General features: G+C 60.8%; 54 protein-coding genes and 1 pseudogene (2 of these 55 running past the window's edge). 28 read left to right on the top strand and 27 right to left on the bottom strand.

What is annotated here, in order from left to right:
• Together GTP58_RS26355 and GTP58_RS26360 are read right to left on the bottom strand one after the other, a co-directional pair.
• A protein-coding gene (locus tag GTP58_RS26355; protein ID WP_161079981.1) for a hypothetical protein crosses the window boundary here: on the bottom strand, positions 1-338 show its 5' portion. 82 nt of this gene lie to the left of the window's left edge; 338 of the gene's 420 nt are visible here — the first part of the coding sequence; it begins with the start codon at positions 336-338; its stop codon lies beyond the left edge, outside the window.
• Entirely contained in the window at positions 335-2,632 is a 2,298-nt protein-coding gene (locus GTP58_RS26360; RefSeq protein WP_161079982.1) for an FdhF/YdeP family oxidoreductase, read from the bottom strand. Before GTP58_RS26360 ends, GTP58_RS26355 begins: the two co-directional genes overlap by 4 nt.
• Before the next feature lie 43 nt (positions 2,633-2,675).
• Between GTP58_RS26360 and GTP58_RS26365 the strand changes: the two genes are divergently transcribed.
• From GTP58_RS26365 to GTP58_RS26380, 4 genes are all read left to right on the top strand, one after another.
• Positions 2,676-2,963: an ArsR family transcriptional regulator gene (locus tag GTP58_RS26365; RefSeq protein ID WP_161079983.1), complete on the top strand. Its 288-nt coding sequence runs from the start codon at positions 2,676-2,678 to the stop codon at positions 2,961-2,963.
• Between the two features lie 84 nt (positions 2,964-3,047).
• Complete coding sequence (locus tag GTP58_RS26370; RefSeq protein ID WP_072786573.1) at positions 3,048-3,515, top strand: nuclear transport factor 2 family protein; 468 nt, start codon at positions 3,048-3,050, stop codon at positions 3,513-3,515.
• A gap of 3 nt (positions 3,516-3,518) precedes the next feature.
• Positions 3,519-4,073 carry a TetR/AcrR family transcriptional regulator gene (locus GTP58_RS26375; protein WP_161079984.1) on the top strand — a complete coding sequence of 185 codons (555 nt, stop codon included), beginning with the start codon at positions 3,519-3,521 and terminating at the stop codon, positions 4,071-4,073.
• 47 nt (positions 4,074-4,120) lie between these two features.
• Positions 4,121-5,818: a bifunctional diguanylate cyclase/phosphodiesterase gene (locus GTP58_RS26380; protein ID WP_161079985.1), complete on the top strand. Its 1,698-nt coding sequence runs from the start codon at positions 4,121-4,123 to the stop codon at positions 5,816-5,818.
• Here the strand turns inward: GTP58_RS26380 and GTP58_RS26385 are convergent.
• Positions 5,810-6,997, bottom strand: coding sequence for a DUF1501 domain-containing protein (locus GTP58_RS26385; RefSeq protein ID WP_161079986.1), 1,188 nt, complete (start codon positions 6,995-6,997; stop codon positions 5,810-5,812). The two genes, GTP58_RS26380 and GTP58_RS26385, sit on opposite strands and share 9 nt — an antisense overlap.
• A 10-nt stretch (positions 6,998-7,007) precedes the next feature.
• On the bottom strand, positions 7,008-8,546 hold the full coding sequence (locus GTP58_RS26390) for a DUF1800 domain-containing protein (RefSeq protein WP_161079987.1): 1,539 nt from the start codon (positions 8,544-8,546) through the stop codon (positions 7,008-7,010).
• Between the two features lie 168 nt (positions 8,547-8,714).
• Here GTP58_RS26390 and GTP58_RS26395 point away from each other — a divergent pair, with 168 nt between their 5' ends.
• Positions 8,715-9,317, top strand: coding sequence for a YdeI family protein (locus tag GTP58_RS26395; RefSeq protein WP_161079988.1), 603 nt, complete (start codon positions 8,715-8,717; stop codon positions 9,315-9,317).
• A gap of 128 nt (positions 9,318-9,445) precedes the next feature.
• On the opposite strand, the gene GTP58_RS26400 is transcribed toward GTP58_RS26395, so the two are convergent.
• The 6 genes from GTP58_RS26400 to GTP58_RS26425 form a co-directional block, all read right to left on the bottom strand.
• Entirely contained in the window at positions 9,446-9,733 is a 288-nt protein-coding gene (locus tag GTP58_RS26400) for a hypothetical protein (RefSeq protein WP_008447145.1), read from the bottom strand.
• Positions 9,734-9,910: 177 nt separating this feature from the next.
• Positions 9,911-10,594: an ABC transporter ATP-binding protein gene (locus tag GTP58_RS26405; RefSeq protein ID WP_072786584.1), complete on the bottom strand. Its 684-nt coding sequence runs from the start codon at positions 10,592-10,594 to the stop codon at positions 9,911-9,913.
• Positions 10,594-11,385, bottom strand: coding sequence for a phosphonate ABC transporter, permease protein PhnE (gene phnE, locus GTP58_RS26410; RefSeq protein ID WP_161079989.1), 792 nt, complete (start codon positions 11,383-11,385; stop codon positions 10,594-10,596). The genes GTP58_RS26405 and phnE overlap by 1 nt, the downstream gene beginning before the upstream one ends.
• On the bottom strand, positions 11,382-12,209 hold the full coding sequence (locus tag GTP58_RS26415; RefSeq protein WP_161079990.1) for an ABC transporter permease: 828 nt from the start codon (positions 12,207-12,209) through the stop codon (positions 11,382-11,384). The genes phnE and GTP58_RS26415 overlap by 4 nt, the downstream gene beginning before the upstream one ends.
• Positions 12,209-13,027, bottom strand: coding sequence for a phosphonate ABC transporter ATP-binding protein (locus GTP58_RS26420; RefSeq protein WP_161079991.1), 819 nt, complete (start codon positions 13,025-13,027; stop codon positions 12,209-12,211). The genes GTP58_RS26415 and GTP58_RS26420 overlap by 1 nt, the downstream gene beginning before the upstream one ends.
• Positions 13,028-13,033: 6 nt before the next feature.
• Positions 13,034-13,894, bottom strand: a complete 861-nt coding sequence (locus GTP58_RS26425) for a putative selenate ABC transporter substrate-binding protein (protein ID WP_161079992.1) — start codon at positions 13,892-13,894, stop codon at positions 13,034-13,036.
• Positions 13,895-14,020: 126 nt separating this feature from the next.
• On the opposite strand from GTP58_RS26425, the gene egtD reads away from it, so the two are divergent.
• Positions 14,021-15,025, top strand: a complete 1,005-nt coding sequence (egtD, locus tag GTP58_RS26430; RefSeq protein ID WP_161079993.1) for an L-histidine N(alpha)-methyltransferase — start codon at positions 14,021-14,023, stop codon at positions 15,023-15,025.
• A gap of 3 nt (positions 15,026-15,028) precedes the next feature.
• A complete protein-coding gene (gene egtB, locus GTP58_RS26435) occupies positions 15,029-16,249 on the top strand; it encodes an ergothioneine biosynthesis protein EgtB (protein ID WP_161079994.1) in 1,221 nt (406 codons plus the stop codon).
• Positions 16,250-16,257: 8 nt separating this feature from the next.
• Here egtB and GTP58_RS26440 read toward each other — a convergent pair whose 3' ends face one another.
• Positions 16,258-17,472, bottom strand: coding sequence for an NAD(P)/FAD-dependent oxidoreductase (locus GTP58_RS26440; protein WP_161079995.1), 1,215 nt, complete (start codon positions 17,470-17,472; stop codon positions 16,258-16,260).
• A 120-nt stretch (positions 17,473-17,592) separates the two neighbouring features.
• On the opposite strand from GTP58_RS26440, the gene GTP58_RS26445 reads away from it, so the two are divergent.
• Positions 17,593-18,114, top strand: a complete 522-nt coding sequence (locus tag GTP58_RS26445) for an Rrf2 family transcriptional regulator (RefSeq protein WP_161079996.1) — start codon at positions 17,593-17,595, stop codon at positions 18,112-18,114.
• Here the strand turns inward: GTP58_RS26445 and GTP58_RS31660 are convergent.
• The gene (locus GTP58_RS31660) at positions 18,104-19,654 is read right to left on the bottom strand and encodes a methyl-accepting chemotaxis protein (protein ID WP_161079997.1); all 1,551 of its coding nucleotides are present in this window, start codon (positions 19,652-19,654) and stop codon (positions 18,104-18,106) included. The genes GTP58_RS26445 and GTP58_RS31660 overlap by 11 nt on opposite strands.
• Before the next feature lie 45 nt (positions 19,655-19,699).
• The gene (gene leuA, locus GTP58_RS26455; RefSeq protein ID WP_161079998.1) at positions 19,700-21,394 is read right to left on the bottom strand and encodes a 2-isopropylmalate synthase; all 1,695 of its coding nucleotides are present in this window, start codon (positions 21,392-21,394) and stop codon (positions 19,700-19,702) included.
• A gap of 529 nt (positions 21,395-21,923) precedes the next feature.
• On the opposite strand from leuA, the gene GTP58_RS26460 reads away from it, so the two are divergent.
• On the top strand, positions 21,924-24,881 hold the full coding sequence (locus GTP58_RS26460) for a heparinase II/III family protein (RefSeq protein WP_161079999.1): 2,958 nt from the start codon (positions 21,924-21,926) through the stop codon (positions 24,879-24,881).
• Here the strand turns inward: GTP58_RS26460 and selD are convergent.
• On the bottom strand, positions 24,878-25,927 hold the full coding sequence (selD, locus tag GTP58_RS26465; protein ID WP_161080000.1) for a selenide, water dikinase SelD: 1,050 nt from the start codon (positions 25,925-25,927) through the stop codon (positions 24,878-24,880). The two genes, GTP58_RS26460 and selD, sit on opposite strands and share 4 nt — an antisense overlap.
• Before the next feature lie 53 nt (positions 25,928-25,980).
• Between selD and senA the strand changes: the two genes are divergently transcribed.
• The 11 genes from senA (at position 25,981) to GTP58_RS26520 (ending at position 38,191) form a co-directional block, all read left to right on the top strand.
• The gene (gene senA, locus GTP58_RS26470; RefSeq protein WP_229215757.1) at positions 25,981-27,174 is read left to right on the top strand and encodes a selenoneine synthase SenA; all 1,194 of its coding nucleotides are present in this window, start codon (positions 25,981-25,983) and stop codon (positions 27,172-27,174) included.
• A 75-nt stretch (positions 27,175-27,249) separates the two neighbouring features.
• Positions 27,250-28,530, top strand: coding sequence for an amidohydrolase family protein (locus tag GTP58_RS26475; RefSeq protein WP_161080001.1), 1,281 nt, complete (start codon positions 27,250-27,252; stop codon positions 28,528-28,530).
• Between the two features lie 94 nt (positions 28,531-28,624).
• Positions 28,625-29,908: a hypothetical protein gene (locus GTP58_RS26480; protein ID WP_161080002.1), complete on the top strand. Its 1,284-nt coding sequence runs from the start codon at positions 28,625-28,627 to the stop codon at positions 29,906-29,908.
• Positions 29,909-30,112: 204 nt separating this feature from the next.
• Entirely contained in the window at positions 30,113-31,762 is a 1,650-nt protein-coding gene (locus tag GTP58_RS26485) for a methyl-accepting chemotaxis protein (RefSeq protein WP_161080003.1), read from the top strand.
• Positions 31,763-31,840: 78 nt separating this feature from the next.
• Positions 31,841-33,661, top strand: coding sequence for a DUF885 family protein (locus GTP58_RS26490; protein WP_161080004.1), 1,821 nt, complete (start codon positions 31,841-31,843; stop codon positions 33,659-33,661).
• Positions 33,658-34,914, top strand: coding sequence for a glycosyltransferase (locus GTP58_RS26495; protein ID WP_161080005.1), 1,257 nt, complete (start codon positions 33,658-33,660; stop codon positions 34,912-34,914). The genes GTP58_RS26490 and GTP58_RS26495 overlap by 4 nt, the downstream gene beginning before the upstream one ends.
• A gap of 34 nt (positions 34,915-34,948) precedes the next feature.
• Positions 34,949-35,362, top strand: a complete 414-nt coding sequence (locus tag GTP58_RS26500; protein WP_161080006.1) for a surface-adhesin E family protein — start codon at positions 34,949-34,951, stop codon at positions 35,360-35,362.
• A gap of 44 nt (positions 35,363-35,406) precedes the next feature.
• A complete protein-coding gene (locus GTP58_RS26505; protein WP_161080007.1) occupies positions 35,407-36,474 on the top strand; it encodes a hypothetical protein in 1,068 nt (355 codons plus the stop codon).
• Positions 36,475-36,505: 31 nt separating this feature from the next.
• Positions 36,506-36,718, top strand: coding sequence for a DUF6434 domain-containing protein (locus GTP58_RS26510; RefSeq protein ID WP_161080008.1), 213 nt, complete (start codon positions 36,506-36,508; stop codon positions 36,716-36,718).
• A gap of 115 nt (positions 36,719-36,833) precedes the next feature.
• Positions 36,834-37,730, top strand: coding sequence for a hypothetical protein (locus tag GTP58_RS26515; RefSeq protein WP_161080009.1), 897 nt, complete (start codon positions 36,834-36,836; stop codon positions 37,728-37,730).
• A 128-nt stretch (positions 37,731-37,858) separates the two neighbouring features.
• Entirely contained in the window at positions 37,859-38,191 is a 333-nt protein-coding gene (locus tag GTP58_RS26520) for a YnfA family protein (RefSeq protein WP_161080010.1), read from the top strand.
• Here the strand turns inward: GTP58_RS26520 and GTP58_RS26525 are convergent, their stop codons facing one another.
• Entirely contained in the window at positions 38,192-38,965 is a 774-nt protein-coding gene (locus GTP58_RS26525; RefSeq protein WP_202413862.1) for an anti-sigma factor, read from the bottom strand.
• Between the two features lies 1 nt (position 38,966).
• Positions 38,967-39,497 (bottom strand): sigma-70 family RNA polymerase sigma factor, encoded by a 531-nt coding sequence (locus tag GTP58_RS26530; RefSeq protein ID WP_161080012.1) that lies wholly within the window; start codon positions 39,495-39,497, stop codon positions 38,967-38,969.
• 150 nt (positions 39,498-39,647) lie between these two features.
• Here GTP58_RS26530 and GTP58_RS26535 point away from each other — a divergent pair, with 150 nt between their 5' ends.
• Together GTP58_RS26535 and GTP58_RS26540 are read left to right on the top strand one after the other, a co-directional pair.
• Entirely contained in the window at positions 39,648-40,526 is an 879-nt protein-coding gene (locus GTP58_RS26535) for a metallophosphoesterase (protein WP_161080095.1), read from the top strand.
• Positions 40,527-40,529: 3 nt separating this feature from the next.
• On the top strand, positions 40,530-40,880 hold the full coding sequence (locus GTP58_RS26540; protein WP_161080013.1) for a cupredoxin domain-containing protein: 351 nt from the start codon (positions 40,530-40,532) through the stop codon (positions 40,878-40,880).
• A 30-nt stretch (positions 40,881-40,910) separates the two neighbouring features.
• Here the strand turns inward: GTP58_RS26540 and GTP58_RS26545 are convergent.
• The 5 genes and pseudogenes from GTP58_RS26545 to GTP58_RS26565 all read right to left on the bottom strand — a co-directional run.
• Positions 40,911-42,113, bottom strand: a pseudogene (locus GTP58_RS26545) (malic enzyme-like NAD(P)-binding protein); the annotation flags it as partial.
• Positions 42,114-42,193: 80 nt separating this feature from the next.
• Positions 42,194-43,489, bottom strand: coding sequence for a Glu/Leu/Phe/Val dehydrogenase (locus GTP58_RS26550; RefSeq protein ID WP_161080015.1), 1,296 nt, complete (start codon positions 43,487-43,489; stop codon positions 42,194-42,196).
• A 176-nt stretch (positions 43,490-43,665) separates the two neighbouring features.
• Positions 43,666-44,625, bottom strand: coding sequence for a LysR substrate-binding domain-containing protein (locus tag GTP58_RS26555; RefSeq protein WP_072786623.1), 960 nt, complete (start codon positions 44,623-44,625; stop codon positions 43,666-43,668).
• Positions 44,626-44,635: 10 nt separating this feature from the next.
• Positions 44,636-45,964, bottom strand: a complete 1,329-nt coding sequence (locus tag GTP58_RS26560) for an MFS transporter (RefSeq protein ID WP_161080016.1) — start codon at positions 45,962-45,964, stop codon at positions 44,636-44,638.
• Positions 45,965-45,976: 12 nt separating this feature from the next.
• Positions 45,977-46,429 carry a MarR family winged helix-turn-helix transcriptional regulator gene (locus tag GTP58_RS26565; protein WP_139260626.1) on the bottom strand — a complete coding sequence of 151 codons (453 nt, stop codon included), beginning with the start codon at positions 46,427-46,429 and terminating at the stop codon, positions 45,977-45,979.
• 103 nt (positions 46,430-46,532) lie between these two features.
• Between GTP58_RS26565 and GTP58_RS26570 the strand changes: the two genes are divergently transcribed.
• Positions 46,533-46,781, top strand: a complete 249-nt coding sequence (locus GTP58_RS26570) for a DUF3297 family protein (protein ID WP_072786625.1) — start codon at positions 46,533-46,535, stop codon at positions 46,779-46,781.
• Between the two features lie 78 nt (positions 46,782-46,859).
• On the opposite strand, the gene GTP58_RS31155 is transcribed toward GTP58_RS26570, so the two are convergent.
• Complete coding sequence (locus GTP58_RS31155) at positions 46,860-47,048, bottom strand: hypothetical protein (RefSeq protein ID WP_139260627.1); 189 nt, start codon at positions 47,046-47,048, stop codon at positions 46,860-46,862.
• A 121-nt stretch (positions 47,049-47,169) separates the two neighbouring features.
• Between GTP58_RS31155 and GTP58_RS26575 the strand changes: the two genes are divergently transcribed.
• Positions 47,170-47,904 (top strand): ABC transporter substrate-binding protein, encoded by a 735-nt coding sequence (locus GTP58_RS26575; RefSeq protein WP_161080017.1) that lies wholly within the window; start codon positions 47,170-47,172, stop codon positions 47,902-47,904.
• Here GTP58_RS26575 and GTP58_RS26580 read toward each other — a convergent pair.
• The 3 genes from GTP58_RS26580 to GTP58_RS26590 form a co-directional block, all read right to left on the bottom strand.
• Entirely contained in the window at positions 47,897-49,144 is a 1,248-nt protein-coding gene (locus tag GTP58_RS26580; protein ID WP_161080018.1) for an MFS transporter, read from the bottom strand. The genes GTP58_RS26575 and GTP58_RS26580 overlap by 8 nt on opposite strands.
• 3 nt (positions 49,145-49,147) lie before the next feature.
• Complete coding sequence (locus tag GTP58_RS26585; protein WP_202413873.1) at positions 49,148-49,459, bottom strand: hypothetical protein; 312 nt, start codon at positions 49,457-49,459, stop codon at positions 49,148-49,150.
• Between the two features lie 79 nt (positions 49,460-49,538).
• Positions 49,539-50,096 (bottom strand): RNA polymerase sigma factor, encoded by a 558-nt coding sequence (locus GTP58_RS26590; protein WP_161080019.1) that lies wholly within the window; start codon positions 50,094-50,096, stop codon positions 49,539-49,541.
• A 479-nt stretch (positions 50,097-50,575) separates the two neighbouring features.
• Between GTP58_RS26590 and GTP58_RS26595 the strand changes: the two genes are divergently transcribed.
• The 3 genes from GTP58_RS26595 (at position 50,576) to GTP58_RS26605 (ending at position 52,557) form a co-directional block, all read left to right on the top strand.
• The gene (locus tag GTP58_RS26595; RefSeq protein ID WP_161080020.1) at positions 50,576-51,730 is read left to right on the top strand and encodes a hypothetical protein; all 1,155 of its coding nucleotides are present in this window, start codon (positions 50,576-50,578) and stop codon (positions 51,728-51,730) included.
• Positions 51,731-51,744: 14 nt separating this feature from the next.
• Positions 51,745-52,155, top strand: coding sequence for a hypothetical protein (locus GTP58_RS26600; protein ID WP_161080021.1), 411 nt, complete (start codon positions 51,745-51,747; stop codon positions 52,153-52,155).
• Between the two features lie 84 nt (positions 52,156-52,239).
• A complete protein-coding gene (locus GTP58_RS26605; RefSeq protein WP_161080022.1) occupies positions 52,240-52,557 on the top strand; it encodes an NINE protein in 318 nt (105 codons plus the stop codon).
• Between the two features lie 60 nt (positions 52,558-52,617).
• Here the strand turns inward: GTP58_RS26605 and GTP58_RS26610 are convergent, their stop codons facing one another.
• The gene (locus GTP58_RS26610; protein WP_161080023.1) at positions 52,618-54,039 is read right to left on the bottom strand and encodes a DEAD/DEAH box helicase; all 1,422 of its coding nucleotides are present in this window, start codon (positions 54,037-54,039) and stop codon (positions 52,618-52,620) included.
• 307 nt (positions 54,040-54,346) lie between these two features.
• A complete protein-coding gene (locus tag GTP58_RS26615; protein WP_161080024.1) occupies positions 54,347-54,874 on the bottom strand; it encodes a cyclic nucleotide-binding domain-containing protein in 528 nt (175 codons plus the stop codon).
• A gap of 234 nt (positions 54,875-55,108) precedes the next feature.
• On the opposite strand from GTP58_RS26615, the gene GTP58_RS26620 reads away from it, so the two are divergent.
• A protein-coding gene (locus GTP58_RS26620; RefSeq protein WP_161080025.1) for a VIT domain-containing protein crosses the window boundary here: on the top strand, positions 55,109-56,461 show its 5' end (the start). Its footprint extends 1,584 nt past the window's final position; 1,353 of the gene's 2,937 nt are visible here — the first part of the coding sequence; it begins with the start codon at positions 55,109-55,111; its stop codon lies off the right edge, out of view.

Genomic DNA, 56,461 nt, shown 5'->3' on the forward strand with positions numbered 1-56,461 from the left:
GGCGCTACGGCTGGATCTCCGCCACATCTGTCGTCGTGTATTTCACGCGCGGCAAACTCCCATAGCTCGGCTGCCGGCATACCGGGAGCGTCGTTTTCGCTGGCAAAGGCAAGGCAGTCCAGATCGGCGATCTTGTGCTGCTTCAGCGCAGACAGCAGCAGTTCCAGCGCCTGGTTTTCGGTGATCTGCGCAGGTGCCAGAGGTTTGCTGGCCTTGACCCTGGTGTGCGCGGCCGGCGCCGCCTTGGGCGGCTCGGGTGTGCGGGAGCATGCCAGCAGCAGGGCGGCAAGGCAGAACAACGCGGCGCGTTTTGTGTATGACGTGTTGATCGTGTTCATGCCGCTGCGCGCTCCAGCAGTACCGGGATCGATTTCGAGGTTGGGGTGCCGGCGCCGTCGGCGGTGCTGTGCAGTGGCACCAGGCCATTGGTCTCCGGGAAGTAGGAACCCAGGCAGCCGCGCGGGATGTCGTATTCCACCAGCAGGAAGTCGTCGGCGCGGCGCACCACATCGTCGTCCCATACGCTGACCAGATTGACGTGCTCACCATCCTTGAAGCCCAGCAGGGCCAGGTCGTCCTTGTTGATGAACACCACGCGGCGCAGGCCGAATACGCCGCGATAGCGGTCGTCCATGCCGTAGATGGTGGTGTTGTACTGGTCGTGCGAACGGGCCGTCATCAGCGTCATCAGGCGATCGCCGTGCTTGGCGCGGGCGCGGTGGATCGGCGTGTCGGTGTCTACCGCGTGCGGCACGAACTGGGCGCGGCCCGTCGGCGTGCGCCATTCGCGTTCGCGCGAAGCCACGCGCAGATGGAAGCCGCCCGGATGCGCCACGCGCGCGTTGAAGTCGTGGAAGTCGTCAAAGACTTTTTCGATCATCTCGCGGATGCTGGCGTAGTCGGCGCCGCGCGCCAGCCAGTCGACCTGGCCGCTGCCCAGCGTGGCGTGCGCCAGTTGGGCGACGATCATCGTCTCCGACAGCAGCTCGGGCGAGGCGGGCTTGTTCATGCCGTAGGACAGGTGCACCATGCTCATCGAGTCTTCCACCGTCACGCCTTGCGGCACGCCGTTCTGCAGGTCGATCTCGGTGCGGCCCAGCGTCGGCAGGATCAGCGCTTCCTTGCCGATCACCAGCTGGCTGCGATTGAGCTTGGTGGCGATTTGCACCGTCAGGTCGCAGGCGCGCAGCGCGTCGAAGGTGAGCGGCGTGTCCGGCGTGGCCATGACGAAATTGCCGCCCAGGCCCAGGAAGACTTTGACGCGGCCATCCAGCATGGCCTGGATGCTGTCCACCGTGTCCAGCCCATGTTCGCGCGGCGGCTCGAAGTTGAACACCTTCTGCAGGCGGTCGAGGAAGGCCTTGGCCGGCTTGTCCTCGATGCCCATGGTGCGGTCGCCCTGCACGTTGGAGTGGCCGCGCACCGGGCACAGGCCCGCGCCCAGGCGGCCGATCTGCCCGCGCATCATCATCAGGTTGGACAGCATCTGGATGGTTTTCACCGCGCCCTTGTGCTGGGTCAGGCCCATGCCCCAGGTGCTGATGACTTTCTCGCCCTTGATGAAGATGTCGGTGAGCTGTTCGATCTGTGTGCGCGGCACGCCGGATTCGGCCAGCAGCTCGTCCCAGCTTTGCGCGCGCAGGTCCTGTTCGAAGGCCTCGTAGCCGCTGGTGTGGCGGGCGATGAATTCACGGTCGAGCACACTGGCCTGGCCGGCCGCCAGCGCTTCGTCGTCGCGCTCCACCAGGCGCTTGGCCATGGCCTTGATGAGCGCAAAGTCGCCCGCCAGTTTAGGCTGGATGAATAGGTTGCTGATGGTGGTGCTGGCGCCGGTCAGCATTTCCACGGCGTGGGCCGGGCTGGTGAAGCGCTCCAGGCCGCGCTCGCGCAGCGGATTGATGGAGACGATGGTGGCGCCGCGCCGTGCGCAGTCGCGCAATTCGTTCATCATGCGCGGATGGTTGGTGGCCGGATTCTGGCCGAAGATCAACAGCGTGTCCGCATGCTCGAAGTCTTCCAGCGTCACCGTGCCTTTGCCGACGCCGACGGTGCCCGGCAGGCCGCGGCTGGTCGGCTCGTGGCACATATTCGAGCAGTCCGGGAAGTTGTTGGTGCCGTACATGCGCACGAACAGCTGGAACAGGAACGCCGCCTCGTTGCCGGTGCGGCCGGAGACGTAGAAGGTGGCCTGGTTGGGATCGGGCAGGGTGTTGAGGTGCCGGGCCATGAGCTTGAAGGCATCGTCCCAGGCGATCGGCACGTATTTGTCGCTGGCGGCGTCGTAGACCATGGGATCGGTCAGGCGGCCGTGCTGTTCCAGTTCATAATCCGACTGCTTGAGCAGTTCGGTCACCGTGTGGGCGGCAAAGAAGTCCGGCGTCACGCGCTTGCTGGTGGCTTCGGCGGCGACCGCCTTGACGCCGTTCTCGCAGAATTCAAAGGTGGACGCGTGCTCGCGGTCCGGCCAGGCGCAGCCCGGGCAGTCGAAACCGTCCGGCTGATTCTGCTTCAGCAGGGTACGGTAGTTGCCAGCGGTGACCTTCTCGCGCACCAGGTTGATGGCGACCTGTTTTAATGCCCCCCAGCCGGCGGCGGGATGGGTGTAGGCTTGTATATGCCCGTCTTTACTCATATTGCATCCGGTAAACTTTTTCTATGCCCCAGTATAGTGCAGAATGATAAATCTGTTAACCGAACTTAAGCTTATGGACGATGAAGTGATGGCCGCGCTGGCCGGTGTGATCGAAGCGCTCTGGCGCATTCAGCAGGAGTGGCCGGACAAATCCTGCTCGCTGGCCAAGCTCAGCAAGCAAACCCAACGCCCGATGAGCGTGCTGCGGCGCCAGCTCAGTGCGTTGGAAGAGGCGGGCCTGATTGCGCTGGCGCTGGACGATGGCGGCGTCACCGGCACGGTCCAGCTCAGCGCCGCCGGCGCGCAGATGGCGGCCGAACTGTTTTCCTGACTTGATTTCAGCGCTTGCAATCCTGGACGCGGAGGTCTACACTTGTTGTACTGATTGGTACAATTACGTTGAAAGGTCTCTACCATGTCCCGTCCGCCACTACCTCCCTTCACGCTGGAAAGCGCTGCGCAAAAAGTCCGTCTGGCCGAAGATGGCTGGAATACCCGTCAACCGGAAAAGGTCGCGCTGGCCTACACGGAAGACTGCGCCTGGCGCAACCGTGGCGAGTTCGTCACGGGCCGCGCGGAAATTATCGGCCTGCTCAAGCGCAAATGGACGCGCGAGCTCGAATACCGCCTCATCAAGGAATTGTGGGCGCATGACGGCAACCGCATTGCGGTCCGCTTCGCCTACGAATACCATGACGATTCCGGCCAGTGGTATCGCGCCTACGGCAACGAAAACTGGGAGTTCGCGGCAGATGGCCTGATGCAGCGCCGTCTGGCCAGCATTAACGAACACCCAATCGCTGCCAGCGAGCGCAAGTTCCACTGGGATATCAACGCACCGCGCCCGGCTGACCATCCGGGACTCAGCGATTTTGGTTTTTAAGACATGCCACGTGTAATGGGAGAGCGCAGCGACGCCGTGCCGCTGCTGGCCGAAGTGTTCCGTACCTACGGTTTTGAAGGCGCCAGCCTGGCGCGGATCACCGAGGGGACGGGGCTGGGCAAGGGCAGCATCTATAACTTCTTCCCGGGCGGGAAGGAGGAGATGGCCGAGGCGGTGCTCAAGGACATCGACAGCTGGTTCCGCGAGCAGGTGTTCCAGCCGCTGCGCCATGCGGCCGACGCCTCGCAGGGCATCGGCGAGATGTTCAGGGCGGTCGAGCGCTACTTCCTGTCTGGCCGCAAGGTGTGCCTGGTGGGCGTGTTCGCGCTGGGGCATGAGCGCGACCGCTTTGCCGCCCGCGTGCAGTCGTATTTTGCCGAATGGGTGCTGGCGCTGACCACCGCGCTGGAACGCGGCGGCCGCGATAGCCACACCGCGCTGGCGCTGGCGGAAGACGTGGTGGGCGGGATCCAGGGCGCGCTGGTGCTGGCGCGCGCGGCCGACGAACCGGCGCTGTTCACGCGCGCGCTGGAGCGCATGCAACAACGCCTGGATTGAACTTGTTGGGGGCTGGCGCGTCCAACTAGATTTAAGGCGGACTCGCCATGCCCCTTCCGATTGCCCCCGGCCTGCCGCCGGACTTGCTGCTGCGGCAGATTTATATGCACCTGAGCGACTATGCGGTGTTCAGCGCCGACACCCAAGGTCAGGTAACCAGCTGGAACTTGGGCGCCAGCCTGATTTTTGGCTATGCCGCCGAGGAAATGCTGGGGCGCAGCGCGGAGGATCTGTTTACCATCGCCGACCAGGTTGACGGCGAACCACAAAGTGAAATGCAGCAGGCGCGCGCGAGTGGCCGTGCCGGCAATTTCCGCTGGCACCAGCGCAAGGACGGTTCCCTGTTCTGGGCCGATGGGGTGATGACGCTGATCGCGGGCGATGATGGCGAGCCTTTGGGCTACCTCAAAATCCTGCGCGACATCACCGAGCGCAAGCTGGCCGAGGACCAGATCCTGCGGCTGGCCACACTGGACGTGCTGACCAGCCTGGCCAACCGCGCTGACTTTGACACACGGCGCTCGGAAATGGTGGCGCTGGCCGAGCGCACCGGCCAGCTGCTGCTGTTGCTCATGATCGACCTGGACCACTTCAAGGAAGTCAACGATGTGCTGGGCCACCAGGCTGGCGACCAGATGCTGCAAATGGTGGCGCAGCGCATCCGTCGAGTGAGCCGCGAGAGCGATTATGTGGCACGGCTGGGCGGCGATGAATTCGCGCTGCTGCAGCTGCATCCGCCGTCGCCCGCGAGCGGGGGGACGCTGGCTGAAAAGCTGCTGCAGGAACTCGCGCAACCTTTTACGATCGATGGCCACGAAACCAAGATCAGCGCCAGCATCGGCATTGCCGTGTGCCCGGGGGATGCCGTCAATCCCGACGAGCTGCTCAAGAAAGCCGACCTGGCGCTGTATCACGCCAAGCATTCCGGCCGCAACTGCTACCACTATTACACCCATGCGCTGGACGAGATCGCGCACCGCAAGAACGCCGACCACAACGAACTCAAACGGCTGATGCACAACGGTGGCTGCGGCATCGTGTACCAGCCGATACTCGATGCCAGCGGCCGCACCGCCGCCATGGAAGCGCTGCTGCGCCTGCCCGGTTATCTGGGGCGGCAGCCGGTCGAGTATGCCCTCGGGCTGGCCGGCGAGATAGGCTTGCTGCCGGAGCTGGGCATCTGGGTCACGCGCAAGGCTTGCGCCGAGCTGCGGCGCTGGCGGGATGCCGGCGTGGCGGACGTGCGGATCTGCATCAATACCTGCGCCAAGGAGCTGCGCGACCAGGGCTTTCTGTGGCAGCTCTACCTGGCGCTGCGGGACAATGACCTGTCGGCGGCGGATGTCGAAATCGAGTTGACGGAACGCGATGCCATCGAGCTGGAAAGCACCGGCAGCAAGGTGATCGAGCAGTTGCGGGTGCGCGGTTTCACGCTGTCGCTGGACGATTTCGGCACCGGTTATTCCTCGCTCAGCTACCTGCGCACGCTGCCGGTCAGCACCCTCAAGCTCGACAAGAGCTTTTTGAAGGAAGTGCCTGAACACACGGACGCCAACGCAATCGTCAACACCGTGATCCGGCTCGCGCACGACCTGCGTCTGATGGTGGTTGCGGAAGGGGTGGAAAGCGCGGCGCAGGCGAATTTTCTGCGCGCCGCTGGCTGTAATGCGTTTCAGGGTTTTTTGTATTCGCGGCCGCTGGCCGCCGATGATGCGCTGGCCTGGCTGCTTGAAGGTTCACACTAGGCCCAGATCGCGCCCCTTGGTACCGAAGATGCTTTCCACCTGTCCCGCGTTCAGGCCGTACATGCGCGTCAACAGGCCGCCGAACATGGCGCGGTATTCGTTGAGCACCGGGTAGTCGCGGTTCTGGAACAGCGTCGGCTGCTCCAGCCGGACCTGTTCGCCATGCACCTTGCCGCCGTTGATGCCGCCGCCCAGCACCCAGTAGACGCTGCCATGGCCATGGTCGGTGCCGCGGTTGCCGTTCTCGCGGAAGGTGCGGCCAAATTCGCTGACCACCACCACCACCGTGTCTTTCCACTCCGGCCCCATCTCCTGCGCAAAGCCGGCCAGGCCTTTGCCTAATTCCTCCAGCCGGTTGGCCAGGTAGCCGGTGGCGTTGCCCTGGCCGACGTGGGTGTCCCAGCCGCCGACATCGACAAAGCCGATGTTGTAGCGGTCCTTCATGAGCTTGGCGATGCGGCGCGCTTCCAGTTCAAAGCCTTTGGCGGTGATGGCGTTGCGGTTGGCGGCGTCCATCTCGCCAACCATTTCCTTCATCACGTCTTCGCGCACGGTGAAGCCGTCGCGCACCTGTTGCGACAGTTTGGTGCCGTCGTACATGGCGGCGATCATCTTGGACTGGCGCGCATCGACTGCCGGTTTGGCGACGCTGCGCAGCGCAGTATTGGCCACCTGCAGGCCGCCCTGCATGATGAGCGGCAGCTGGTCGGTGAAGGAAATGGCGCTGGCGCGGTCGGCGCTCAGCGTCATGGCCAGGCGGTTGAGGAAGCCGGAACGGTAGTCGCGGCGGCGGTCCAGCGCCTGACCCAGCTCGATCGAATCCTGGGTTTCAAAGTGGCTGCGCGACAGGTCTTCGGTGCCGGCAAACGGCACGAACGCTGCCTGGCCCGCCGTAAACAGCGGATAGATGCTGTCACGGAGCGCCGGGTGCAGGCCCCAGTCGCTGTCGATGGGCAGCGCGGACTTGAGGTCGTCGCTGGGTTTGGCGATGGCGATATTCGGCCGTACCTGGTAGTAGTACTGGCTGGAGATGGGTACCAGCAGGCTGGTGGCGTCGTAGCCGCCGCGCATGAAGACGAACAGCAAACGGGTCTTGCTGGCGGGCGCGGCCCACAGCTGGCCGGCCATTGCCGCAGCAGGCAATGCGGCCAGGGATTTGATCAGGGTGCGGCGTTTCATCGTGCTTCTCCTAGCGGTTCATCAGTTCTGGCGATGACAGGAACAGCGTGTTCCATTCCTGCGGCGATGCCGCCTGCTCCAGCGCCTGGCGGGTGGCGGGCGCCAGCGATTTTTGCAGCGACTGGTAGTACAGCGCATTGGCCAGCTGCGGGAAGGCCGGTTTTTCCACGGGCTGCGTGCCTTCGCTCTTGAACAGGCCGGCCGCGCCGCTGCCGATGGCCTTGGCAATTTCAAAGCGCGTGGTCATCTGGCCGGGGCTGGCCCAGCCGGATTGCGTGAGCGGATAGCCGTCCGGCGTCTGGCGGCCATACAGCGGTTCGGCCATACGGTTCAGCCAGTTCAGCATGGGGCTGGTGTTGAGGATGATCTTGTCGTCATAGGTCAGGCGCACGGCCGACACCACGTAGTGCACCGGGTCCTTGAATTTGCTGCCCAGCGACTGCGTGAACTCCGGCGAGGTGAACATCACGCGCAGCACCGCGGCGATGTCGCCATCGGTGGCCTGGAACTGCGCGGCCATGCGCTCCACCAGCGACTGCGGCGGTTCGTCGGCGACAAAGTAAATCGCCAGCTTGCGGCTCACGTAGCGCGCGGTGGCGGGGTGGCGGCACAGGCGGTCCAGCGCCTCGTTGACTTCCGCCAGGCCACGGCCCTTGACGGTCTGGCCGAGGAAGACTTTGTCGCCGTAGTCATGGCGATTCGGGTTGAATTCAAACAGGCCTTTACGGACATACTGTTCCTGCTTGTCCTTGCGCACATTGGGCATCTTGTCGGTGAGGTTGACGCCGACGCCGGTCAGGATGCGCGCCAGCTGCTGCACATCGTTCTGGGTGTAGCCGCTGTCGACGCCCATGGTGTGCAGCTCCATGATTTCGCGCGCGTAGTTTTCGTTGATGCGGTTGGCGGCGTTCTGCTCGTTATCCAGGTAGCGGATCATGGCCGGATGATGCAGCGTGGCCGACAGCAGGTCGCGGAACTTGCCCAGCGCGTGCGGGCGGATCGCGGTGTCTTCGTAGTCGCTGACCAGCACGCGCAGATTGGCCTTGCCCTGATGGACATTGAAGTGGTTCATCCAGAACCACGTCATCTGTTCCTGCAACTGGTTGGGTGAATATAGGTCACGCAGCAGCGAGCGCGTGGCGGCTTCCTTGGCCAGCCGGTTCAGCTCCTGCTGGTAGGCGCGCTGCGCGGCTTTCTTGGCCTCGTCATCGGCCATGGCCTTGTCGTAGTCGCGGCGCTGGTTTTCCAGCTCCTCCACCAGCTGCGGCATGGATTTCTGTGAAATCGTCAGCGCATCGATCTGCGCCTGCGCGGCCGCAGGCAGCACGGCGGTGCCGGGACGCAGCTGCTGGTCGAGCCAGCGTTCGTAGCCCATCTTTTCGGCCTGCTGGTAGGTCGTGTTATTCACGCCCCAGGTGATGCGGTTCAAGGCGTTACTGAGCGCCACCGTATCGGCGGGCCGGGACACCGTCGGCGTGGTGGGGGCGGTGGCACAGCCAGCCAACAGCAGCAGGGCGGCCAGGGAGCGGGCGATAGGTTGAGTATGCATAGGCCCTAGGATATGCCAATTTGGGCCATGCGCTGTATGAAGTATGTGTATCGTGCAACGAAATGTTACGTACTCAACGCTGGTCAAATGAGTAGCTTGATACTAGGATGGTACGATAGCGCAGCGCCTGCTGGCGCGACCTCCAGAATACTTTTGACAAGATTGACCATGCCTACCACCGATCCACGCGTTGACGCCTACATTGCCAAGTCTGCCGAGTTTGCCCAGCCCATCCTGGCGCACCTGCGCGCGGTAGTGCATGCCGCCTGCCCGGAGGTGGAAGAGACCATGAAGTGGAGCTTTCCGCACTTTATGTACAAGGGCATGATGTGCAGCATGGCTGCCTTCAAGGCGCACTGTGCGTTCAACTTCTGGAAGGCGGAGCTGTTGATGGCGCGCGACGACATCAACCGCGAAGCCATGGGCCATTTTGGCCGCATTGCTGCGGTCAAGGATCTGCCGGCGAAAAAGGTCCTGGCCGGCTACATCCGGCAGGCCATGAAACTCAATGACGACGGCGTGTCCGCACCCGCACGCGCCAAGCCGGCAACGCCGCGGCCATTGCAAATTCCCGACGATCTGCACGCCGCGCTGGATGCCGTGCCTGCCGCGCGCAGACACTTTGATGCTTTCACTCCCGGCAAACAACGTGACTACGCCGACTGGCTCAACGAGGCGAAGACGGAAACCACGCGCGCGCGCAGACGTGAACAAGCCGTCGAATGGATCGCTGAAGGTAAGTCGAGAAATTGGAAATACGAGAAGTGCTAGTAACTGCGAAACTGCGACGAAACTACTGGCAGTAGCGTGTCAGCGGGGTTTGGGCTGGACGCTAAGGCGCTTAACTGGCGCCGGATACCGCATGCCGGCGCCTGGCATTGCGAGAACGGGATCGCCGTTCAATGCATTGACGCGGTTGACAGATCTTTCAGCTCGCGGATGCTGATATCTGATTTTTCATGCATACGCAGCAGGATCGTCGCACCAACTGCCAACTTCCGGTGCCGGATCTTGCTGATGATCGGTGGCTGAACTTCCAGCACCCGACACAACTCTGCATCGTTCTTCAAGTTCATCTTTTCGATCAAAGTGTCAAGAAGCTTGTTTGGGACAAAACTGGATGGCTCCAGCGCCCGCGCACGATTCATGGCTTCAATCAGTTCCAACTTTTTCTGCCGTACGTTCATGGTTTGCTCCTCCTTTGCTCTAAACGTTAATCAAAGTACGTTTCCCGGCAAGGCTAGCGCCCACACCCTTTCTGGTCTGAATGTGGTACGCGACTCAACATTCTTGATAACCATGCAAGTTAATTTCAATAATACTACGCGCGGTAAAAAAGTGCAGGGTTTAACAAATAAATTATGTTAGTTATTGCTCAAACGGGTTGACATTGTTGTTTCTTGTAACCCGTCTTTAGACAAAAGTAGGATTTTGTCTGTCATTTTTGCCGCATGTTGAGAATGTGTCACCATGATTGCACAGGCGCCGGTGGCTTTTATTTCACGTTGTAACAGGCTGAGGATGGCGTCCGCGGTATCTGGGTCAAGATTACCAGTTGGTTCATCAGCCAGCACCAGCGCCGGGCGGTGCACCAGGGCGCGGGCAATGGCGACCCGCTGCATCTGGCCTCCCGAGATCTGGTGCGGGAAATCATGTTCGCGTCCGCCGAGGCCGACAGCGTCTAGCATCTCCTTCGCGCGGTCGGTTGGCATGCCGTTAAGCAACAACGGCAGCGCTACATTTTGTAACAACGTTAAATGCGGCAGTACATGAAAGGCTTGAAAGATAAAACCCATGCGCGCGCGCCGCAATCGGGTGGCGGCATCGTCGTCGAGGCCGGACATGGCAATGCCGTCGACGATGATCGGTGACAGGCCCGGTTTGCTGTCCGGCACGTCCAGTCCGGCGATCAGATTTAACAATGTCGACTTGCCGACGCCGGAATCGCCCATGATGGAGACAAATTCTCCCGCCTTGAAGGTCCATGACAGTTCGTGCAGGACCGGGCGCTCGGCGTAGGATTTGGAAAGTTTGTTGAGTTCGAGCATTATCGTGTGAGTGTGCGGCGGAGGGCGAAGCTGGCGCCATCGACCAGCGCCACCAGCAATAGCATGGCGAGGATGACGGTGGCGGCCAGCGGCATCTGGAACAAAGACAGGTGGTATTTCAGCATCTGGCCCAAACCACCGGCGCCCACCACGCCCAGAATGGCGGCGGCGCGGATGTTGTTCTCCCAGCGGTACAGGGTGTAGGACAGCATCTGCGGCAAGGTTTGCGGCAGCGTGGCGTAGAGGAAGGCGCTGATGGCGCTGGCGCCGTTGGTGCGCAAGCTTTGCTCGGGCAGCGGCGCGGCGTTTTCCAGCGAGTCGGCAAACAGGCGGCCCAGCACACCGGCCGTGTGGGCGGCCAGTGCCAGCGTGCCGCCCAGCGGCCCCAGGCCGGCGGCGATCAGCATGACCGAAGCCCATACCAGTTCAGGAATCGAGCGCAGCACGTTGAGCAGCGCGCGCATTGCGGCGCGTGGCGCGGCGCCGAAGCGTCCGGAGGCGGGCAGCGAAAACGCCAGGCCGAAGAGTACGGCCAGCAGCGTACCGAGACCGGACATGGCCAGCGTCTCCACGGCGGCCCAGAAGGTTTTGGTGAGGAAGGGCAGGCCCGTCTCTGGCGGTGCGAAACCGCCCAGCAGTTCCAGCGTGCTGTTGACGGCTTCCACCGTGAAGAATTCGCGCCACTTCAGCGGCAGCGTGGCAAAGCTGGCGACAATGAGTACGGCCAGCATGGCCATCAGCACGATGACGGTCCAGTCGCGGCGCGGCGGCTTGGGCAGGTGCGGATTCATCCCAGCCTCCGGCGCAGCACTTTGGAGAACTGGTCGGCCAGCGCGACCAGCGCGACGAACACCAGCAGCATGGCGGCCACCTCCGACCCCGCCAGCATTTTCATCGATTCGTCCATGCGCTGGCCAAGACCGCCGGCGCCGACGAATCCCATCACCACTGAGCCGCGGATCGCGCACTCCCAGCGGTAGACGGTGTAGGACATGAGCTCTGAAGCCGCTTCCGGCAGCGCGCCATACAGCAGCGCAGACAGGCGCCCGCTGCCATTGGCGAGCAGCATATCGCTTGCGTGGGCATCGGAGGACTCGAGGATTTCAGCATAGACCTTGCCCAGCATGCCGCAGTAGGTCAGGGCGATGGCCAGCACGCCAGCTGTCGGCCCCAGTCCGATAATCCGCACAAACAGCAGCGCCCACACCAGTTCCGGCACGGAACGCAGCAGCACCAGCAGCCAGCGTACCGCCTGCCGTACGGCGCGGGCGGCCGGCCGCATGCGGCCCGTGCCCAGCGCGGATATCGACAGCTGTTCGTTGATGATCAGCGTGGCCGGGATGGCGCCCAGCAGGGCCAGCGTCAGGCCGGCCGTGGCAATGGCGACCGTGTTCCAGGTTTCACGCAGCAGCATGTCGAGGAATTCGGTGCTGTGCGCAGGGACCAGGAAGTCGGCCAGAAAACGCCCGGTCGCACGCAGGCTTTGTTCATCCAGCAGTATCCACGGCTTGAATTCGGTGACCACCAGCGTCGGCCACAGTACCAGCAGCGCGGCGACTATGGCGAGGATGCGGCCGCGCAGGGCGGGGTCGCGGTGTACGGACAGCGTGGCCATTACAAGCAGGCGCCCACGCCCAGTTTGACGGCCATGGCGTCATCATGCTGCGGCTTGCTGGCGGCGGGCGGTTCGCCCTGATACAGTGCGGCGATCATTTGCGGCGTGACCTGCGCGCGCGGCAGGTCAAATTCGATACGGCCATCGCGCAGCGCGACGATGCGCGGGAAGTGGCTCAGCGCCAGATCCACCTGGTGCAGGCTGCAAATCAGCGTGGCGCCGCGTGCGCCGGCTTCTTCGCGCAAGGTGGTCAGCGTGAGTTCGGACAGTGCCGGATCGAGTGCGGACAGCGGCTCGTCCACCAGCAGTGCCTTGGCCGGCGACAGCAGCAGGCGCGCCAGGCCGCAGCGCTGGCGTTCGCCGCCAGACAGGCGGTCAACCCGGGAATACAGTTTGTCGCCCAGATTAAAGCGCGACAGCGCCTGCCATGCGGCTTGCGGATCGGCGGGCTTGAACAGCGAGGCGAGTGCGCGCCACATCGACCATTGCGGCAGGCGTGCCGCCAGCACTGCCGTCACCACGCGCTGGCGTGGCGGCAGCGGCGGGGTTTGCGGCGCCAGGAACAACTGCGCGCGCAGGCGATGGCGGGCCGCTTCGCCCAGCGCCCACGGGTCGACGCCGAAGGCCTGAAAGCTGCCTTCGGCCGGCTTGTGGGACAGCGAGAGTGTCGCCAGCAGTGTGGTCTTGCCGGCGCCGGAAGGGCCGATCAGGGCCACTTGCTCGCCCTGTTCGATGGTCAGGTCAATCGCTTGCAGCGCGGACGCTGACGATGCGCCGAGGTGGCGCACCGTGAGGTTTTGCAGTTGATACGTTGGCATTGCAGATTACTTCAGCAGGCCCGCGTTTCTGGCTGCGGCTTCGATGTTCTTGTAGTTCTCGGCCTTGGTCGGGATGAATTTGGACGCGCGCTGCAGTTCCATGATGGCCTTGTCCTCAGGCTTGCTGGCATCCAGCGCCAGGAAGGCGTCGCTCAGTTTTTTCTTCAGATCGGCGTTCATGTCGGTACGCACGGACCAGTTGTAGTCGTAGTAGCCAGGCGTGGTGTAGAACACGCGCACCACGGCAGGATCGACCTTCTTCGCTTCCAGCAGTTTTTCCCACACCGAGATATTCAGCGCGCCCGCATCGACCTTGCCGCCTGCGACCGCTGCTACAGTGGCGTCGTGCGCGCCGGAGAAGGCGATGCGTTTCAGATCGGTGTCCGGGTTGATCTTCGCCTGCAGCAAGTAATAGCGCGGCATCAGGTGGCCCGAGGTCGAGGACTCGGAGCCGAAGCTCAGGGTTTTGCCCTTGAGGTCATTCAGGCTGTTGATGCTCTTGTTGGTGGTGACGAACACCGAGCGGAATTTTTCATCTTCGGCGCGTTGTACCAGCGGCGTGATGGCGCCCTTGCTGCGCTCATTGGCCTGGACGAAGGTGAAGCCGCCAAACCAGACCATGTCGACTTTTTTATTAATCAGGGCTTCCACCGAGGCGGCGTAGTCGGTCACCGGAGTGAATTCAACCTTCATGCCGATTTTCTTTTCCAGATACTCGCCGAGCGGCTTGAACTTGCGTTGCAGCTCGGTCGGTGCTTCGTCGGGAATGGCTGACACGCGGAACACGTGATCGGCCGACTGTGCATGGGACCAGGAAGCGGCCAGCAGCATGCCGGCAGCGAGTACGGATTTGAGGGTGAGTTTCATTGCGGTTTGCCCTTTAATGTGAGAAGTCGCACAGAACTTTCGGTACAGCGCTACAAAATAGATATTCGGCTATCATAGCAAAAATCACCTCGGCGGATGGCCACCTACATAAAGGCAGAGCACCGTATGCAAATGTCCCGCACCTCGGCGATCCGTGTTGTTTCGCCCAACGTAAGCAACACGCTGCCGCTGCGGCAGGCCCATGGCAGCGCGGCTGTCATCGCAGAGATCAGCGAGGGATTGCTGGCGTCGTCCGCACACACGTCGCCCAAATTCCTCTACGACGATCTCGGCTCCAAACTGTTCGAGGCGATCTGCGAATTACCTGAGTATTACCCGACCCGTACCGAAGCAAGCATCTTTGCCGCCTATGGCGCCGATATGGCGCATGTGGTGGGCGACGGCGCATCGCTGATCGACCTCGGGGCCGGCAACTGCGCCAAAGCCGCTGCGCTGTTCCCGCTATTGAAGCCGGCGCAGTATGTGCCGGTCGATATCTCGCGTGACTTCCTGCTGGGAGCTGTGAACTCCTTACAACAGCGCTTCCCGCAGATCGAGATGACCGCGCTGGGGCTGGATTTTTCCAACGGCTTTGAATTGCCGGACAGCGTGCGTAGCGAGCGCCGCGTATTCTTTTATCCCGGTTCCTCGATCGGCAATTTCTCGCCGGAGCAGGCGGTGGGCTTCCTGCGCGGCCTGCGCGCCAATGCCGGCGAGGATGGCGGGCTGCTGATCGGCGTCGATCTGATCAAGGATCACGCCCTGCTGGACGCGGCATATGACGACGCCCTGGGGGTGACCAGCGCGTTCAGCCTGAACATGCTGCGCCACCTGAATCATTTGGTCGGTGCGGACTTCGATGTCGACCAATGGCAGCATGTGGCCTTCTTCAATCCCGAGCTAAGCCGCATTGAAATGCATCTGGAAGCGCGTTGTCCGCTGACTGTCACCTGGCGTGGCGGCGAGCGCGATTTCGCCCGTGGCGAACGGATACACACCGAAGACAGCTACAAGTACACGCGCCAGTCCTTTGCCACCTTGCTGGAGCGGGCCGGCTTTGCCACCCAGCGCATGTGGACAGACAAGGATCACTGGTTCGCCGTCATTTACGCGCGTGCTATCGGCGATTGAACCATGAACCAGCTACACAATCGCTACACTGCGGTACGCAAACACACGCTGGCATTGGCTGAACCGCTATCCGATGAGGACTGCGGCGCGCAATCGATGCCGGACGCCAGTCCGATCAAGTGGCACCTGGCGCACACGACGTGGTTTTTTGAGACCTTTATCCTGGAGCGGCTTGAGCACGATTTTGCGCCATTTCATCCAGCGTTCCGCATCCTGTTCAATTCTTACTACAACGGCATCGGCGAGAAGCATCCGCGTCCGCAGCGCGGCTTGCTGACGCGGCCCGGCATGGCGCAGGTGCGCGCCTATCGCGCCGATGTGGATGCGCGCATCGCCCGCTTGCTGGAGAGTGAAGCCGGCGCCGAGCTGGAGATGCTGATTACACTGGGCTTGCAGCATGAGCAGCAGCATCAGGAGCTCATGCTTACGGACGTCAAGCACCTGCTGGCGCAAAGCCTGCTGCGGCCTGCCTACATGGAAATCCCGTTGCATCCTGCCGCAGCCAGCGCACCACTGGCGTGGCTGGAATTTGAAGGCGGCCTGACCGAGATCGGCTACGACGGCACAGGCTTCAGCTTCGATAACGAACTGCCACGCCACAAGCAGTATGTGGCGCCATTTGCGCTGGCCTCGCGGCTGGTGACCAATGGCGAGTACCTGGCCTTCATCAACGCTGGCGGCTATTTCAACGCGGCCTTGTGGCTGGCGGAGGGCTGGGACTGGGTGCGCGCCCAGAATCTGAAGGCGCCGATTTACTGGTTCCAGGACGAGCAGGGCGCCTGGCAGGAGTTCACGCTCCATGGCGCGCTGCCGCTGGACCTCAATCGCCCAGTCACGCACGTCTCGCTGTTTGAAGCGGATGCTTATGCCAATTGGGCTGGCGCGCGCCTGCCCACTGAAGCCGAATGGGAGTGTGCAGCTGTGCAGGCGCGCGCACCGGTGGAAACCGGATCGCTGCATCCGGCCGGTGTCACCGGCGAGCGTCTGCGGCAGATGTACGGCCACTGCTGGCAGTGGACCAGCAGCAGCTATGCACCATACCCCGGCTTTGCGGTGGCGGAAGGTGCGCTCGGCGAATACAACGGCAAGTTCATGCTGAACCAGTATGTGCTGCGCGGCTCGTCGTGCGCGACGCCGGAGGGACATGCGCGCGCCAGTTACCGTAACTTCTTCCCGGCTGGCGCGCGCTGGCAATTTACCGGCATCCGGCTGGCTCGCCGTTAAGCCGCACATCAAGCCATATACTGCACCGGGCGGTTTTCCGGATTGGCCAGTGCAATGACTTCCGCCATCTCCGCTTTGGGCGGATAGATCCAGAGCGTGTTGATGTTGTGTTTCAGCGCAGCCGCTTCCGCACCGGCCATCCTGACCTGGCGGTCCCACCCTTCGGTGTACACCGCATCGCCGGTGCCAAGCGCCAGGCAGGTCACATAGACTTGCTGGTCGTACGGGATGGCATCCAGCCCCAGTACGTCGGCCATGGCGTTGTGGCCTGCGGAACGTCCGAGATTCATCGCATGCTGGCAGGACATCAGGGCATGGTTGCCTTGATCGTCGGCGGCAGCGCAGGCGACATCGCCAGTGGCGTAGATGTCGGAGGCGCCGACGCGCAGCGCTGGCGTGACACGCAGGCGGCCAAATGCATCCCGTTCGCCCGGCACTTGCGCGGCCAGCGCGCTGGCGCGGGCGCCCGCTGTCCAGATCACGGTTTCCGATTCGATGCGCTCGCCGCTGGCGGTGGTCACGCCCGAGGCGTCGATGGCGGCGACGGCATGGCCAAGGCGCAGGCTTACGCCTTTGTCTTGCAGCGACTGTTCGATAACGGGACGCGGACCCGTGCCCAGGTCCGGGCCGATTTCCGCAGCACGTTCAACCACAACGACTTCGATACCCGTGTCCTGGCCCAGAATCGCGCGCAGGCGTGCCGGCATTTCCGCCGCCGTCTCGATGCCGGTAAAGCCACCGCCGCACACGACGACAGTATTGCGCGCCTTGCTGGCTGGGCGTGTGGCCAGTGCCTGCAAGTGGCGTTGCAGTTCTTCCGCCTCGGATAACTGGTCAACGCTGAATGCGTATTCCTTCAAGCCTGGAATATCCGGGCGGAAGAGGGTGCTGCCGCTGGCCAGTATCAGCTTGTCATAGGTGAAGGATTGCGATTTGTCGTCGGCGTCGAGATAGCTTACCGCATGGTCTTGCGCATGGATTTGCTGGACCGTGCCGGTCAGATGACGCACGCCAGCCGCCTTGAACAAGTCCACCAGCGAAGGCGCCATGCCTGACAGGTCTGCCTCGTAGAGACGTGGACGGATATGCAGTTCCGGCTGCGGCGAGATAACGGTGATCTCCACCTCTTCCTGCCTGTTTTGCAAATGGCGCAAGCGTGCGGCCGACAGCGCACTCCACATGCCGGCAAAGCCGGTGCCCACGATCAGAATTTGTTTAGTCATTTTTTGTATCCTTCGAAAATTGCTGCGTCAAGAACTGCGACTATAATTGTCGTAGTTTGTAAACGCAAGCGTTTTCAGGCCATCGTGCTAAAATATGCGACTAAATTTGTCGGAGTTCTTATGGCGCACATCAGTTCAGGTGTCGAATATGGCATCCATTGCCTGCTATTTCTGGTCAGCGAGTCAGGCGACGGCCGCGACGCGAGCGTGCGCGATCTGGCGGAGCTGCAAGGCGTGCCACAGGATTTCCTTGCCAAGATTTTTACCAAATTGGCCAAGGCTGGCCTGGTGGCGGCGACCGAAGGGGTGAAGGGCGGTTTCATGCTGGCCCGTCCCGCCAGCAAGATCAGCGTGCTGGACGTGGTGCGCGCTATCGATGGCGAGAAGGCCCTGTTCGACTGCCGCGAGATCCGTGCACGCTGCGCGCTGTTCGAGGATGCGCCGCCGGCCTGGGCGACGTCCGGCACCTGCGCGGTGCACGCGGTCATGCTCAACGCGCAGCGGCATATGGAGCAAGCGTTGGCGCAGGAGACGCTGCAGGACCTGGCGCAGCGTGTCGGCCGCAAGAGTCCTGTCAGCTATGAGAGCAAGATCGTCAACTGGCTGGGCGAACGCGCGGAAAAGCGCACCGTCAAGTCTTAGACAGGCGGAACTGGCTGACGACCTGATTCAATTCGCCAGCCTGGTCCTGCATGGCGGCTGCCGCAGCGGCGGCTTCTTCCACCAGTGCGGCGTTCTGCTGCGTGACCTGGTCCATCTGGCTGATGGCGATATTGATTTGCTCGATGCCGCTGGTCTGCTCGTGGTTGGCCAGCGTGATTTCGCCGACGATGGCGGTGACGCGGCGCACGCTGTCCTGTACCTCATCCATGGTGCTGCCGGCCAGGTCCACCAGTTGCGCACCGGCGGCGACCTTGTCGACTGAATCATCAATCAGCGTCTTGATTTCCCTGGCGGCGCCGGCAGAGCGTTGCGCCAATGTGCGTACCTCCGACGCCACCACCGCAAAGCCGCGCCCCTGTTCGCCCGCGCGCGCCGCCTCCACCGCAGCGTTCAACGCCAGGATATTGGTCTGAAAAGCGATACCGTCAATCACCGCAATGATATCGACGATTTTGCGCGAGGACTCGTTGATGGCGTTCATGGTGTCCACCACTTGCGCCACCACGGCGCCGCCGCGCTGCGCGACCTCGGTTGCCGTTTGCGCCAGCTGATTGGCCTCATGCGCGTTGGCGGCGTTTTGCTTGACGGTGCTGGTGAGTTCCTCCATCGAGGCGGCGGTTTCCTCCAGCGAGCTGGCTTGCTGTTCGGTGCGCGTGGACAGGTCCATATTGCCGCTGGCGATTTCCGCCGACGCGGTGTTGATCGCGCCCGTGCCGCTGCGCACACGGCCGACGATGTGGGCCAGGTTGTTGTTCATTTGCCCCAGCGCTTCCAGCAACTGGCCCATTTCATCGCGCTGTGCGCTGCTGATGTTGCGGGTCAGATCGCCGGCGGCGACGGCGCGCGCCATTTGCAGCGCCGTGCCTATCGGGTCGGTGATGGAACGGGTGACGCGCCAGGCAAACGCCAGCCCCAGCGCCAGTGCCAGCACGCCCAGCCAGGCCATCATCTGGCCTGCCAGCGAGATATCCTTGGTAATCAGCTCACCGTTCCGGGTGGCGACGGTTTTCTGGAGATCGGCGAGTTCGCGGATACTGCCCTGTAGCGTGGCCAGCTTGGGCAGCATGTCGCCCTGCAGCGCTGTCAGGGCTTCGTCGCGCTGGCCCGCATCCAGCATTTTCACGATACGCGAGAAGGAAGCCACATACGCCTTGCGCTGTTCGATAACGCGCGCCAGCAGGGCTTTGCCGTTCTCGGTGTAGAGCAGCCTGTCGAGCGTCTCCAGGGCGGTGCTGATGGTTTTCTTGTTGGCGTCGATTTCGCGGTTGATTTCCGCGATGCGCATTTTGTCGGTGGTGGTGAAGAGTTCCAGCGTGAGTGCCGAATTGGCGCGCGTGGTGCTGCTGACGGTGGCCGCCGCTTCGGCCTTGACCCAGTCCTTGTCGAGCAGGACGCCGGTGAGCGAGCCAATGCTGCTTAACCTTTGCAAGCCGATCCCGATCAGGATGGCCATGAGCAGCAGCACGGCGCCGAAAGCGATGCCCAGGCGGGCGCCGATCTTGAGATGCGAGAAAATCATTACTGGCTCCTCGTCAATCAAACGAAGAGCCAGTATAACGCGGTATTACGCGGCGATGGCGCCTTTACCTTCGGTCGATTCAGTACGGGCCAGCTGGCGGTTGACGGCGCTGAGCACGGCCTTGAACGACGCGGTCAGGATGTTGCTGTCGGTGGCCGCGCCAAACAGGGTAGGGCCGTTGGCCAAGCGCAGTTCGACATAGCAGGCTGCCTTGGCGTTGGCGCCGGAGCCAATCGAGTGCTCGTGGTAGTCCATCAGCTTGATGTCCAGGCCCAGCGCATCGACGAAGGCGTCGATCGGGCCGTTGCCGCCGCCTTGCAGCGCCAGTGGCGCGCCACGGTGCATCATGGCGATATCGATTTGCACCGGCTCGTCGCTGCTGGTGTCTTCCACCATCTTGTGCGAGCTGTAGGCATAAGGTGAAGTCTGTTCGAAGTACTCCTTGCTGAAGATGTTGTAGATGCCTTCAGCGGTGATTTCCAGGCCGGTCTGGTCGGCCACGGCTTGCACCGCGCGGCTGAATTCAATCTGCAGACGGCGTGGCAGTACCAGGCCGTAATCCTGTTCGAGCAGGTAGGACATGCCGCCCTTGCCCGACTGGCTGTTGACGCGGATGACGGCGTCGTAGCTGCGGCCCAGGTCTTGCGGGTCGATCGGCAGGTAAGGAATCTCCCAGATCGCGCCGGCTTCCTGCTTGGCGAAGCCTTTCTTGATGGCGTCCTGGTGCGAGCCGGAGAAGGCGGTGAATACCAGGTCGCCCACATAAGGGTGGCGTGGATGCACTGGCAGCTGGTTGCACTCTTCCACTACCTTGCGCACTTCGTCGATGTCGGAGAAGTCCAGGCCGGGATTGACGCCTTGCGTGTACAGGTTGAGCGCCAGCGTGACCAGGTCGACGTTGCCGGTGCGTTCGCCGTTGCCGAACAGGCAGCCCTCAACGCGGTCGGCGCCGGCCATCACCGCCAATTCCGCCGAAGCGACAGCGGTGCCGCGGTCGTTGTGCGGGTGGACCGAGATAATCAGCGAATCGCGGCGGGTCAGCTTGCGCGACATCCATTCGATCTGGTCGGCGTAGATATTGGGCGTGCTGCATTCCACCGTCGATGGCAGGTTGATAATCATCTTCTTGTTGGGCGTCGGCTCGAAGATGGCGATGACGGCGTCGCAGATATGCTTGGAGAAGTCCAGCTCTGTGGTGGAGAACGATTCCGGCGTGTATTCGTAGCCCCAGTCGGTGTCCGGGTGTTGTTTGGTCAGCTCTTTCACCAGCTTGGCGCCGCTGGTGGCGATGTTGGTGATCTCTTCGCGCGACATGCCGAATACCACCTTGCGGAATACCGGCGCCACCGAGTTATACAGGTGGACGATGGCGCGCCTGGCGCCGACGCAGGATTCCACGGTACGGCGGATCAGCTCTTCACGCGACTGGGTCAGCACGATGATGGTGACGTCGTCCGGGATGCGGTTCTCGTCAATCAGCTTGCGCACGAAGTCGAAATCGGTCTGCGATGCGGACGGGAAGCCGACTTCAATCTCTTTCAGGCCGATCTTGATGAGCAGCTCGAACATGCGGATTTTCTTCTCGATGCTCATTGGCTCGATCAGCGCCTGGTTACCGTCGCGCAGGTCGGTGCTCATCCAGATTGGCGGCTTGCTGATAATGGCGTTCGGCCAGGTACGGTCGGTCAACTGGACAGCCGGGAAGGCGCGGTATTTGCTCGCTGGGTTCTGCAACATCATGGTAGTGCTCCTGAATTCTGAATTGTGGATGCCGGCGTGGGTTTGCTGGCGCTACTGAGTGTGGCGGAGGGTTGCCGTGCTACCACGGGGCGCTAGGCGCGGCAACCGGTCGGTAGTTTTAGCAGTAGCGTCGACAGCAGACGTGCGCCAGCCGGCATCGCGATCGCATCGCGGGTGCTAGATGGAGCAAGGGAGGCCGTAGTCGTAGAGAGCATCGGTGCAAAACTTTCCTGGATTTTGGAGACTGTGCGGCTTGTGGCCGTCACGAGGGTACAACAGGGACGCGGATTAAGCGCGTGCTAGTAGGCGCGCTGCTAGCGATAGGGCGCTGGCAGGCGATAGCAGGAAAGCGGATAGGTGCAGATGCGAGATCATGGGCTTTAATGTAAGAGATCGCTGCGTTTGGTGTCAAGGAAATTTTGCGCACAGGGGGATGCAAACCCCAGCGGCGTTTTGAATGGTGATTATTTATTACACTTGCTTAAATTGAAATCTGTATCATGAAGCTCCTTATCTCGCGGAGCTTTCCATGCGCAATTTCTCACTTCGTTCGATCACGCTGGCGATTGGGCTGGCATTGACGGCCCATGCCTATGCACTGCCTGGCACGATCAATAGCGCCCATCCCAGGCTGTACGCCTCCCAATCAGACATCGATCAGCTGAAACAGACGCTGATGATGGGTTTTCCTTCGGTGCTGCCAAACAAATTCACGTTGCGGTTCAAGCTCGCCGCCGGAAAACGCTCCTCGGACGATGTCTGGGGAGTGACGCTGTTCGGAAATTCTGGCATTAAAAAGAACGCGTTCTTCATCAATCACCTGGACGATAAAGACACCGCCACCACCGCAGCCATCCAGTTTGGTATTTTTGCGGCCGATGGCCAGCTGGCATTTAACACCACGCAGTATTCACAGTTTGGTACGGAGACGGTCTTTTCGCTGAGCTATGACGGTGCGCGAAAGACAGCAAGTCTGGCGATGAACGATCAGGTTGTCTATACCAGGCCGGTGAACTGGGCACCGCTTTTGCCGTTTTTTATCATGGCGGCCCGCAAGGGTGACTTGGTCACCGACGTTAAGTTGTTCGATGATGCGGCACCAGCCGCGCCGCTGTGGGCGCGTGACCGCATCGACCCCGAGCAGGGCGCTGCCTATCTCAAGCTGGTGGCGGATGCGAAGAACAAGGCCAGCATCATTGCGGACTGCGTCAAGAATCAAAGCAATGTGAAGTCGGGCCAGATCTGTGACGTCAGGAACGCAGGCCGCAATTTTATTCTGGGCGGCGCCAAGTCGCTGGCACTTGCGTATCAGCTGACCGGCGATGAGACCCTGCTGACCGCAGCAAAGAATTATGTTGCGCTGATACGGGGCGCGGCTGCCGACGCTGGCGGCCAGTGGTCAATGAGCGCACGGGTGGCGGCACTGGGCGTGATCTACGACTGGTTCTACGCTCAGCTGGACGAGACGATGCGGGCGAATATTCGCGCAACGATCGTCCAGACAATCCAGGCGCCGGGGAAAGACTCCCTGATCACGATGATCTGCGGTGAGGGACATGCACTGTCGGGCGGAGATAATATCCTCGACTGTGCCGGTCCGCCTGATCTGGCGACGTCTTACATCCAGGGACTACAGGCCAGTGCCATGACGGGTGCCGCACTGGGCCTGTTGGCGATCGTTGAGGACAGCGATGCCCATAATCTCAACGTCAGGCCCATGATCGATACCATCTACAGCCATCTGGTCAATGGCCTGATTCCTGCGCATGAATATATTTCGGTCGATGGCGGCCATCACACCTTGTTCGCCTATGGCTCAACGGTGGGGGAAATGATAGAGCGGCTGATTATGTGGCGCAGAGTCCTGAGCACGCAGGACGGCAGCCCGATTGCCGCGACAAAATTCGATGCGAAGTCGGTTCGTCCATTTATTTACGGCCTGCGTGGTGATGGCGGTTTTCCCGCCGAGGGCGATAACTTCGATATCACAGCGGACGCTGAGTACATCGGCTACGCTGCCCTTAATGCCGCCAGCAAGGGGGATGACGCCGCAACGACGTTTTATCAGAATAACGTCAAGGGGCAGCGCAAGTGGGCGGCATTGCAGCAGATATGGGATCTGCTGTATTTCCCGGGACCGCTGGCTGCACCTGGCGAGCTTACCCGATTGCCGCTGGCCGAAAAATTCAGCGTAGCCGGCAATGTCTTTATGCGCGACAGCTGGGATTACGCCAATTCGACGCTGCTGGATTTCAAGTCCACCTCATTTATCAGCGAGTCGCACCAGCACCTGGACCAGAATAGTTTTTCCGTGTTCCGCCATGCGCCACTGCTGGTGGACTCGGGCATCTACGATGAATACGGAAAGTCACATTGGAAGAACTATACTTCGCGCACGATCGCCCACAATAGCATCGTGCTGTACGATGCGAATGAATCCCTGCAGTTTGATGGGGTGGTCAGCAACGACGGCGGGCAATGGTTTAAAACCTCGCAGAAGCGCTACCCGACGCTGGCGCAGATCCAGCCGGAGGGCGTCAATGCGCTGGGCGGCATTACCCAGTTTGAGAATGGTCCCGGCTACGCATTTGTGACTGGCAATGCCAGCAAGGCTTATTCTGCCAAGCTGGATCAGCAGGACGGCTTCCTGCGCAGCATTGTCTATCTGCGTCCCGCGAGCGTGGGTGGTAAAACATCGATATTGGTATTTGACCGCATCCACACGGCTAAAACTCTGCCGGCAACCTCGATATTGCATACGGTCGACAAGCCGGCCTTTCATGCACTAGCGGCGGTGGAAGCTGGCGGGCGCCTGAATCTGACATCGACGGCGAATGGAAATTTCCCGCTGGTGGTTCGCAACGGCGATGGCATGATGACGATAGAGCCACTGTTGCCGGAGAATGCGCTGATTACCCTGGTGGGTAGCCAGCCAGGCGTCCAATGTGATCAAGTGCTGACCGATGGCAGCACAGGAACGCCGGGTAGTGACTGCCGCTTCACCTCGCGCAAACTGGATGGCAGCGGCTGGGCCAATTTTGCGCCGAAGAGTTCCTTCTCGATTGACCGGACGGCTGATTTCGGCGGATGGCGGATGGAAATTTCACCTGCCTCTCTCACCAAGGACGGCTTGGGCACCTATCAATGGTTCCTGAACGTACTGCATGTGGAAAAGCAGCGGCCTGAATTTGACCCGACCAGTAATAGTGCGCTGCTGCTGCGTAGTGCCAACGCGGCCGCGGTGGCGGTGGATGCGGGAACGATGGTGGTATTCGCCAAATCGTCTGTTGCGGCGCCGCTGCTGCGCTGGAGTGCGGCCAGCGATTACCGGGGCACGATCCTGGCGGTCGGCCTCCAGCCATCGACAGCTTACATTCGCACTTACGATGCGAAAACAGCGGAAATCGTGCTGACGGCATCCGCCGCCGCTGATCCTGCAGCCTTGCGCACTTCAGATCAGGGTGTGCTGTACATCCCCGGTAATTAAGGGGCTACGTGTACGCGGGCGGGGCCAGCGGCCATGCGGCCGATGACAGCGGCTTCGCCGAAACCCTCGCGGCGGAACAGGGCGAGGATTTCTTCGACGCTGCCTTCGTCGCAGGAGACCAGCAGGCCGCCCGAGGTTTGCGGGTCGGTCAGCAGGGAGTGCTGGGCGGGCGTGATGGTTGCGGCCAGCTGCACGTCAGCGCCGTAGGCAGCCCAGTTGCGGCCGGAGGCGCCGGTGAAGTAGCCGTCGTGCGCCAACTGTTCCACGCCGGGCAGCAGCGGGATACTGGCCATGTCCAGATGCGCTGACAGCTTGGCGCCGCGCGCCAGTTCCAGCAAGTGGCCCAGCAGGCCAAAGCCGGTAACGTCGGTCAGCGCGTGCACGCCTGGCAGTTCGGACAGCGCCTTGCCAGGTTTATTGAGCTTGGTGGTGTTGGCGATCATGGCCTGGTAGCCGGCGGTATCCAGCTTGTCTTTTTTAAGTGCGGCCGACAGTATGCCCACGCCCAGCGGTTTGCCGAGGATGAGCACATCGCCTGCCTTGGCATCGGCGTTGCGTTTGACTTTCGATGGATGGATCAGACCCATGACCACCAGGCCGTAAATCGGCTCGACGGAATCGATGGTGTGGCCGCCCGCAATCGGGATGCCCGCTTCGGCGCAGATCGATTCGCCGCCTTTGATGATCTGGCCGATGGTTTCCACCGGCAGTTTGTTGATCGGCATGCCGACCAGTGCCAGCGCCATGATCGGTGTACCGCCCATCGCATACACGTCGGAGATGGCGTTGGTGGCGGCGATGCGGCCGAAGTCGTACGGATCATCGACGATGGGCATGAAGAAGTCGGTGGTGGCGATCAGCGCCTGTTCGTCATTGAGCTGGTAGACGGCGGCATCATCGGCGGTTTCTATGCCGACCAGCAGTTCCTTCGGCACCGGGAAGCCGTGCGAGTTCTTCAGAATTTCGGACAGCACGCCGGGCGCGATTTTGCAGCCGCAGCCGCCGCCATGGGAGAAGGAAGTCAGTTTGATTGCATCGTTGCTCATAGTGGGAATCCTGTGGTGACGGGGGCGGCTGGCGTGGCTGGTACAATCGCCGCATGACCTCATCCTTCAGGAACGCCACGTCGCAGCAGCTGGCCCAGGCCTTGCAGCATTCGCGGAATTATACGCTGTCGCTGTTCGAATGTTTTGCCGCCGCCGGTATGGATGCGGCGGCGCGCGTGCCACAGCTGCGCATGATCGATCCCCCTGTATGGCGGCTGGGGCAGATCGCCTGGTTTGCGGAATGGTTCATCTTGCGTGAAGCGGCGTCCAGCCATCCGGCTGATGCCCATGGCAACTGCCTGCTCACCAAGGGCGATGACTGGTTCGATGCCGAGCGTGTGCCGCACAGCAGCCGCTGGACGCTGGACCTGCCCAGCACTGGGGGCGTGAAGACCTACTGCCATGAAGTGCTGGACCGCGTGCTGGATAAATTGTCGCGCGAGCCCAACACGGACGATGCCTTGTATCCATACCGCCTGGCGCTGGCCCACGAGGACATGTGCGGCGAAGTCTTGCTTTACACCTTGCAGGCATTGGGACTCCCAGCGCCGCTGCCGGTCGCCAGTGAACAGTTGCAGGCATTTGCGCCGTCTGAAATCGGCTTCCCTGGCGGGACGATACAGCTGGGGAGCATGGCCGGTAGTGGCTTTGCGTTCGATAACGAGCGCCAGGCGCACAGTTTCCACGTCGCGCCGTTTCGCATGGATAGCACGCTGGTGACGAATGCGCAGTATGCAGATTTCGTCATCGATAGCGGCTACGATAACCGTCAATTCTGGAGTCAGGCCGGTGCGGACTGGCTGATGCGCCAGGAGCGTTCGGCGCCGCGCTACTGGCAGCGCGACGGGGCGCAGTGGCGCACCATGCGCTTCGGGAAGCTGTCTACACTGGCCGGTTCGGAGCCGGTGCGGCATGTGAATCTGTATGAGGCCCAGGCCTATTGCGCGTGGGCCGGCCGCCGCCTGCCTACCGAAGCAGAGTGGGAATATGCGGCGTTGTCGGGCCATCCGGCGTTCCGCTGGGGCCAGTTGTGGGAGTGGACGGCGTCACCATTCGAGCCGTATCCCGGCTTTACGGCGGACCGTTATCTGGAATATTCGGAGCCATGGTTCCATACGCATCAGGTGCTGCGCGGCGCGTCGTTCGCCACGCCCTCACGTTTTGGTTCGGCCAGGTTCCGTCATTTCTACCTGCCCGAACGCGACGATCTCTTTGCCGGTTTCCGCACCTGTGCCTGGCCCGGATAGTTCAACAATAAGAACGCTTTTTCGCAGGGGCTCTGCTATGCTTTTCGTTTTCCTCCAAGACCAAGGGCGCCCACAATGAAACTGAAGCACTTCCTGATTTCCGCAGCCATTCTGGGCGCGGCCGCGCACACCAGCGCCGCCGACCAGGTGACGGTGATCCGCGCCGGCAAGCTGCTGGATGTGGTGGCCGGTACGGTACTGAAAGACCAGAACATCATCATCACCGGCGAGCGCATCACCGCTGTCGGGCCGGCGGCATCGACGCAGATACCGGCCGGTGCACAGATCATCGATCTGTCGGCGCAAACCGTGCTGCCAGGCCTGATCGACATGCACACCCACCTGACTGCCGATCCTTTCATGGGCGGCTATAACTCGCTGGGCGTCTCCGATACTCGTGCTGCGCTGTATGGCGTGCGCGCCGCGCGCAAAACGCTGGAAGCCGGCTTCACCACCGTGCGTAACGTGGGTGCGGGCGGCTTTGGCGATGTGGCGCTGCGCGATGCGATCAACGATGGCGACTTCATCGGCCCGCGCATGCGCACCGCCGGTTATGCCATCGGCATCAAGGGTGGCCACTGCGACGAGAACTTGCTGCCGCCGGAGATGAACTTCACCGGCCGTGGCGTGGCAGACGGCCCATGGGAAGCACGCGCCAAGGTGCGCGAGATGGCCAAGTATGGCGCGGACGTGATCAAGATTTGCGCCTCGGGCGGCGTGCTGTCCAAGGGCGATGAACCGGGCGCGCAGCAGTACACGCTGGAAGAAATGCAGGCCATCGTCAATGAGGCCCATAAGCTGGGCCGCAAGGTAGCCGCACATGCCCATGGCACCAGCGCGATCCACGACGCCATCCTCGCGGGCGTGGATTCGATTGAGCACGCAAGCCTGATCGACGACGTCAACATCAAGCTGGCGAAAGAGAAGGGCACCTACCTGGTCATGGATATCTACAACGATGACTTCATCCTGCAGGAAGGCGAAAAGGCCGGCATGCTGGCGGAATCGATCGAGAAGGAAAAGGTCATTGGCCAGCTGCAGCGCGATAACTTCCGCAAGGCCTTCCTGGGCGGCGCCAAGATGGCGTTTGGTACCGACTCCGGTGTCTACCCGCATGGCGACAACGCCCGGCAGTTCTACTACATGACCAAGTACGGCATGACCTCGATGCAGGCGATTCAGGCGGCGACCATCAATGCGGCCGACCTGCTGGGCTGGAAGGACCGCGTGGGCTCGATCAGTGTCGGCAAATACGCCGACATCATCGCCGTCAAAGGCAACCCGGCCGAAAACGCCAATGAGCTGACCAAAGTGTCGTTCGTGATGAAGGGCGGAGCGGTGATCCGCAATCAGTAAGCCGGCGGCGCTGGCCTGACGGGGCATCACGCTGGCTCGCCAAGTCATGCGGGTGGTATAGGGCAAAGAATGTTTTTATTCTTATACTGTTTGCATGCGTGTTTCATTCCTACTTTTTGCCGGGCTACTGCTGGCTGCTGTGGTGAGCGGATGCGGTGGTGGCTCGGCGGCTTCTTCGGAAGCCGCCAGTAGCGGCAATACCGCAAGCGGATCTACCTCCAGCGCCGCAATCGCCGTCACGGATCCTGTCACCGTCGGTACCCTCAAGGGTATGTCCGACGCACTCGTGGTTGGCGACCATATCGTGGTGCGCTCACGCTCTGATGCCTTTGTCACCTTGAACGGCCAGCCCGTGTATCCAGGCACGCGCTTGAGCGTTCTGGATAAGCAGGGCAAGCTGGTGTCCACCACGGATTATGGCTTCACGCTGGCCGCAGGCTACACCGGCGACTGGGTCATGATGCTGTCGCCCGATGGCTTCATCATGGTGCAGTCCACGAGCGGCACCAGGTTGCAGCACTTCGATGCGCAGGCCCGGCTGGTGGGCGGTGCAACCGACCTTTATCCGACGGTGGCCGCGACCTCCACCACCGAATACGCGGCGGCGGAAAACGGCGGCGCGGTGGACGGCAATGGCTTCTGGCTGGCCACCACTTTCTCGCTGCTGCCGGTCACGGACAAGACGCAGTATGTACTCAAGCTGTGCAAATTTGATTTCAGCGGCAGGCAGCTGACGCCGCCGTTCATGATTTCGACTTCGGCCCTGCATCCGCGCGTGGCTGCCGCCGGCGGCGCCGTGCAGGCCGGCTGGCTGGAAGGTGGCGGCGGCATGCTGGCCATGTGGTCCAAAGGTGCGGGCGCGCCGACCATCCGTTCAATTAACACGGGCGGCTCGCAGCCATACCCGCTGGCGCTGAACACGGATGGCAAAATGGGCGTGCTGTGGAACGGCAAGGCGACCATGACCAGCACCGGTGGCGTGATGGGGGTGATGATCGATAATTACGGCACGCCTTTGCTGGCCACGGGCCGCACCGACCTGACCCAGGAAACGCTGTCCGCGCACTGGGATGGCAATGTACGCGCGACGGTGATCGATGCCCATGCCTATAAAGGCGGCATTGCGATTGCGGGCAGCGCAGTGGGAGCCTTGAAAGCCGGTGAGCCTATCACCGATGTACTGGTGCTGGCGGATTACACCCTGGGCACGGACCCGCTGTCCTCTTCGGCGCAGACCATATTGCGCTTCACCTTGCCGGGCCGCGCGGCGCTTGGCCCCACCCCTGTTTTGCGGCAGATGCTGTTCGACGATTACGCGGTGCTGCTGATTGGTGACGACAATCGCCTGCAGGCTGTCTATACAACCAGGAATCACTAGCCGTGTCTAAGTGACAAATGGCAACAAAAAGCCATTTGTCCAAGACAATTGTGTTTATTTCCGGCATTGATTACTGCATAATCTTAACCCTTAGTCACACACACTCGTCCTAGTCCCCGCCGACGTGTTCGTGCATCCCTTACTCAATTAGCTCACGGCGCAATCAGCGCCGTTTTTGCGTTCGTTCTTCATCACGGGAAGAAGATGGAATTCTTTAAAAAACTGAAAATCGGTACGCAGTTGGCGCTCAGCTTCGGCACACTGACTGCACTCATGTTGATCATGGCAACCTTCGCCATCGTCCGCACCAACAGCATCACCAATGCGTTTCATGATGAGCAGCGGCTGATGGCGGAAAAGCTGGAGCCGCTGTACGCCGCGCGCGAAGCGCTGGCGCAGACTGGCCTGGCCGCACGCAATGCTTACATCTTCAGCGACAACGCGCAGGCCGCGAAGGAGCTGACACTGCTGGACGAACAGCGCGCCACGTATCTGGCTGCGCTGGAGAAGATGACGCCCGCCTTCAAGGGCGATGCCAACTTTGACAAGGTTCGCGGCGGCCTGCTGAAAATGGCCGAAGAACTCAAGCGCGTGCGCAAGATGCGCGAGTCGGGTGATCTGGAAGCCCTGTCGGCTTTCCTGACCAATGAATGCAGCCCGCTGCGTCGCCAGATCGTCGCCGACATCGCGGTCGTGCTGACGGCAGCGCAGAACGAAACGCACGCCGCCAGTGCTGGCGTGGACGCGCATGCGAATGATGCGTTCCTGTGGATCGTGCTGCAGGCGGTGCTGTCGCTGGTGGTCAGCGTGCTGATCGCCTGGGTGAATACGCGACTGCTGCTCAAGCAGCTGGGCGGAGAGCCGGCGTATGCCACCGATATCGCCAACAAGATCGCTGAAGGCGATCTGTCGGTGTCGGTGGAAGTCAAGGCCAACGACAAGACTAGCCTGCTGCACGCGATTGCGGCGATGCGCGACAGCCTGTCATCCATCGTCGGTCAGGTTCGCCAGGGGACGAATCTGATCGCCACGGCGTCGTCGGAAATCGCCAGTGGTAACCGTGACCTGTCGCTGCGCACCGAGCATCAGTCGGAGTCGCTGGAGAAGGTGGCGACGGCGATGGAAGAATTGACCGGCACCGTGCGCCAGAATGCCCACAACGCGATGCAGGCGAATACGCTGGCGCTGACGGCCTCCAATGTGTCGGAGCAGGGCGGCCAGGTGATGGAACAGGTGACGGTGACGATGGCGTCGATTAACGAGTCGTCGAAAAAGATCGTCGATATCATCTCGGTCATCGACGGCATCGCCTTCCAGACCAATATCCTGGCGCTGAACGCGGCGGTGGAAGCCGCGCGCGCCGGCGAACAGGGCCGCGGCTTTGCCGTGGTGGCGACCGAAGTGCGCAACCTGGCGCAGCGCTCCGCAGCGGCGGCCAAAGAAATCAAGACGCTGATCGATGATTCGGTGGAGAAGGTCGGCACCGGTTCGGAACAGGTGCACAAGGCCGCGGAAACCATGCACGAAGTGGTGGGCAGCGTGAAGCGCGTTACCGAGATCATGGGCGAAATCAGCGGCGCCAGCATGGAGCAGACGGCTGGCATCGAGCAGGTCAACAATGCCATCGGCGAAATGGACAGCATGACGCAGCAGAATACCGCGCTGGTCGAGCAGGCTTCAGCGGCGGCGCAGGAGCTGCAGGACCAGGCCACCAGCCTGGCGCATGTGGTGGACGTATTCAAGCTGGAAGCGCACACCGCCAGCGTGACGGGACTGCGTGGCCGCAAGCCGCGTTACGCGCCCGGCGCTGCGTCGCATGGCGACGAGGAGATTCGCCGTATCGCCAATGGGTGATCGAGAATAATCGCTTGCTTGTAGCACGTTGCTCATTCCATAATTGAAAAATAATTATGACGATGGGGAGAGTGCTGCATGAAGCGTGTTTTCAAATGGCTGGGTCTCGCGCTGGTCACGGTAGTATTGGTTGTCGCGGCGTTAATCGCCCATACGATTTACTTCAAGCCGTTGAAGCTGGACTGGTTCTACACCAAGGTGTTTGCCGCAGTTGCCATCGACAGCCCGGAAATGCTGTCGTCGATGCGTATTCTTCCGGGCTGGCTGGACTTCTACAGCAGCAAGCTGGATGACGCTTCTCCTGCCCACGAGCAGAAGGCGCTGGAGCTGGTGAAGAACAGCCTGGCCACCATCAAGCAATACGACCGTGAGAAGCTGGACCGCGAAGGCCAGCTCTCTTACGATACGCTGGCCTACTACCTGCAAATCCAGGTGGATGGCGAAGCATTCAACAAATACGATTTCCCGGTCAATCAGATGCAGGGCGTGCAAAGCGCGCTGCCGGACTTCATGGTGCAGGTGCACCAGGTCGAGAATAAAGCCGAAGCGGATGCCTACATCACGCGCCTGAAACTCTTCCCCACCAAATTCAGCCAGTTGACGGACGCTTTGCGTGCGCGCGAATCGTTGGGCGTTATTCCTCCGCGCTTTACGGTGGAAAAGGTGCTGACGCAGATGAACGGCATGATTGCCGGCGCGCCGGAGCAGCATCCGCTGTACGTCACCTTCAAGGAAAAGCTGGACAAGATTCCTGCCGCAGAAATGGATGCGGGTACGCGCACGCAGTTGCTGGCCGCCGTTGCTGCCGCCATCAAGGACCAGGTGTACCCGGCCTATCGCGGCTTGATCGGCTATTTCACCGCATTGCAGCCTAAGGCCAAAGAGAACAATGGCGCCTGGGCGCTGCCGAATGGCGACGCGTACTATGCATGGGCTGTGCGCATGCACACCACCACCAACATGACACCACAGCAGGTGCATGAGCTGGGGCTCGCAGAAGTGGCGCGCGTGAGCGCGGAGATGGATGCCATCCTCAAGGCGCAAGGACTGAGCGAAGGCACCGTCGGTGCGCGTGTACAGCAGCTGGCGCGTTCGCCGGAGCAGCAGTATCCGAATACGCCGGAAGGCAAGAAGGCCATGCTGGCGCAGTATCAGGCCATTCTGGATGAAGTGAACAAAGGTCTCGGCAGCGCCTTCGATATCCGTCCCCAGCTGGGCGTGAAGGTGGAGCAGGTGCCACCGTCGTCGGAAGCCACGGCACCGGGTGCTTACTATATGCCGGGGGCGTTTGACGGCTCGCGTCCAGGTGTGTTCTACGCGAATATGCGCAATCCGGGCGATACGCCGAAGTTCGCAATGCGCACGCTGGCTTATCACGAAGGTATTCCCGGCCACCACTTCCAGGTGTCGATCGCGCAGGAGATGCAGGGCGTGCCGTTCTTCCGCCGCGTGCTGCCGTTCACCGCTTATCAGGAAGGCTGGGCACTGTATGCGGAGCGCCTGGCGTATGAGATGGGCTTCCAGAAAAATCCGCTGGATAACCTGGGCCGTCTGCGCGATGAGATGATGCGCGCGACACGCCTGGTGGTGGATTCCGGCATCCACTACAAGCACTGGACGCGCGAGCAGGCCATCACCTACATGATGGATAACACCGGCATGGCGGAAGGCGATGTGACGGCGGAAGTTGAGCGCTACTTCGTCAATCCGGGCCAGGCGCTGGCGTACAAGGTTGGCATGCTGAAGATCCTCGCGCTGCGTGAACATGCGAAGCAGGAGCTGGGTGATAAGTTCGACCTGAAGCAGTTCCACAACGAGGTGCTGTCGCATGGCGCATTGCCGCTGTCGGTACTCGAGCGTGTGATTGACGACTGGATCGCGAAGCGCAAGCAGGCATGAAGATAGGATTGCAGACCTGGGGCAGCCATGGCGATATACGTCCCATGCTGGCGCTGGCGGAAGGCTTGCAGCTGGCCGGGCATGACGTCACTCTGCTCATCACTTGCGTGGACAGCGATGCCTATGCTGCTGTGACGTCGGCTGCGGGCGTGCGCATCCGCGTGCTGGCGTCGCCGGTGATTACGGCGGAGCAGGGGGCGGAGATAGGCTGGTCTATCGTCAACTCGCGCGATCCCTTGAAGCAGATGGCGTTGATACTGCGCCGCTGCTTTGGCCCGGCCGAAGACGAGATGTTCGTGGCGGCGCAGCAGCTGGCAGGGGAATCGGATGTGCTGGTGGGGCACTACTTCATGCATCCGTTGCAGATCGCTGCGGAACATGCAGGCAAGCCGTATGTGAGTGTGCTGCTGTCGCATGCGGCGATCCCCAGTGCTTACAGCCATCCGCTTGGCTTGCCTCGGGTGTTCAATGGCTTCCTGTGGTGGCTCACGCGTAGGCTGCTGCACCGGACGCTCAAGCCGTATGTCAACCGGTTGCGCGCGCAACTGGGTATGGCGCCCGCCAGGGACATTGTCAGCGAGGTGTGGCTGCCACCGTACCTGACGCTGGTCGGCGTCAGTCCGCAAATTTGCGAGCGACAGCCGGACTGGCCGGATACGGTGCTGGTCTGCGGCTTCCTCGACATGCCCAATATGCAGCTGGAAGGCCAGTTGACGGAGTTATTAAGCGCCTTCCTGGCCGCAGGCGAGGCGCCCGTCTACATGACGCTGGGCAGCTGGATGCCGCCAGATATCGCCAACCAGACCGATACGCTGCGCATGCTGACGCAGGCTGCACGGCTGGCAGGCTGCCGCGCTGTGATCCAGGCATCGAACTGGGAGGCATGCGGCTTCCGTTCCGATGACCAGATCATGTATGTGTCAGCTTCGCCGCATCACCTGATTTTTCCGCGTTGTGCGGCGGTGGTCCACCATGGCGGCGCCGGCACTACCCAGTCGACGACACTGGCGGGGCGGCCTTCCATTGTCATCGCACATATCAGTGAGCAGGAACATTGGGCCAATGAGCTGCGGCGTATCGGTGTCGCAGGCAAGCTGACGACGCGCCGCAGCGTTACCGCAAAACAGCTCGCTGACCGCATCCGCCATGTGCGCGCGCATCCTGAGCTTGCCGAAAACGCACAAGCCATCGCAACGGCAATGGCGCAAGAGCATGGCGTTGCGAGAGCGGTTGAATTGATCACTCGACGATGAGTGGCGCTATCACATTTTATCAATCGGGCCGTTTATGAAAATACCCTTTATATTTGCCGCGCTTCTGCTGGTTAGCGTGAATGCCGCTGCCGACTGGACCAAGTTGACCACCCACCCTGGGCAGGTGGAGTATGCGGACTTTTCTACTGTACGAATGGATGGCGCGTTGAAGCAGATCTGGAAGTTGCAGGATTTTGAGACAGAAAAATGCATCGGCGCCGCTTGCTACCGCTCGATCAAATCCCTGCACCAATACGACTGCAAGCACGAAACCAGCCGTATCAAGTATGTGGTTTTTTATGCCGAGGCGATGGGGCAGGGGCGGGATCTGAAGACGCTCAACGAGCGCGAACTTGGTAGTGATGGCGAGTTTGCGCCTGTCGTCCCCGACACGCAGGGATACTACGAGTTCCAGGGCATCTGCGGCACCGAGCAAAAAAAGAAATAGTAAGCACCGGGCAGGTTTATAAAATTGAGATGGGCGAGAGAGTGATGAGACAACGGCTTTGTATTGGCATTTCTTTGTTTGTATTGGCGTTCCAGGGGAGCGCCTGGGCTGCGGAGGACTATCTGCAGAATTGTCCGTTGAAGAAGGGCGACCAGCTCTCTGCGATCAAGGGCTTTTACAAAATCAGCGCAGAACCGAAGGCGCTGGAAAAACCTTCGCCAGGAAATTCCAGCTACGCGTACACCTTTCTGGAATATGGCGTTGTGCTGTACCTCGATGAGAACAAACGCGTCCAGGCGCTGCGCTTTGAACGGCCGTTTGCAGGGCATGTTGATGGCGTTGCGGTTGGCGACGAAAAATCGCAGCTCACCAACGAGCCGGTTAAAAAAGTGGCCGGCTTCGCCGATGCCGAAGTGATAGAAGCCAGAGCGAAGCACAAACGCGAGATTATTGACGGCTTGCCCAATCCCGCCCCCAGGGAGCAGGTGCTTAAAGCCTTTGCGGCAATTGAGGAGTTGAATGCGCAGCCTTTCAGCGCGAGTAGCGGCTGGATTTACAAAAGTTATGACGGCGCGATGGTGCGCTATGACATAGGCTCGATCAGCAACCGGGTCCAGACCATCCTGACGGAGCGGGGAACCGCGCCCCAGGGAGCCAAGGTTGGCAGCTTGACGCAGCAGTCGTTGCAGGAATTTTTCCATCATGGCGACCAGCTGTACAACGCCAGCAAGCTGGATGAGTACATGGTCCGCTTTGCGGAAAATTATACGATCAAGGTGAACGACAAGTTGATCACCCAAGGCAAACGCGCGCGCCAGCAGGAAGTGTTTGAAATTTTCTACAAGGAGTATCCGCATCTGGCGGAGACCGTGGTGCATTCGGCGGCGATTGCCGATGATGGACAAAGCGCCATCGTCAAGCTGACCGAGACAGACCGCTATCGCAAGCGTATCGGCGGCATCGGCACCATCCTGCAGGAGAAGCGGCCGATGGAGCATAACTTCGCCGTGATCGACGACGCTACGGTGCGGCTTGCACTGGTAGGTGGCGTCATCAAAATTGCGCGCATGGATATTGATAAGCGCGAGATCACTGAAAACGCAGGAAAGTGAAACCACGGTGGCATCAGGATGGAGGCGGGCAATGACGTTTGACTGGCATGGCGGAGAGATTACGCGCGCGACGGAAATCGACGCCGGCTACAGGAATACGCAAAACGTCCGGCGCTTTCTTTCTCAACAGTGCGGACCAGATTTCAAGTTTGACCGAGAATTCATGGCGTGGATACGTAGCGGTGTGCCGAAAAACATCGGCGAGCTGGCGGATGAATGGCTACGCCGTCGGCCTCCCGCGTGACAAACTGCGTATTTTCAATAATGCGTATATGTTAACCTCGCCACACTGACGGTCTGCATTTACGGTGTTTGGCCGAGTGATGATGAATGAACGGCAGAAGAGACGAGGTTTATCGATGCAGAACAGGTATATCTGGACTGGGCTGGCGCTTATTCTTGGTATCGGCGTAATCAGCTGGAATGCGATGGCACCGGCTCCTGCTGTGCAAAGTGCTGGTGCGCCGCCGCAGCGCCCGGTGCTTGCAGCGTTCCCCGCCATGGTGCCGCGTCAGTCCGCTCCCCCAACGGAGGAAGATGCGCCGCTCGGTGTGCAGGTAGACCAGCTGATTGCCACGCACGATCCTGACGATGCCTATACGGCCTACTGGCTGATTGCCAACTGCGAGATTTTCAACCGCGATCACGACCGGATGATCTACGATCTGGAGGAAGTCACGCAGAAGCGCAATATGATTCCCTATCGGGGCATGAACGACGGCGAGAAACAGCACGATACCAAACTGTGTGCCGGCATGAATGAACGCATGCGTGTGTCGCGCTTCGATTACCTAGCGATTGCCGTCAAGGCTGGCGTTAGCGGCGCGGCGATACAGATGGCTGCGGAAGGACCGTTTGGCGATCATTCGGCGCTGAAGACGCGGCCCGATGATCCGCTCGTGAAAGAATGGAAGGCGAACGTACTGGAGCAGCTGTCCAAGGAAGCGGACAGTGGCGATCTGTCGACCCTCAATTATCTCTGGGTACAAACCTTGACTGGCGATGAACTGATTGCCAAAGATCCGGCACTGGCCTACCGGTATGCGGTGGCACAGGGCTTCATCTACGGTGAAATTAATGGACCCGAAGCGCTTGAGGCGACCATGTACGCGCCGGAAGGGCAGCTCATGAAAACAGTGGTCGATCTCAGCGCCGAGCAGCGCAGCGCCGAACGCGCCGCAGCACAGCGCATCGCGGACAATGCGCGCGAACGGCACCGGCATGCCGAGAACGCTGCACGACCGGCTGCCGGTTAGCGCAGGCGATTTATTGACAGTGAGTTGAGCGCCATGTCATTTGGCAGCGCAAATCTGGTTGTGTGCATCCCCGGCGAACCCGGGGCGCTGCGCTATCATATGAAGTTCGCCCCCACAGATGTCTTTCAATGATAGATTTCCTTCGACTCTCGACCTTGTTCCTGGTGACTGCGCTTGCTGAAATCGTCGGCTGTTACTTGCCTTGGCTGGTGCTCAAGCAGGGGCGCCCGGTCTGGTTGCTGCTGCCTGCCGCAGTGGCGCTGGCGTTGTTTGCCTGGCTATTGACGCTGCATCCTGCTGCTGCGGGGCGCACCTATGCGGCCTACGGCGGCGCTTACATTTGCGTCGCGCTGCTGTGGCTGCGGTTTGTGGATGGTGTGGCATTGAGCCGTTTTGATGCGATCGGCGCCGTGCTCGCACTGGCCGGGATGGCAGTGATCGCACTGCAGCCCTCGCAGTGATTACATTGACCCCGCCGCCTTTGCGCGCAGCTCGCGCGCAAAATCGGCCAGCTCCTGCGGATTGAGGTCGGAGACGGCGTAGAACATCATGCCCTCCTGCGCCCAGCGCAGCACCTGGAAACCCTGGCGCTGGCCTTGTCGCGTGCCGTGCGGCGCCGATGGCCATACATAGACGTTAATGATGTGCTGGTGATGGCGATACACCAGGGCTGCCACTGGCCGCTGCTGAACGTAATCCAACCGTCCGCCGATCAAGGGATAGCCTTCTGCCGCCAGGTCGTGTACCGGCGGCGAGAAGTCCAGCTTACCGGCGAACCAGGGCTTGACGGTGTGCTGGTCGGTAGACGCAACATCGGCCAGATGGTTGGGCATCAGGGCACGGAAGTGGCTGGCCACCAGTTCCTGTTCTATCAGGGTGTCTGTTGATGGCTGATTCAGGTACAGCGATAAGGTGACGGCAAAGGCGGTGCTGGCCATGGTTGCCAGGCCCAGATTGATCCACGCCCACGACCAGGTCTTCTGCCGCTTTGCTGGACGAGGCAGCGTGGGGCGCTGTGCGGCCAGCGCGGCCTGGATGCGATGGCGCAGATGTGGTGGCGCCTGGTGCTGGCAGGCTTGCGCGGCGATGCGGCGTTGCAGCGCTTCCAGTTCGGTCAGTGCGGCACGGCAGCCGTCGCAATCGTCAAGATGCTCCTGCAGGCGCAATGCAGCGCTGGCGTCCAGTTCAGCGTCCAGGTAAGCCGACATCAGTTCCTGCGTTTGTTGGCAATTCATTTCACTCTCCCGCCACATCAGGCTTCAGGTATGACAGCAGCATCTGGCGTGCGCGGGCCAGACGCGACATCACAGTGCCGATGGGGGCATCGGTCACTTCGGCGATCTGCTTGTATGACAGTTCGTCCATTTCTTTCAGCACCAGCACTTCGCGAAATGCGGTCGGCAGGCGCGCCAGTGCGGCGTTAAGCGTGCGGCTGGCATCGTGGCTGGCGATGATGTCGGCCGGGTCGCCACCATTTTCCTGATCGTGCAGGGACTCGTCGAAACTGACATCGCCGCGTTCGGCCTGGCCGTCGCGCAAGGCGGTGTAGTAGGTGTGGCGCACGATGGTCAGCAGCCATGCGCGCGCGTCGCCACCGCGGAATCCGCCGGCAAAGCGGAATGCGCGCAGGTAGGCGTTCTGCACCAGATCATCCGCATCGTGCTCGTTGCGGGTCAGCCAGCGCGCCAGGTTGTAGGCCGCATCCAGATGGGGCATCGCCAGCGCTTCGAAGCGGGCAGTCTCGTCGTCGTCCAAATACTTGTCCATGTAGTGGTCCAGTGAATGAAGACTCGGCCAGCCACGGTTTTATTCCCGGTTTGCGCGCAAAAAAATAAATAAATTTATTTGGGAATAGCGGCGCCGCGATGCGAGTTTTAGTGGGTAGGTCTTACTACACCACGAGAGGAGCATAACATGATGGATCGCAGAGATTTCCTGCGCCTCGGCGCACTGGGCGGCGGCGCCGTATTTTTGTCCGGGCTGTATGGCCCGGCGCAGGCCGATAGCAGCGTTGACGATTTTTACTTCGTCCAGCTGTCCGATTCGCACTGGGGTTACAAAGGGCCGGCCAATCCGGAGGCGGACAGCACCCTGGTGCAGGCAGTGGCGGCTGTCAATGCACTATCGCAGCCGCCCGAGTTCATTGTTTTCACGGGCGACCTGACCCATACCACGGACGATCCGGCCGAGCGGCGCAAGCGCATGGCGGAATTCAAACGCATCGTCGGTGCGCTGAAAGTGACGCAGGTGCACTTCCTGCCGGGCGAACACGATGCGTCGCTGGACAAGGGCGAGGCCTATCAGGAACACTTCGGTCCTACCCATTACAGCTTTGACCACAAGGGTGTCCACTTCATCGCGCTCGATAACGTCTCTGATCCCGGCGCACGCATCGGCGAGGTGCAACTGGCGTGGTTGAAGCAGGATCTGGCGCAGCAGCCTCAAAACGCTCGCATAGTTGTGCTGACCCATCGACCGTTGTTCGACCTGGCGCCAGCCTGGGACTGGGCTACACGCGACGGCCAGCAGGCAGTGGATCTGCTGCTGCCTTATCCGAACGTGACGGTGTTCTATGGGCATATCCACCAGGAGCATCACCATATGACGGGGCATATCGCCCATCACTCGGCCAAGTCGTTGATCTTCCCGCTGCCGGCGCCCGGTTCGCAGGAGCGGCGCACGCCGCTGCCGTGGGACCCGGCGGCGCCGGGCAAGGGCCTGGGCTTTCGTGAAATCGAGGCGGAGACGGCGCCGGTCGCTTACCAGATCACTGAATTCGCAGCGAGGAAAGGATAAGACATGGCTTCCTATAAACGCAGACTGCTGCTGGCCGCGCCGCTCGCCTTGGTGGTGCTGGCGCATGCCAAAACCCCTGAACGGGTCATCCGGATCGAAGCGCGCAAGTTCCGCTTTTCTCCGAATGTGATCGAGGTGAAGAAGGGTGAGGAGGTGGTGCTGGAGTTGACGGCGGTGGATTTCCCGCACGGTTTCAGCCTGCCGGATTTCAAGGTGCGCGCGGACCTCATCATGGACAAGCCGGTGCGCGTCAAACTAAAACCCGAACAGGCGGGCCAGTTCGGGTTTTTATGCGATAACTTTTGCGGCAGCGGCCATGAGGAGATGGCCGGCACGCTGATCGTTAAAGGCTGATTACAGCAGCGATTCCGCCAGGTCGGTCAGGTCGGCAGCATATTCGGCTTCCACCAGCTGCTTGCGGGCGACGCCGCTGCGGTAGGCTGCGGTGGCGATCTTGGGCGTGACGCCGCTCAGCAGACGTGGGTCCAGCAGACCTGGCACGATGTAGTCCTTGCTGAAGCGGGCATCGCTGCGCGCCATGTCGGCCAGGGCGACAACGCAGGCGCGCTTCATCTCCTGGTTGATGGTAGTCGCACCCGAATCCAGCGCTGCGCGGAACAGGTAAGGGAAGCACAGCGCGTTGTTGATCTGGTTAGGATAGTCCGAACGGCCCGTCGCGATGATGGCGTCTGGCGCGACTTCGCGTACCAGTTCCGGACGCAGTTCAGGCTCCGGATTCGCCAGCGTGAACACGATCGGATGCGCCTTCATGCGCTGGATATCCATTTGCGACAGCACGCCTGGGCCGGAGACGCCCAGGAAGACATCGGCGCCGTCCATCACTTCCGACAGCGTGGTGGCGTTGGTGTCCTGCGCCCATGCGGCCTTTTCGCCGTCCAGGTTGCGCGCGGTGGACAGCACGCCCTTGCTGTCGCAGACGTAGATGTTGTTGCGCTGCGCGCCCAGATCCACCAGCAGTTCCAGGCAGGCGATGGCTGCCGCGCCAGCGCCCGAGCAGACGATCTTGACGGTGGCGATATCGCGGCCGGTCATCTCGATCGCATTCAGCATGCCGGCGCCCACCACGATGGCGGTGCCGTGCTGGTCGTCGTGGAAGACCGGAATCGACAGGCGCTCGCGCAGCTGGCGTTCAATGTAGAAGCACTCGGGCGCCTTGATGTCTTCCAGGTTGATGCCGCCGAAGGTCGGGTGCAGCGCAGCGATGATGTCCACCAGCTTGTCCGGATCGCTCTCGTCGATTTCGATGTCAAACGCGTCGATGCCGGCGAATTTTTTGAACAGCACGACTTTACCTTCCATCACCGGCTTGCCGGCCAGCGCGCCGATATTGCCCAGGCCGAGCACCGCACTGCCGTTGGTGATGACACCGACCAGATTGCCCTTGGCGGTGTACTCGTATGCCTTGGCCGGATCGCGTTTGATTTCCACGCATGGCGCAGCGACGCCAGGCGAGTAAGCCAGCGCCAGGTCTTCCTGCGTGCTCACGCTCTTGGTGATTTCAATGGCGATCTTGCCGGCACTGCCAGCGCGGTGATAGGCAAGGGCTTTTTGTTCAATGGTGGTCATATTCTGTTCCTTACAAATGCGAAAAACGCCTGCACGGCGAAAAAGCCGGTGCAGGCGCAAACTGCTGGGGATTCAGTGGATTATGGATACAGGCCACGTACTTCACGCGCTTGCAGCACGCGGGTGCAGGCGAGGATGAAGGTTGCGGTACGCAGCGTGACTTTCTTGTCCTGCGCAACGGTCCATACAGCATTGAATGCATCCTGCATGATGCGAGTTAAGCGGGCATTAATTTCCTCTTCGGTCCAGAAGAAGCTGGAGAAGTCCTGTACCCATTCGAAGTAGGACACAGTCACGCCGCCGGCGTTGGCCAGCACGTCCGGGCAGATCAGCACGTCCTTGTCGGTCAGGATGTCGTCCGCTTCCGGCGTGGTCGGGCCGTTGGCGCCTTCCAGGATGATCTTGGTGCGGATGCGTGGTGCGTTGGCGGCGGTAATCTGCTGTTCCAGTGCGGCCGGGATCAGGATGTCGGATTCGATATCCCAGAATGCATCGCGGTCCAGGAAGGCTTCTGCGCCCGGGAAGCCAGCGACGCCGCCGGTTTCACCAACGTGCTTGTGCAGCTGGGCGACATTCAGACCGCCTTGATGCACCACGGTGCCGGTGTGATCCTGCACGGCGATGACTTTGGAGCCGGCTTCTGCGAACATGGTTGCTGCCACGCCGCCGACGTTGCCGAAACCTTGAACTGCCACACGGGCGCCAGCAATCGCCACACCGCGCTTGGCGGCAGCTTCGCGGCCTACCACGAACACGCCGCGGCCGGTCGCTTCACGGCGGCCCAGCGAGCCACCCAGCGAGATTGGTTTGCCGGTCACGACGCCGGTCGACAGGTTACCTTCGATCATGGCGTAGGAGTCCATCATCCAGGCCATGACCTGTTCGTTGGTGTTGACGTCCGGTGCAGGGATGTCTTTGTTTGGGCCGATGATCAGGCTGATTTCGCTGGTGTAGCGGCGGGTCAGGCGCTGCAGTTCACCACGCGACAGGGTTTTAGGATCGACACGGATACCGCCCTTGGCGCCACCGTATGGCACGTTCACTGCGGCGTTCTTCACGGTCATCCAGGCCGACAGGGCCATCACTTCTGACAGGGTCACGTCCTGGTGGAAGCGCACGCCGCCTTTGCCTGGACCACGCGACATATTGTGCTGTACGCGATAGCCTTCGTAGTGGGCGATGGTGCCGTCATCGCGCTCGATCGGCACGTCAACGGTCAGGATGCGCTTAGGGCGCTTGAGGGTTTCGACCCAGCGCGACAGGCTACCGAGGTGCGGGGTAACGCGGTCGATTTGCTGCAGGTAGACACCCCATGGGCCGAGGTCTTCGGCGTTGAGGTAGGAAGGCAGTGCGTGTTGTGCTGGTACGGTGGTCATGCTCAAGGCTCCCAAAAATTCGTGGCTGAGCGCCGCTTATGGCGGTGCTCAAGTGGCACGAATCATAGGCTGGGAGTTTCAGGAGCGGCCAATGCTGTATGCGCATTCGGCTATGCAAAAAATGCATAGTTAGGTAACTGGTATGCGAGCGGTCCGTTCCTCTGTCTGAAACCGAGCTACCGCTCGGAAACCGGTACGCGCCGTTTGCGGCCGCCGTTCTGCTGCTGTTCGAGGAATTCCCACAGCCGGTCGACGATGGGTTTGCCGCGCCGGTGCGGCGAGGGCCGCTCGCGGTACAGGCGGATTTCCATTTCGATTTCCCAGTCCGAAGTATCGCCATCGGCGCGCGCCAGCTGCTTTTGCTTGAGTTCACGCGTGACGGCGGATTCGGGCAGGAAGGCGATGCCGCGGCCTTCGAGCGCCATCATCTTGAGGCCTTCGGCCATGTCGGTTTCGTAATGCGGCTCCAGGTGCAGCGGGGTCCGGGTGTCGCTCAGGATCAGTTCCACCATGCGGCCGAGGTAGGCGTTATTTGTGTAGGATAAGAACGGCAGCGGTGCGCGCTTGGTGCCCGGCAGCGTGAATTCGGGCACCTTGTTTTTATCGCAGCGCGCGTAGGCGCGCAGGGATTCGTGGCCCAGCACCAGCATGTCATAGCGGCCCGGATCCAGCTGCACCGGCTGGCGCGGATGGTGATAGCACAGCAGAAGGTCGCAGCCGCCTTCGACCAGCTGCAGCACGGCGTCGTGGACGTTGAGCGCCATCAGACGGCTGCGGATCGGCGCGAAGTCTTCCTCCAGTTTGGTCAGCCACTTCGGCACAAAGGTCAGCGACAGCGTGTGCGGCACGGCCAGGTCGATGCTGGTCTGCGCGGCGGCGCGTTTGGAGCGCAGCATTTCACGCGCGCCGTTGATCTTCGATAGCATCTCCAGCGCCTGTTCGTAGAACACGATGCCGGCCGGCGTCAGACGTGTCGGGTAGGAGGTGCGGTCGATCAGGTCCGTACCGAGCCAGTTTTCCAGCGACTGGATACGGCGCGAAAAAGCGGGCTGCGTCACATGGCGCAGCGCCGCCGAGCGGCTGAAGTTATTGGTCTCCACCAGCGAGATGAAGTCTTCCAGCCATTTGGTTTCCATGCAAAGTCCTTTAGTGTGTCGTCGATGCGATGCTGCGCATGGGCGTGAACAGATACGCGCATGCTGCAAACACGATCAGTATGATGCCACCACCGAGGAACATTTGCGACAGCGAGACGAAAGTCAGCAGCCATCCGGTGCTGGCGGCCGACAACGGCGCCAGTCCCATGAAGATGAACATGAAGATGCTCATGGCGCGGCCCATCATCTGCGGCGGCACGCGGCGCTGTATCCACGTGAAGACGTTGATCTGCATGAAGCCTGCCAGTGCGCCTAGCGACAGCATCAGCAGCGACGCCTGCCACACCGCGTGCACCGCGCCCATTGGCGCCACCAGCAGGCCGGCCAGCGCATCGATCAGCAGGATGGTGGCGCCAAAACTGGCGAAGCGCAGACGTGAACCGAATTTCGCTGCGACGGCCATGCCCAGCAGCGTGCCCGCACCGTGGGCGCCCATGATGATGCCCAGCGTGGAGCCGCCATGCAGCTCGCTGGCCAGCACGGGAATCGCCACCTGCATGGCGCCGCCGATGAACAGCGACACCGTCCCCCAGTAGATAAAGCACATCCGCAGCGGTGTGTCGTCCCACACCATGCGCAGGCCGGCGCCGACGGAGCGCAGCACGGATTGCGGCGCATGCGCGGCGACCGGGGTGCGCAGCACCACCTTGGACAGGGTCCAGGCTGAAACCACGAAGCTGAGGCAGTCAAAGCCGAACGCCAGCGCCAGGCCGCGCGCGTCGCTGACGGCGCCGTTGCCGTTGCCGGCGAGGGCCAGCAGGCCCGCTGCAATCAGGGGACCGACCAGCATCGAAACCTGGCGCATCCCCATCATGACGCCGTTGGCTGCCTGCAGATGTTCCGGCGCGATCGCCAACGGCATCACGGAGGTACCGGACGGCATGCCAAACGCCTGCGCCAGGCCCAGGCCCAGCGCCAGCGCATATATCAGATTCAGCGTCAGCTGCGGCGTCAGGGCGATGGTCAGCGACAGGTCTTCGCTGAGTGCCACGGTCGGCGCCGCGTGCGTGTTCAGCACCAGCAGCGTGAGCAAGGCCAGTAGCACGGCATTGGCGTACTTGCTCAGCATGAGCACGCGCTTGGGCGAATAGCGGTCCACCAGCGCGCCGCCGATCAGGATGAAGATGGCGCGCGGAATACTCATGAGCGCAATCACCAGGCCCAGCGCCAGCGTGTCGCCGGTCAGCTTGAGCACCAGCCAGGGCAGGGCGATCATGGTCAGCTGGTCGCCCAGCACGGAGATGGCGCCGCCGCGCATGAGCCATTTGAAGTTGGGGTCGCGCTTTAACGCCGCGCGCTGCGTTTGGGGATCGGCCATGTGGCCCTCGCTTTAAGAGTTGGAAGCGTTCATGCCGGCGATCAGCGCCAGCGCGTTGCTCAGGTCATCGAACTGCGCGGCCGGACAGCTGCGCAGCAGTTCCTTGCTGATTTGCTCGGCCACGGTGGTGGCGTTGTTGAGCAGTTCGCGGCCGGTGCCGGTGATGGCCGCATACGCCACGCGGGCATCGCGCGGATCTTGCTGGCGTTCGACCAGGCCAATTTTTTCCAGCGGCAGCAGGGTGCGGGTGACGCCCGACGCGGTCAGGCCCTGGCGCTCGGCCAGGTCGACGCGGCGCAGGCGGCCGCCGGGCGAACGGTTCAGGTAATGCAGCAGCATGAAGTCGCTGAAACTGATGCCGTGATAGCCGCCCAGTACCTGGTCCAGGCGGCGTACCAGTGTCGCTTGCGCGCGTGCCAGGCGCAGGGTGAATTCCAGGCTGGCGCTGATGGGAGTGGTGTCCATGACGTGTCCTTAGTTGATGAATGCTTGAATAATACTTGAGTATACAAGTATTGCGCAAGAATTATCGACTGGTCCGTGCAGGGCAAAATGCTATAATTGTGGGATGAACGATACTACTCAACTCCCAGCATTGCCGGATCGTCTGTCGATTGATCCGCGCAGCAAATTCCACGTGGCCGCCGTGTTTGAACACGATATCGGCATCAAGTTCAACGGCAACGAGCGCAACGATGTCGATGAATACTGCATCAGCGAAGGCTGGATCAAGGTTCCTGCCGGTAAGGCGCTGGACCGCAAGGGCAACCCGATGCTGATTAAACTGAAGGGCACTGTCGAAGCGTTTTACCGCTAAGGTTCACGCTACTTCAGAAAAAAGGCCATGTGGCTATGCGGCGGTCTCGACCGTCGCATGGCACACATGGCCTTTTTTTCATTTGTTGGCGTCGCCGCGTAGCTTGTCCAGCATTTCCAGCGTGGATGGCGCGAGATTCATGATCCCATGGTAGGCGCAATACTCGCAAAATGCTTCTTCCGGCGTCATCGCGGCGATACTGTTGTCGGAGTGGCCACGGCGGCGCAGAGCGCGCAGACAGGCAGCATCCATATTTCTGGAATTCATGCACTTCTCCCTTTTGAATCTGATAAGGTTGGTGGTTGGGTACAACTTACTGCAAATATTATAATTCGAAAATAATGCCATGTGGCAACAAAATTGGCTTTTCTTAACTTGTGGAAACAATTTGATACGCAAACTGGCGATGGTGGCCCTGCTCCCGCTCAGTTTGCGGGCCATGGCAGCGGATCCGATGACGGTGGTGACGGAAGAATTTTCGCCGTACAGCTATCTGGCGCAGGGCAAGGTGGTCGGTTATTCCACCGAAGTGGTCAGTGAGGCGCTGCAGCGCGCCGGGCTGACGTACAGCGTGCAGGTTTATCCGTGGGCGCGGGCTTTCCATCTGGCCCGGTCCCAACCGAATGTGCTGATCTTCAGCATTGTGCGTACGCCGGAGCGCGAGGCGCAGTTTCACTGGCTGGCACAGCTGGCGCCTCGCAGCACCTATCTGTACAAGCTGAAAACGCGGTACGACATCCAGGTCAGGACGGTGGACGATTTGCGGCCTTACCGCATTGCCGCGACGCGTGGCGATATTGTGGAAGAGCAGCTGCACCAGTTCGGGCTCACGGCTGACCTGGCGGCCGGGGATGCGTCCAGCATCCGCAAGCTCATGGCGGGGCGCGTGGATCTGATGGTGGCGTCGGAGTTGTCGATCAAGGGCATCTGCGAGCGTACCCAGGTGCGGTGTGCGCTGCTGGAGCGCACCATGCCCATGCCGGGCCTGACGGAATACTATGTGGCGGCCAGCCTGAGTACGCCGGCCGCCACGGTGCAGGCGCTGCGCACCGAGCTGGAAAAACTGAAGAGCTCGGGCTTCATGCAGCGCACTGCGGACAAATACGGCGTATCGCTCAAGTAGCCGCTTGCGGGCGCGGCGCCTGCGCGGCAGGCAGGCCGCGCTGCAAACGCCACAGCAGGGTGGCGGCCGTCAGCGAGGTAACCACCACCACATAGCCGATCTTGTCGAAGTGCTCCAGATGCCCGTCCGGCGCCTGCGTCACGATATGGCCGGCCGCGACCGAGGCCAGGCCGCCCGCCAGTTGCTGAATCGAGGCGCTGATGGCGTTGTAGGAACCGCGCTGGGTCATGCTGGGCACGGTCGACGAAATGGCCTGGAATGGAATCATGCGCGAGAAAATCCCCACGAACAAAACCGAGTTCACCACGATCAGCAGCCACAGCGGAACATGGCCGAGGTGGGTGTAGATGAGCACCATGGCGATCGACAGCGCGGTACCGAACAGGAACACGCGGAACTTGCCGACCGCATCGGCGGCACGGCCGATCAGCGGGCCAATAAAGATGGTGCACAGGCCAGTAACCAGGTACACGGTTGGCAGGTGCTGCAGATCGATGCCCATGTTGTTGACGATGTAGGCGCTGCTGAACGGCATCAGCATGAAGCCGCCCGTGGTCAGCAGCGCGGTCACGCAGAAGGCCAGCAGGTAGCGCTTTTCCGTCACGGTATGGAACAGGTGCATGAACGGGCTGTGTTCCTGCGGCTGGCCCAGGTGCGCGTCCACCGGCTGCATTTTCCAGGCGACCAGCACGCCGCCTGCCAGGCCAAACGCGGCCATGGCCATGAAGGGTACATGCCAGTTCCACTGGTTCGACAGATAGATGCCGGCCGGGATGCCCAGCACCTGGCTGGCGGCAAACGCGGTCTGGATCAGGCCCATGACGCGGCCGCGCATGGCCGGCGGGAACAGGTCGGTCGAGATGGCCAGTACGATGGAGCCGATCACGCCGCCGAACAGGCCGGTGACTACGCGCGCCACCAGCAGGCTTTCAAAGCTCTGCGCCATGCCGCACCAGACTGTGCCCAGGATGAAACCGGTGTAGAAAAACAGCAGCAGCTTCTTGCGGTCGTAGCGGTCGGCAAAGCCAGCCGTGAGCAGGCCGGAAACGCCAGCGCTGAAAGCGTATGCAGAGACCACCAGGCCAAACTGGGCCGGACCGATTTTCAGGTCCGGCATGATGAGCGCGCCCAGCGGCGACATCAGCATGAAGTCCAGGATCACGGCAAACTGCAGGAAGGCCAGCATGGCCACCACGGTTTTCTGGTAGCCGCTGAACGGCGGCGCGGGAGGTTTTGTCATGGATTATTCTTTCGTTGGTTCTTCCGATGGCGCGGCAGCCGGGCGGCAGAAGTTGGCGCGGTGCTTGAAGAACGCCTGGCGTTCTTCCGGTGTCATGGCTTGCCAGCGCTGCCATTGCTCGCGTCGTTCATGCCAGTCGCGATGGCCGCGGAAGCCGCCAAACAGAATCCGGCAGAGTAGCAGCATTCCCACGGCCTGCCAATAATTCACGGCATTGGCGCCGGGGAAGACAGTGGGTATCAGCCAGTTCCATAGCAGCATGACGGCGCCGCCCAGGACGCCGGCGGCGACCAGGATAAACAGCACTTTGAACATCTTGAAACGCCGGTGGTCCATATTGTGGTGCATGCGGTGATGCATACGATCGTGATTGCGGTGCATTACAGTACTCCTTTCATTCTTCGTACATGGCTTGCAGGCGCTGGCGCAGGTAGAGTACGGCGTAGCGTTTGCGAGCCAATAAAGTGTTGATCGAGACGCCGGTTTGCGCGGCCATCTCTTTAAAACTGACGCCATCGAGTTCGTGCGCGACAAACACGTCGCGCTGATTGGCGGGCAATTCGTCCAGCGCGAGCTGCAACTCTTCGAGCAGCAAGGCGCGAGTGTAGGCGGCTTCGGGGCCTGCATCGGGCGAGGGCAGCATCAGGTCGAGACGGCATTCTTCGTCCTCGTCACTGGCTCCCATATCTTCCAGGGCAACTTCCTTCTTTTTACGGAAACGGTCAATGATACGGTTGCGGGCCACGCGGAACAACCATGCGCTGGCTTGTTCGATGGGTTCCGGCAGGTGATAGGCCTGGGTGAACTCGTAGAACACGTCTTGCATGATATCGTCCGCGTCAGTCTGGTCGGCGACGCGGCGGCGGATGAAATGCCACAGCCGCGACCTCTCCCGCAACACGGTGGCCGTGATGTCCTGGTCTTGCTCGGATGTTGTTATTGGTGCAGTCATGGACTGGAAGACGGTTCAGGTGCCGGGATATTGTACGGCTCCGCAAGTTCGTCGGTGGAATGTTCTGAGCTGATCGGCCAGTCCGGGCAGGGCGGCGTTGATTGCGCTTTTCGCCTCGGTCAAATTCCTGAGCAATACGACGGACTGGTTTTGGGCGAAGACGAATTCGCCGACATACACACTTGGAGTTGATGACGCAGCCATTTAAAGCCAATACAACAAGAAGCAGGGGCGTTTTTCTTTTCATGGAATCCAGTGGCAGGACGTCTGATGCCGCTCAGGAGAATGTTGTCAGGATAGCACGACAACGTGGCTGATGGCAGCGCATAAGCATCAAAGTGGCTTTAAATAGCATTTTTGAATAAAACCAATATTACCAACTAATCAATCCATAAATAAGACACTATTTTCAATATTCTTGCCCTTTCTATTTTTCAATAGTAAATTAAAAATCGAATATCTCTTGAGGGAGGGCGAAGATGTACATAGCTAAATTTTCAGCGTTAGCAACATTGACCATCTTTTCAACTGCAGCGTACGCAGTGGACAGCAGTTTCAGCGGATTTTCCCAATTGACGGTTGGCCGGGTTTTAAGCGGCAGCTCTTCCGGTCCCGTTCCCTATCAATTAAATGCCCAGCCTGGATATAGTTATCAATGCCCGTGTTTTACCGGTAATTATGAATACGCCGGGGTCTATGAATATCATAAGGCCGATGTAAAACAGGAGTCGCTGGCCGGCGTCCAGGGCAATTTCAAGTTCACCCCCGATTTGTCCGCTACGGTACAGGTGGTGGCGCGCGGCGCCGACAGCTCCGTCAATGCCGACTGGGCCTACGGCAGCTACAAGATTTCCGACAACCTGACCCTGCAGGCTGGCCGCAAGCGCCTGCCGCTGTATTACTACTCCGATTACATGTATGTGGGCTTCGCCTATCCCTGGCTGCGGCCATCGCAGGATCTGTACGCCTGGCAAATCTACTCCTACGACGGCGCCAATTTGCTGTACACCAGCAACGTCGGCGACTGGACTTACACCGGCAACGTCTGGATCGGCCGGCGCAAAAGTACTGACAACGAATTGCTGGGCAATCTGTATTACTCGACGCGCATCGACGAGAGCTGGAAAAAGATGATCGGCGCTTATCTCGACGCCAGCAACGACATTTTCAGTGTCCGCGGCGTCTACATGCACACGGTCGTGGAGCGTTATTCGGTCATCAATGGCACGCGCTCGCTGGTCATGACGGGCGCCAATGGCGACTTCGTCAATGACGTTGGCCAGGCATTTTATGGCATCTCATTCAATGTGGATTATAAAAACTGGCTGGTGCGAAGCGAGATCAACTATATCAATCGGCCATCGGTAAAAAATACTTATACTGCCCAGTCTTATTCCGGTGGATATAAGATGGATAAACATACATTCTTGCTTTCTTGGTCGCAATTCCAGGAACGTGCAGAATATTGGCCGACCGGCACGGAAAAACATGCGACGACTTCTTTGACTTACCGCTGGGATTTCACCAGTTCACAGGCGCTCAAAGTGCAGTTCGATAAGATCAAGGACAAATCCAAATTCCAGTTCACCGGCGATGCCAACCTGCTGGCGGCATCCTGGCAAATGGTCTTTTAACAGGGAGAGAGTTTATGCGGAAAATTATCCTCTCGACGGCGTTGGTTTGCGCGGCCGTGCTGAGCCAGCCTGCCTTCAGCACCGAAATTGTGGTGGTGGTAAATCCCAAGAATCCGGCCAGCCGCATGTTCTCTGACCAGGCTTCGCAATTCTTCCTGGGGAAGTCGAATATGTTCGTGCCGCTGGATCAGGCGGAAAAGTCGCCGATCCGGGCAGAGTTTTATCAAAAGCTCGCGAATAAAGATGTGTCGCAGGTTAAGGCCGCCTGGGCCAAGATCATCTTTACGGGCAAGGGAGTGATGCCGGTTGAGCTTCATTCAACGGCCGAAGTCAAAAAAGCCGTCGCCGCCGATATCAATGCAATTGGCTATATTGAAAAATCCGCCGTGGATGACACGGTGAAAGCCATATTGACGCTGCCGTGAATTAACCCATCATATCGGTAATGAAAGGCACATAGCTTTTCCGATACTATGTCAATTTGATAATTGACTGGAAGGAAAAGCTCGATGGGGATGGTATTTTGCCGGGGATGTGGTAAAGAAATACATGAGACGGCGCCAACGTGCCCGCATTGCGGCGCACCACAAGGGCAGCCTGTCCGCTCCGGGCCGCCGCGTTCCGACAAGGATTATGCGGTAACGCTGTTGCTGTGCTTCTTTGTCGGCTTCCTTGGCATCCACCGCTTTTACGCCGGCAAAATTGGCACTGGCCTGCTGCAGATGTTTACGTTTGGCGGGCTGGGGATCTGGGCCTTCGTCGACCTGATCTTTGTGGCGCTGGGACGCTTTACTGACAGCGAAGGACGCGAAATCACCTTCCGCTAAATAAAAAACGGCCGCCAGATTGCTCTGGCGGCCGTTTTGCCGTGTGGCTAGCGTAACCGATTAACGGTCGCCGTAGCTGCGACGTGGACGGTCGCTGTTGTACGGGTTGTTGGCTTTGAAGCCTGGACCCTTGTAGCCTTCGCTCGAACCGCTGGCGCCTTCACGGCGCGGTGCGCCACTTGGCTTGCTGAACGAACGCTGGCCTGGCTTGGCGCCGCCACGGTTGTCGCCTGGTTTCCAGCCACCTGGACGCGAGGTGCGTGGTGCGGAACCGGTTTTCTTCGGCTCGTAGCCCTCGACCACATTGACTGGAATCAGCTGCTTGGTGAAACGTTCGATACGTTTCACGTGCATGCCTTCAGCGTGGTTGACCAGCGAGATCGCCAGGCCGTTACGGCCAGCACGGCCGGTACGGCCAATGCGGTGCACGTAATCTTCCGGGAACTTCGGCAGGTCGTAGTTGAATACGTGGGTGATGGTTGGCACGTCGATACCACGTGCGGCAACGTCGGTCGCGATCAGGATCTTGACCTGGCCGCGGCGCAGGCTGTCCAGCGTGCGGTTACGCGCGCCCTGGTGCATGTCGCCATGCAGTGCGGCTGCCGAGAAGCCAGCGATGTTCAGACGGTCGGCGATGGTGTCAGCGTCACGCTTGGTGGCGGTGAAGACCACAGCCTGGTCCAGCGACTCGTCGCGCAGCAGATGGTCCAGCAGGCGGTTCTTGTGCGACAGGTCGTCGACGAAGTGCACGCGCTGGGTGATGTTTTCATGCTTGTTGGCCGAGCTCACGATCTGAATGATCTGTGGCTCTTTGGTGATGCGGCGTGCCATGTTGCCGACAACGCCATCCAGCGTGGCCGAGAACAGCATGGTCTGACGGGTCGCCGGGGTGGCTTCAACGATTTTTTCGATGTCGTCGATGAAACCCATGTCCAGCATGCGGTCGGCTTCGTCCAGCACCAGGATTTCCAGTTGCGAGAAGTCGATCTTGCCCGATTCCATGTGGTCGATCAGACGGCCTGGGGTAGCGACCAGAATCTCTGGATTCTTGGCCAGCAGTTGCATCTGCTTAGGATATGGCATACCGCCCAGGATCGACACGGCCTTGATGCGGCGCAGGTTGACGCTGTACTTGTCGGTATTGGTCGTGACTTGCAGGGCCAGTTCACGGGTTGGGGTCAGTACCAGCATTTTTGGCTGGGCTGCTTTGAAACGTGGACGCTCGCCGCGGGCGCGGGAAGCTTGCATTTCTTGATTAGGGGTTTTGCCGGCAGCAGCCGGTTCAATTGCGGCCAAACGGTGCAGCGACGGCAGCATGAAGGCTGCAGTCTTGCCGGAACCGGTTTGCGAGGAAACCAACAGATCCTTGCCTGCGATCGCGGCAGGCACAGCCTGCTGCTGAACTGGGGTCGGCGCGGTGTAGCCGGCGTCGGTCAGGGCTTTGATGATGGACGTGTTGAGACCTAGTGCTTCAAATGTCATGCTTTTCTTTCGTAAAAATCAGCGTCCACGCAATTGCGGAACGCGAAATAGCAACGCCTACCAAAACGAAATGACTCAATCAGAATCGAAAGAACTTTCGGCACAAAAGCTTTGCGCCGGGACGGTGTCAGATCAACGACACCAGAGGCGGGAGGGCTTTATAAGGGCATCTGAACGATGCGCTGTGAGGCTTGCGTAGCTGCTTAACTATCACTGGCTGAAGAATCGGTAGCGTTTTGCTATTCACCGATATAGAGAATTCAGCGCAAGGCCGGTATTATGCCCTAGTTTGCTTCACTTGTATAGTTTAGCTGGCCATGCGTTTCAATAATCGCTCAAAGCGCATGCTGGCCAGGTGGGCCTTTTCCAGCAAGGCTTCGCTGATCTCATCGACTTGGGCGTCGCCGGGCTGGCTCAGGCCGCCGTAGCCGTAGCGGCGCGTGGTCTGGCGCATGCGTGCCGACATGAAGACGGACAGCGCGCGGTAGAAGCGGGCGGCAAACGCCGCGTCGGTGTCCAGTTTTTCACGCAGGCGCACGTGCGAGACGCGCAGTGCGGAAGCGCCTTCGTTGGCGCGCACGGACGCGGTGGTGCGCGCCGGATCGACCAGCGACATTTCGCCGATGACTTCGCCGCTGCTGAGTTCCGCCACCAGCTCGCCGTTGCTAGCCAGCACGGAGAACGTGCCGTCCAGCACGAAGTACACGCTGTCGGGCTGGCCGCCGTAAGGGATCAGTTCCGCGCCCACAGGGTAGCGCAGGCGATCGCCGGCATTGGCGAGCCATTCCACATCGTCATCCAGCAATTCGCTGAGGATAAAAAGCACTTTGCGCATAGGCGCACGCTCAGGCACTGCGGAGCGTGCAATGGACGGCATCATATTCACGGTAAGACCCTAGTTTGACTATTATTTTCTCGGCAAGTATAACGGGGTATTTTGGCCTTGTAAAATTGGAAATAAATTAACATTAATGCTTTTTTATGTTATTTGTTTCAATTTGTAAAATGGAAACCCCATTTGTGCCGCTGCTTCGATCAATCCTGCATGTTGAATAAAAAGGAGGTCGATATGTGGACGAAATTCATGGCGGCATGCCTGCTGCTGGCGGCCGGAGCGGCGCAGGCGCAGCGGATAACGCCGCCTTTATTGCCGCCGATGCTGCCGATGCCGCCGATGCCGCCGCTGATCGTGGTGCAGGGCGCCGAGCAGCCGGTACGCTTGCAAAGCCTGAAGGTGGACGCCGCGCTCGGAGGCGGCATGGCGCAGACCACGCTGCGCATGGTGTTCTTCAATCCCGACCATCGGCCGCTGGAAGGGCGCTTGCAGTTTCCGCTGTTGCCGGGGCAGCAGATCAGTGGGTTTTCGCTGGATCTGGAAGGGAAGATGCGCGCGGCGGTGCCGGTGGAAAAAGCACGCGGCCGCCAGATCCTGGAGGCGATCGAGCGCACGCGGGCCGATCCGGCACTGCTGGAGCAAACGCAGGGGAATAATTTTCAGCTGCGGATTTTCCCTATCCCTGCGCAAGGCACGCGCACCGTGGAGTTGACCTATACCGAGGCGCTGAATCGCGAAGGCAGCAACTGGGCTTATCGTTTGCCGCTGGCTTGTGGCGAGCTGGCGGACGGCATCGCGCTGCGCGTGACGGTGGCTGGCGCTGCTGCGCCCCTGGCCAGCGGCAGCATCGGCGATATTGTTTTCGCGCGCAGCGGCGACGGCTACGCGGCGCAGCTCGTGCGCGCCAACTATGCGGCGAGCGGCACGTTGAAGCTGCTGGTTCCGGCCAGTGCCGAGCCGCAGACCTATGTCCAGCAGTTTGGCGGTGAGACCTTTTTCCTGGCCGAAATTCCGCTATCGGACCAGCGCACGCCGCGGGCGCTGCCCAAAGTAGTGGGGCTGTTGTGGGATAGCTCGGGCTCCGGTGCGAACCGCCAGCGCGAAGCGGAGCTGCTGGAGCTGGATCGCTACTTCAAGGCGTTGGGCAATGCGGAGGTGCGTCTGACGCGCTTGCGTGATCGCGCCGAGGCGACGCAACGCTTCCGCATTGTCAACGGCGATTGGCAGTCCTTGCGCACGGCGCTGCAGGACACTATCTACGATGGCGCCAGCGCGCTGGCGGACTGGCAGCCGCAATCCGATGTGAACGAATATCTGCTGGTCAGCGACGGCCTGCTGAATTACGGCGGCAAAAAATTCCCGCAGCTGTCGCCGCGCCAGCGCTTGTATGCACTGAGTTCGGCTGTGTCTGCGGATACCAGCCGTCTGTCGGCATTGGCCGAGCGGAATGGCGGCAAGCTGGTGACGGTGCAAACGGATCGTCCTGGCGCTGCAGCCGAGGTGCTGCTGACGGATGGTGTGCAAGTACGCGGTATCAGCGCAACCGGTGCAACGGAAGTGCTGACGGACGACGGCCAGCAAGGCATG

Source organism: Duganella sp. CY15W, assembly GCF_009857555.1.
GTDB lineage: Bacteria > Pseudomonadota > Gammaproteobacteria > Burkholderiales > Burkholderiaceae_D > Rugamonas > Rugamonas sacchari.

Excerpts from the sequence above, each read along its gene's own strand:
- GTP58_RS26360 (WP_161079982.1), bottom strand. The coding sequence starts at position 2,632 with ATGAGTAAAGACGGGCATATACAAGCCTACACCCATCCCGCCGCCGGC.
- GTP58_RS26365 (WP_161079983.1), top strand. The coding sequence starts at position 2,676 with ATGATAAATCTGTTAACCGAACTTAAGCTTATGGACGATGAAGTGATG.
- GTP58_RS26370 (WP_072786573.1), top strand. The coding sequence starts at position 3,048 with ATGTCCCGTCCGCCACTACCTCCCTTCACGCTGGAAAGCGCTGCGCAA.
- GTP58_RS26375 (WP_161079984.1), top strand. The coding sequence starts at position 3,519 with ATGCCACGTGTAATGGGAGAGCGCAGCGACGCCGTGCCGCTGCTGGCC.
- GTP58_RS26380 (WP_161079985.1), top strand. The coding sequence starts at position 4,121 with ATGCCCCTTCCGATTGCCCCCGGCCTGCCGCCGGACTTGCTGCTGCGG.
- GTP58_RS26385 (WP_161079986.1), bottom strand. The coding sequence starts at position 6,997 with ATGAAACGCCGCACCCTGATCAAATCCCTGGCCGCATTGCCTGCTGCG.
- GTP58_RS26390 (WP_161079987.1), bottom strand. The coding sequence starts at position 8,546 with ATGCATACTCAACCTATCGCCCGCTCCCTGGCCGCCCTGCTGCTGTTG.
- GTP58_RS26395 (WP_161079988.1), top strand. The coding sequence starts at position 8,715 with ATGCCTACCACCGATCCACGCGTTGACGCCTACATTGCCAAGTCTGCC.
- GTP58_RS26400 (WP_008447145.1), bottom strand. The coding sequence starts at position 9,733 with ATGAACGTACGGCAGAAAAAGTTGGAACTGATTGAAGCCATGAATCGT.
- GTP58_RS26405 (WP_072786584.1), bottom strand. The coding sequence starts at position 10,594 with ATGCTCGAACTCAACAAACTTTCCAAATCCTACGCCGAGCGCCCGGTC.
- phnE (WP_161079989.1), bottom strand. The coding sequence starts at position 11,385 with ATGAATCCGCACCTGCCCAAGCCGCCGCGCCGCGACTGGACCGTCATC.
- GTP58_RS26415 (WP_161079990.1), bottom strand. The coding sequence starts at position 12,209 with ATGGCCACGCTGTCCGTACACCGCGACCCCGCCCTGCGCGGCCGCATC.
- GTP58_RS26420 (WP_161079991.1), bottom strand. The coding sequence starts at position 13,027 with ATGCCAACGTATCAACTGCAAAACCTCACGGTGCGCCACCTCGGCGCA.
- GTP58_RS26425 (WP_161079992.1), bottom strand. The coding sequence starts at position 13,894 with ATGAAACTCACCCTCAAATCCGTACTCGCTGCCGGCATGCTGCTGGCC.
- egtD (WP_161079993.1), top strand. The coding sequence starts at position 14,021 with ATGCAAATGTCCCGCACCTCGGCGATCCGTGTTGTTTCGCCCAACGTA.
- egtB (WP_161079994.1), top strand. The coding sequence starts at position 15,029 with ATGAACCAGCTACACAATCGCTACACTGCGGTACGCAAACACACGCTG.
- GTP58_RS26440 (WP_161079995.1), bottom strand. The coding sequence starts at position 17,472 with ATGACTAAACAAATTCTGATCGTGGGCACCGGCTTTGCCGGCATGTGG.
- GTP58_RS26445 (WP_161079996.1), top strand. The coding sequence starts at position 17,593 with ATGGCGCACATCAGTTCAGGTGTCGAATATGGCATCCATTGCCTGCTA.
- GTP58_RS31660 (WP_161079997.1), bottom strand. The coding sequence starts at position 19,654 with ATGATTTTCTCGCATCTCAAGATCGGCGCCCGCCTGGGCATCGCTTTC.
- leuA (WP_161079998.1), bottom strand. The coding sequence starts at position 21,394 with ATGATGTTGCAGAACCCAGCGAGCAAATACCGCGCCTTCCCGGCTGTC.
- GTP58_RS26460 (WP_161079999.1), top strand. The coding sequence starts at position 21,924 with ATGCGCAATTTCTCACTTCGTTCGATCACGCTGGCGATTGGGCTGGCA.
- selD (WP_161080000.1), bottom strand. The coding sequence starts at position 25,927 with ATGAGCAACGATGCAATCAAACTGACTTCCTTCTCCCATGGCGGCGGC.
- senA (WP_229215757.1), top strand. The coding sequence starts at position 25,981 with ATGACCTCATCCTTCAGGAACGCCACGTCGCAGCAGCTGGCCCAGGCC.
- GTP58_RS26475 (WP_161080001.1), top strand. The coding sequence starts at position 27,250 with ATGAAACTGAAGCACTTCCTGATTTCCGCAGCCATTCTGGGCGCGGCC.
- GTP58_RS26480 (WP_161080002.1), top strand. The coding sequence starts at position 28,625 with ATGCGTGTTTCATTCCTACTTTTTGCCGGGCTACTGCTGGCTGCTGTG.
- GTP58_RS26485 (WP_161080003.1), top strand. The coding sequence starts at position 30,113 with ATGGAATTCTTTAAAAAACTGAAAATCGGTACGCAGTTGGCGCTCAGC.
- GTP58_RS26490 (WP_161080004.1), top strand. The coding sequence starts at position 31,841 with ATGAAGCGTGTTTTCAAATGGCTGGGTCTCGCGCTGGTCACGGTAGTA.
- GTP58_RS26495 (WP_161080005.1), top strand. The coding sequence starts at position 33,658 with ATGAAGATAGGATTGCAGACCTGGGGCAGCCATGGCGATATACGTCCC.
- GTP58_RS26500 (WP_161080006.1), top strand. The coding sequence starts at position 34,949 with ATGAAAATACCCTTTATATTTGCCGCGCTTCTGCTGGTTAGCGTGAAT.
- GTP58_RS26505 (WP_161080007.1), top strand. The coding sequence starts at position 35,407 with ATGAGACAACGGCTTTGTATTGGCATTTCTTTGTTTGTATTGGCGTTC.
- GTP58_RS26510 (WP_161080008.1), top strand. The coding sequence starts at position 36,506 with ATGACGTTTGACTGGCATGGCGGAGAGATTACGCGCGCGACGGAAATC.
- GTP58_RS26515 (WP_161080009.1), top strand. The coding sequence starts at position 36,834 with ATGCAGAACAGGTATATCTGGACTGGGCTGGCGCTTATTCTTGGTATC.
- GTP58_RS26520 (WP_161080010.1), top strand. The coding sequence starts at position 37,859 with ATGATAGATTTCCTTCGACTCTCGACCTTGTTCCTGGTGACTGCGCTT.
- GTP58_RS26525 (WP_202413862.1), bottom strand. The coding sequence starts at position 38,965 with ATGAATTGCCAACAAACGCAGGAACTGATGTCGGCTTACCTGGACGCT.
- GTP58_RS26530 (WP_161080012.1), bottom strand. The coding sequence starts at position 39,497 with ATGGACAAGTATTTGGACGACGACGAGACTGCCCGCTTCGAAGCGCTG.
- GTP58_RS26535 (WP_161080095.1), top strand. The coding sequence starts at position 39,648 with ATGGATCGCAGAGATTTCCTGCGCCTCGGCGCACTGGGCGGCGGCGCC.
- GTP58_RS26540 (WP_161080013.1), top strand. The coding sequence starts at position 40,530 with ATGGCTTCCTATAAACGCAGACTGCTGCTGGCCGCGCCGCTCGCCTTG.
- GTP58_RS26550 (WP_161080015.1), bottom strand. The coding sequence starts at position 43,489 with ATGACCACCGTACCAGCACAACACGCACTGCCTTCCTACCTCAACGCC.
- GTP58_RS26555 (WP_072786623.1), bottom strand. The coding sequence starts at position 44,625 with ATGGAAACCAAATGGCTGGAAGACTTCATCTCGCTGGTGGAGACCAAT.
- GTP58_RS26560 (WP_161080016.1), bottom strand. The coding sequence starts at position 45,964 with ATGGCCGATCCCCAAACGCAGCGCGCGGCGTTAAAGCGCGACCCCAAC.
- GTP58_RS26565 (WP_139260626.1), bottom strand. The coding sequence starts at position 46,429 with ATGGACACCACTCCCATCAGCGCCAGCCTGGAATTCACCCTGCGCCTG.
- GTP58_RS26570 (WP_072786625.1), top strand. The coding sequence starts at position 46,533 with ATGAACGATACTACTCAACTCCCAGCATTGCCGGATCGTCTGTCGATT.
- GTP58_RS31155 (WP_139260627.1), bottom strand. The coding sequence starts at position 47,048 with ATGAATTCCAGAAATATGGATGCTGCCTGTCTGCGCGCTCTGCGCCGC.
- GTP58_RS26580 (WP_161080018.1), bottom strand. The coding sequence starts at position 49,144 with ATGACAAAACCTCCCGCGCCGCCGTTCAGCGGCTACCAGAAAACCGTG.
- GTP58_RS26585 (WP_202413873.1), bottom strand. The coding sequence starts at position 49,459 with ATGTTCAAAGTGCTGTTTATCCTGGTCGCCGCCGGCGTCCTGGGCGGC.
- GTP58_RS26590 (WP_161080019.1), bottom strand. The coding sequence starts at position 50,096 with ATGACTGCACCAATAACAACATCCGAGCAAGACCAGGACATCACGGCC.
- GTP58_RS26595 (WP_161080020.1), top strand. The coding sequence starts at position 50,576 with ATGTACATAGCTAAATTTTCAGCGTTAGCAACATTGACCATCTTTTCA.
- GTP58_RS26600 (WP_161080021.1), top strand. The coding sequence starts at position 51,745 with ATGCGGAAAATTATCCTCTCGACGGCGTTGGTTTGCGCGGCCGTGCTG.
- GTP58_RS26605 (WP_161080022.1), top strand. The coding sequence starts at position 52,240 with ATGGGGATGGTATTTTGCCGGGGATGTGGTAAAGAAATACATGAGACG.
- GTP58_RS26610 (WP_161080023.1), bottom strand. The coding sequence starts at position 54,039 with ATGACATTTGAAGCACTAGGTCTCAACACGTCCATCATCAAAGCCCTG.
- GTP58_RS26615 (WP_161080024.1), bottom strand. The coding sequence starts at position 54,874 with ATGCGCAAAGTGCTTTTTATCCTCAGCGAATTGCTGGATGACGATGTG.